This window comes from Duganella kummerowiae (assembly GCF_053572355.1).
This window is the reverse complement of sequence record NZ_JBKFEH010000005.1, coordinates 56,207-112,528: the sequence shown is the minus strand read 5'-3', so window position 1 is coordinate 112,528 and position 56,322 is coordinate 56,207. Positions and strand designations below refer to the sequence as shown.

General features: G+C 67.7%; 49 protein-coding genes and 2 pseudogenes (2 of these 51 only partly in view). 21 read left to right on the top strand and 30 right to left on the bottom strand.

Translation table 11 applies throughout. The features are described from left to right. Positions 1 to 2,877: the 3' portion of a sensor histidine kinase gene (locus ACLB1G_RS05190; protein ID WP_491626124.1), read on the top strand. It extends 111 nt beyond the left edge of the window; only the last 2,877 of its 2,988 coding nucleotides appear in the window; the start codon falls outside the window, past its left edge; it ends in the stop codon at positions 2,875 to 2,877. Positions 2,878 to 2,897: 20 nt separating this feature from the next. Here the strand turns inward: ACLB1G_RS05190 and ACLB1G_RS05185 are convergent, their stop codons facing one another. The 4 genes from ACLB1G_RS05185 to ACLB1G_RS05170 are packed head-to-tail and all read right to left on the bottom strand — an operon-like array spanning position 2,898 to position 8,787. Continuing rightward, positions 2,898 to 5,990, bottom strand: a complete 3,093-nt coding sequence (locus ACLB1G_RS05185; protein WP_491626123.1) for an efflux RND transporter permease subunit — start codon at positions 5,988 to 5,990, stop codon at positions 2,898 to 2,900. Beyond that, positions 5,980 to 7,134 (bottom strand): efflux RND transporter periplasmic adaptor subunit, encoded by a 1,155-nt coding sequence (locus ACLB1G_RS05180; protein WP_491626122.1) that lies wholly within the window; start codon positions 7,132 to 7,134, stop codon positions 5,980 to 5,982. The genes ACLB1G_RS05185 and ACLB1G_RS05180 overlap by 11 nt, the downstream gene beginning before the upstream one ends. Further along, positions 7,131 to 8,414: a TolC family protein gene (locus tag ACLB1G_RS05175; RefSeq protein WP_491626121.1), complete on the bottom strand. Its 1,284-nt coding sequence runs from the start codon at positions 8,412 to 8,414 to the stop codon at positions 7,131 to 7,133. The genes ACLB1G_RS05180 and ACLB1G_RS05175 overlap by 4 nt, the downstream gene beginning before the upstream one ends. A 22-nt stretch (positions 8,415 to 8,436) precedes the next feature. Further along, positions 8,437 to 8,787: a hypothetical protein gene (locus tag ACLB1G_RS05170; RefSeq protein WP_491626120.1), complete on the bottom strand. Its 351-nt coding sequence runs from the start codon at positions 8,785 to 8,787 to the stop codon at positions 8,437 to 8,439. Between the two features lie 141 nt (positions 8,788 to 8,928). On the opposite strand from ACLB1G_RS05170, the gene ACLB1G_RS05165 reads away from it, so the two are divergent. Then, positions 8,929 to 9,687: a substrate-binding periplasmic protein gene (locus ACLB1G_RS05165; RefSeq protein WP_491626119.1), complete on the top strand. Its 759-nt coding sequence runs from the start codon at positions 8,929 to 8,931 to the stop codon at positions 9,685 to 9,687. Here ACLB1G_RS05165 and ACLB1G_RS05160 read toward each other — a convergent pair. From ACLB1G_RS05160 to ACLB1G_RS05115, 10 genes and pseudogenes are all read right to left on the bottom strand, one after another. After that, a complete protein-coding gene (locus tag ACLB1G_RS05160) occupies positions 9,684 to 10,880 on the bottom strand; it encodes an NnrS family protein (protein WP_491626118.1) in 1,197 nt (398 codons plus the stop codon). The two genes, ACLB1G_RS05165 and ACLB1G_RS05160, sit on opposite strands and share 4 nt — an antisense overlap. A 132-nt stretch (positions 10,881 to 11,012) precedes the next feature. Continuing rightward, positions 11,013 to 11,678 (bottom strand): two-component system response regulator NarL, encoded by a 666-nt coding sequence (gene narL, locus ACLB1G_RS05155; RefSeq protein ID WP_491626117.1) that lies wholly within the window; start codon positions 11,676 to 11,678, stop codon positions 11,013 to 11,015. A gap of 23 nt (positions 11,679 to 11,701) precedes the next feature. After that, a complete protein-coding gene (locus ACLB1G_RS05150; RefSeq protein ID WP_491626116.1) occupies positions 11,702 to 13,633 on the bottom strand; it encodes a type IV pili methyl-accepting chemotaxis transducer N-terminal domain-containing protein in 1,932 nt (643 codons plus the stop codon). A gap of 87 nt (positions 13,634 to 13,720) precedes the next feature. Continuing rightward, positions 13,721 to 14,699, bottom strand: a pseudogene (gene moaA / locus ACLB1G_RS05145) (GTP 3',8-cyclase MoaA). Positions 14,700 to 14,801: 102 nt separating this feature from the next. Beyond that, the gene (locus ACLB1G_RS05140; RefSeq protein ID WP_491626115.1) at positions 14,802 to 15,548 is read right to left on the bottom strand and encodes a peptidylprolyl isomerase; all 747 of its coding nucleotides are present in this window, start codon (positions 15,546 to 15,548) and stop codon (positions 14,802 to 14,804) included. 12 nt (positions 15,549 to 15,560) lie between these two features. Next, positions 15,561 to 16,244, bottom strand: a complete 684-nt coding sequence (gene narI, locus ACLB1G_RS05135) for a respiratory nitrate reductase subunit gamma (RefSeq protein WP_491626114.1) — start codon at positions 16,242 to 16,244, stop codon at positions 15,561 to 15,563. Between the two features lie 11 nt (positions 16,245 to 16,255). Further along, a complete protein-coding gene (gene narJ, locus ACLB1G_RS05130) occupies positions 16,256 to 16,924 on the bottom strand; it encodes a nitrate reductase molybdenum cofactor assembly chaperone (protein ID WP_491626113.1) in 669 nt (222 codons plus the stop codon). Further along, complete coding sequence (gene narH, locus ACLB1G_RS05125) at positions 16,917 to 18,473, bottom strand: nitrate reductase subunit beta (protein WP_491626112.1); 1,557 nt, start codon at positions 18,471 to 18,473, stop codon at positions 16,917 to 16,919. The genes narJ and narH overlap by 8 nt, the downstream gene beginning before the upstream one ends. Before the next feature lie 3 nt (positions 18,474 to 18,476). After that, positions 18,477 to 22,175 (bottom strand): nitrate reductase subunit alpha, encoded by a 3,699-nt coding sequence (locus ACLB1G_RS05120; RefSeq protein WP_491626111.1) that lies wholly within the window; start codon positions 22,173 to 22,175, stop codon positions 18,477 to 18,479. 99 nt (positions 22,176 to 22,274) lie between these two features. After that, positions 22,275 to 22,628 carry a hypothetical protein gene (locus ACLB1G_RS05115; RefSeq protein WP_491626110.1) on the bottom strand — a complete coding sequence of 118 codons (354 nt, stop codon included), beginning with the start codon at positions 22,626 to 22,628 and terminating at the stop codon, positions 22,275 to 22,277. A 181-nt stretch (positions 22,629 to 22,809) separates the two neighbouring features. Between ACLB1G_RS05115 and ACLB1G_RS05110 the strand changes: the two genes are divergently transcribed. Both ACLB1G_RS05110 and ACLB1G_RS05105 read left to right on the top strand, forming a co-directional pair. Continuing rightward, complete coding sequence (locus ACLB1G_RS05110) at positions 22,810 to 23,187, top strand: hypothetical protein (protein WP_491626109.1); 378 nt, start codon at positions 22,810 to 22,812, stop codon at positions 23,185 to 23,187. 9 nt (positions 23,188 to 23,196) lie between these two features. Beyond that, on the top strand, positions 23,197 to 23,442 hold the full coding sequence (locus tag ACLB1G_RS05105; RefSeq protein WP_491626108.1) for a DUF3079 domain-containing protein: 246 nt from the start codon (positions 23,197 to 23,199) through the stop codon (positions 23,440 to 23,442). On the opposite strand, the gene ACLB1G_RS05100 is transcribed toward ACLB1G_RS05105, so the two are convergent. From ACLB1G_RS05100 to ACLB1G_RS05085, 4 genes are read right to left on the bottom strand one after another with little or no spacing between them, the layout of a single operon-like run. Continuing rightward, positions 23,413 to 24,057: a carbonic anhydrase gene (locus ACLB1G_RS05100; RefSeq protein WP_491626107.1), complete on the bottom strand. Its 645-nt coding sequence runs from the start codon at positions 24,055 to 24,057 to the stop codon at positions 23,413 to 23,415. The genes ACLB1G_RS05105 and ACLB1G_RS05100 overlap by 30 nt on opposite strands. Before the next feature lie 21 nt (positions 24,058 to 24,078). Further along, on the bottom strand, positions 24,079 to 24,759 hold the full coding sequence (locus ACLB1G_RS05095; RefSeq protein ID WP_491626106.1) for a Crp/Fnr family transcriptional regulator: 681 nt from the start codon (positions 24,757 to 24,759) through the stop codon (positions 24,079 to 24,081). A 4-nt stretch (positions 24,760 to 24,763) separates the two neighbouring features. Beyond that, positions 24,764 to 26,149, bottom strand: a complete 1,386-nt coding sequence (locus ACLB1G_RS05090; protein WP_491626105.1) for a NarK family nitrate/nitrite MFS transporter — start codon at positions 26,147 to 26,149, stop codon at positions 24,764 to 24,766. After that, positions 26,146 to 27,381 (bottom strand): MFS transporter, encoded by a 1,236-nt coding sequence (locus ACLB1G_RS05085; RefSeq protein WP_491626104.1) that lies wholly within the window; start codon positions 27,379 to 27,381, stop codon positions 26,146 to 26,148. The genes ACLB1G_RS05090 and ACLB1G_RS05085 overlap by 4 nt, the downstream gene beginning before the upstream one ends. Before the next feature lie 200 nt (positions 27,382 to 27,581). Here ACLB1G_RS05085 and ACLB1G_RS05080 point away from each other — a divergent pair. The 4 genes and pseudogenes from ACLB1G_RS05080 (at position 27,582) to ACLB1G_RS05065 (ending at position 31,086) form a co-directional block, all read left to right on the top strand. After that, positions 27,582 to 29,312: pseudogene (locus ACLB1G_RS05080) on the top strand (ribonucleoside triphosphate reductase). Next, on the top strand, positions 29,309 to 29,491 hold the full coding sequence (gene nrdD / locus ACLB1G_RS05075; RefSeq protein WP_491626103.1) for an anaerobic ribonucleoside-triphosphate reductase: 183 nt from the start codon (positions 29,309 to 29,311) through the stop codon (positions 29,489 to 29,491). The pseudogene ACLB1G_RS05080 and the gene nrdD overlap by 4 nt, the downstream one beginning before the upstream one ends. Before the next feature lies 1 nt (position 29,492). Continuing rightward, positions 29,493 to 30,200 (top strand): anaerobic ribonucleoside-triphosphate reductase activating protein, encoded by a 708-nt coding sequence (locus ACLB1G_RS05070; protein WP_491626102.1) that lies wholly within the window; start codon positions 29,493 to 29,495, stop codon positions 30,198 to 30,200. A 157-nt stretch (positions 30,201 to 30,357) separates the two neighbouring features. Next, on the top strand, positions 30,358 to 31,086 hold the full coding sequence (locus ACLB1G_RS05065) for a hypothetical protein (protein ID WP_491626101.1): 729 nt from the start codon (positions 30,358 to 30,360) through the stop codon (positions 31,084 to 31,086). Between the two features lie 89 nt (positions 31,087 to 31,175). Here the strand turns inward: ACLB1G_RS05065 and ACLB1G_RS05060 are convergent, their stop codons facing one another. The 5 genes from ACLB1G_RS05060 to ACLB1G_RS05040 form a co-directional block, all read right to left on the bottom strand. Next, positions 31,176 to 31,967, bottom strand: a complete 792-nt coding sequence (locus tag ACLB1G_RS05060; protein WP_491626100.1) for a DUF4198 domain-containing protein — start codon at positions 31,965 to 31,967, stop codon at positions 31,176 to 31,178. Then, the gene (locus ACLB1G_RS05055; protein ID WP_491626099.1) at positions 31,964 to 32,440 is read right to left on the bottom strand and encodes an EF-hand domain-containing protein; all 477 of its coding nucleotides are present in this window, start codon (positions 32,438 to 32,440) and stop codon (positions 31,964 to 31,966) included. The genes ACLB1G_RS05060 and ACLB1G_RS05055 overlap by 4 nt, the downstream gene beginning before the upstream one ends. Before the next feature lie 32 nt (positions 32,441 to 32,472). Continuing rightward, a complete protein-coding gene (locus ACLB1G_RS05050) occupies positions 32,473 to 34,842 on the bottom strand; it encodes a TonB-dependent hemoglobin/transferrin/lactoferrin family receptor (protein WP_491626098.1) in 2,370 nt (789 codons plus the stop codon). A 103-nt stretch (positions 34,843 to 34,945) separates the two neighbouring features. Continuing rightward, positions 34,946 to 35,569 carry a DUF6624 domain-containing protein gene (locus ACLB1G_RS05045; RefSeq protein ID WP_491626097.1) on the bottom strand — a complete coding sequence of 208 codons (624 nt, stop codon included), beginning with the start codon at positions 35,567 to 35,569 and terminating at the stop codon, positions 34,946 to 34,948. A gap of 46 nt (positions 35,570 to 35,615) precedes the next feature. Further along, positions 35,616 to 35,912, bottom strand: a complete 297-nt coding sequence (locus tag ACLB1G_RS05040; protein WP_491626096.1) for a hypothetical protein — start codon at positions 35,910 to 35,912, stop codon at positions 35,616 to 35,618. A gap of 294 nt (positions 35,913 to 36,206) precedes the next feature. On the opposite strand from ACLB1G_RS05040, the gene ACLB1G_RS05035 reads away from it, so the two are divergent. Further along, on the top strand, positions 36,207 to 39,137 hold the full coding sequence (locus ACLB1G_RS05035) for a glycoside hydrolase family 31 protein (protein WP_491626095.1): 2,931 nt from the start codon (positions 36,207 to 36,209) through the stop codon (positions 39,135 to 39,137). 57 nt (positions 39,138 to 39,194) lie between these two features. On the opposite strand, the gene ubiT is transcribed toward ACLB1G_RS05035, so the two are convergent. From ubiT to ubiU, 3 genes are read right to left on the bottom strand one after another with little or no spacing between them, the layout of a single operon-like run. Beyond that, positions 39,195 to 39,692 (bottom strand): ubiquinone anaerobic biosynthesis accessory factor UbiT, encoded by a 498-nt coding sequence (ubiT, locus tag ACLB1G_RS05030; RefSeq protein ID WP_491626094.1) that lies wholly within the window; start codon positions 39,690 to 39,692, stop codon positions 39,195 to 39,197. Beyond that, positions 39,689 to 40,588 (bottom strand): U32 family peptidase, encoded by a 900-nt coding sequence (locus ACLB1G_RS05025; RefSeq protein ID WP_491626093.1) that lies wholly within the window; start codon positions 40,586 to 40,588, stop codon positions 39,689 to 39,691. Before ACLB1G_RS05025 ends, ubiT begins: the two co-directional genes overlap by 4 nt. Positions 40,589 to 40,602: 14 nt before the next feature. Next, the gene (ubiU, locus tag ACLB1G_RS05020; protein WP_491626092.1) at positions 40,603 to 41,640 is read right to left on the bottom strand and encodes a ubiquinone anaerobic biosynthesis protein UbiU; all 1,038 of its coding nucleotides are present in this window, start codon (positions 41,638 to 41,640) and stop codon (positions 40,603 to 40,605) included. Between the two features lie 130 nt (positions 41,641 to 41,770). Between ubiU and ACLB1G_RS05015 the strand changes: the two genes are divergently transcribed. Genes ACLB1G_RS05015 through ACLB1G_RS04995 form a run of 5 tightly spaced genes read left to right on the top strand, consistent with a single transcriptional unit; the run spans position 41,771 to position 44,948 of the window. Next, positions 41,771 to 42,232, top strand: coding sequence for a hemerythrin domain-containing protein (locus ACLB1G_RS05015; protein ID WP_491626091.1), 462 nt, complete (start codon positions 41,771 to 41,773; stop codon positions 42,230 to 42,232). Beyond that, on the top strand, positions 42,229 to 42,489 hold the full coding sequence (locus ACLB1G_RS05010; protein WP_491626090.1) for a DUF2249 domain-containing protein: 261 nt from the start codon (positions 42,229 to 42,231) through the stop codon (positions 42,487 to 42,489). The genes ACLB1G_RS05015 and ACLB1G_RS05010 overlap by 4 nt, the downstream gene beginning before the upstream one ends. Then, positions 42,476 to 43,804, top strand: coding sequence for a permease (locus ACLB1G_RS05005; protein WP_491626089.1), 1,329 nt, complete (start codon positions 42,476 to 42,478; stop codon positions 43,802 to 43,804). Before ACLB1G_RS05010 ends, ACLB1G_RS05005 begins: the two co-directional genes overlap by 14 nt. Continuing rightward, complete coding sequence (locus tag ACLB1G_RS05000) at positions 43,801 to 44,742, top strand: PaaX family transcriptional regulator C-terminal domain-containing protein (RefSeq protein ID WP_491626088.1); 942 nt, start codon at positions 43,801 to 43,803, stop codon at positions 44,740 to 44,742. Before ACLB1G_RS05005 ends, ACLB1G_RS05000 begins: the two co-directional genes overlap by 4 nt. Before the next feature lie 14 nt (positions 44,743 to 44,756). Continuing rightward, positions 44,757 to 44,948 (top strand): hypothetical protein, encoded by a 192-nt coding sequence (locus ACLB1G_RS04995; protein ID WP_491626087.1) that lies wholly within the window; start codon positions 44,757 to 44,759, stop codon positions 44,946 to 44,948. A gap of 2 nt (positions 44,949 to 44,950) precedes the next feature. Here ACLB1G_RS04995 and ACLB1G_RS04990 read toward each other — a convergent pair whose 3' ends face one another. Continuing rightward, positions 44,951 to 45,187 carry a hypothetical protein gene (locus ACLB1G_RS04990; protein WP_491626086.1) on the bottom strand — a complete coding sequence of 79 codons (237 nt, stop codon included), beginning with the start codon at positions 45,185 to 45,187 and terminating at the stop codon, positions 44,951 to 44,953. Positions 45,188 to 45,317: 130 nt separating this feature from the next. Between ACLB1G_RS04990 and ACLB1G_RS04985 the strand changes: the two genes are divergently transcribed. The 6 genes from ACLB1G_RS04985 to ACLB1G_RS04960 all read left to right on the top strand — a co-directional run bounded on the left by ACLB1G_RS04985 (position 45,318) and on the right by ACLB1G_RS04960 (position 52,991). Continuing rightward, positions 45,318 to 46,196 (top strand): ion transporter, encoded by an 879-nt coding sequence (locus tag ACLB1G_RS04985; RefSeq protein ID WP_491626085.1) that lies wholly within the window; start codon positions 45,318 to 45,320, stop codon positions 46,194 to 46,196. Positions 46,197 to 46,264: 68 nt separating this feature from the next. Continuing rightward, positions 46,265 to 46,597, top strand: coding sequence for a hypothetical protein (locus ACLB1G_RS04980; RefSeq protein ID WP_491626084.1), 333 nt, complete (start codon positions 46,265 to 46,267; stop codon positions 46,595 to 46,597). A 67-nt stretch (positions 46,598 to 46,664) separates the two neighbouring features. Further along, a complete protein-coding gene (locus ACLB1G_RS04975) occupies positions 46,665 to 47,900 on the top strand; it encodes a TolC family protein (RefSeq protein WP_491626083.1) in 1,236 nt (411 codons plus the stop codon). Further along, positions 47,897 to 49,063 carry an efflux RND transporter periplasmic adaptor subunit gene (locus tag ACLB1G_RS04970; RefSeq protein WP_491626082.1) on the top strand — a complete coding sequence of 389 codons (1,167 nt, stop codon included), beginning with the start codon at positions 47,897 to 47,899 and terminating at the stop codon, positions 49,061 to 49,063. The genes ACLB1G_RS04975 and ACLB1G_RS04970 overlap by 4 nt, the downstream gene beginning before the upstream one ends. 14 nt (positions 49,064 to 49,077) lie before the next feature. Beyond that, positions 49,078 to 52,215 (top strand): CusA/CzcA family heavy metal efflux RND transporter, encoded by a 3,138-nt coding sequence (locus ACLB1G_RS04965; protein WP_491626081.1) that lies wholly within the window; start codon positions 49,078 to 49,080, stop codon positions 52,213 to 52,215. A 221-nt stretch (positions 52,216 to 52,436) separates the two neighbouring features. After that, positions 52,437 to 52,991 (top strand): UPF0149 family protein, encoded by a 555-nt coding sequence (locus ACLB1G_RS04960; protein WP_491626080.1) that lies wholly within the window; start codon positions 52,437 to 52,439, stop codon positions 52,989 to 52,991. A gap of 128 nt (positions 52,992 to 53,119) precedes the next feature. Here ACLB1G_RS04960 and ACLB1G_RS04955 read toward each other — a convergent pair whose 3' ends face one another. Further along, the gene (locus ACLB1G_RS04955) at positions 53,120 to 53,722 is read right to left on the bottom strand and encodes a hypothetical protein (RefSeq protein ID WP_491626079.1); all 603 of its coding nucleotides are present in this window, start codon (positions 53,720 to 53,722) and stop codon (positions 53,120 to 53,122) included. A 177-nt stretch (positions 53,723 to 53,899) separates the two neighbouring features. Further along, positions 53,900 to 55,030 (bottom strand): endo-1,4-beta-xylanase, encoded by a 1,131-nt coding sequence (locus tag ACLB1G_RS04950; RefSeq protein ID WP_491626078.1) that lies wholly within the window; start codon positions 55,028 to 55,030, stop codon positions 53,900 to 53,902. A gap of 130 nt (positions 55,031 to 55,160) precedes the next feature. Here ACLB1G_RS04950 and ACLB1G_RS04945 point away from each other — a divergent pair, with 130 nt between their 5' ends. Next, positions 55,161 to 56,039: a hypothetical protein gene (locus ACLB1G_RS04945; RefSeq protein WP_491626077.1), complete on the top strand. Its 879-nt coding sequence runs from the start codon at positions 55,161 to 55,163 to the stop codon at positions 56,037 to 56,039. Between the two features lie 4 nt (positions 56,040 to 56,043). Here the strand turns inward: ACLB1G_RS04945 and ACLB1G_RS04940 are convergent, their stop codons facing one another. Beyond that, positions 56,044 to 56,322, bottom strand: partial view of a glycoside hydrolase family 30 protein gene (locus ACLB1G_RS04940; RefSeq protein ID WP_491626076.1) — the 3' end only. It continues 930 nt past the right edge of the window; only the last 279 of its 1,209 coding nucleotides appear in the window; the start codon falls outside the window, past its right edge — the gene reads right to left on this strand; it ends in the stop codon at positions 56,044 to 56,046.

Here is a 56,322-nt window from a genome sequence, read left to right as displayed (position 1 = left end):
GAGGTGGCCGCCATGGCGCAGACCCGCGACGGCTGGCTGTGGATAGGCGCCGCCGACGGCCTGTACCGCTTTGACGGGGTGCGCTTCCGCCGCTTCGAACCATTGGCCGGCGAACCGCCGGTGCGGCGCCTGGTGACGGCGCTGACCGCGCTGCCGGACGGCGGCCTGCTGGTCGGCCACCAGAGCGGCGCCCTGGCGCTGCTGCGCCAGGGCCACCTGCGCTATTACCCGTCCGAGGTCGAGGGCCAGCCGCTGGGCGCCGTCTCCAGCGCCGTCACCGGCGAGGACGGCACGCTGTGGGCCGCCACCGGCAGCGGCCTGCTGCGGCTGGAACGGGACCGCTGGCGCCGCGTGGAAGCGGCCATGGGCCTGGGCAACGGCCGCGTGTCCAACCTGACGCGCGACCAGTACGGCCAGCTGTGGGTGGCCGAAGGGCGCCGCCTGTACGTGCTGGCGCGCGGCGCGCGCCGCTTCCGCCCGGTGCTGGACGATATCGACCCGGTCAACCTGATCGAGTCGCCCGATGGCCGCCTGTGGCTGGACACCCACGAGCGCCTGGTCCCGGTGCCGCCCCAGCATGGCGGCCCGCTGCTGCCCCGTCCCGCCTGGCTGGCCCAGGCGGAAGGCATGGAAAACGGCCTGTTCGACCGCGACGGAAATTACTGGTCCCTGTTATGCCCAGTCGGATTATGCCGCGCCAGCGGCGCCGGCCTGGCGCCCGCCGTCGAGCAGCGTCCCAACAGCGGTCCGCGAGACCGCCTGGACCAGCCGTGGCAGATGGGCAGCCTGACCGCCAACGTGCTGTTCGAGGACAGCGAAGGCGATATCTGGGTCGGCACCCAGAACGGGGTGGAGCGTTTCCGCCATAACCGCCTGCTGGCGCAGGCGCTGGAGGGAGGCGAACACCTGTACAGCTTTGCCCGCGCGCCGGATGGTGGCCTGCTTGCGCTGACGGCCCCCAACGGCCAGCTATGGTCGCTGCGCGGCGGGCGCCCGCGGCTGCTGGAACAGCGCCCGCGCACCATGTTCGGCATCATCGCCAACGCTGCCAACGGCGACCTGCTCATTGCCGGCGCCGACGCCATCGAGCGGCGCGGCGCGGGCGGCGCCACCCGCATCCCCTATCCCGACGGGGTGGCGGAGGCGGGCCGCCACGCGCCGGTGGTGCGTCTGATGGACGACGGCGACTGCCTGTGGATCTGGCAAGCCAGGCGCAGCGCCTGGTGCCTGCGCGACGGCCGCTGGCTGGACCACCAGGCGCTCGGGCTGCCAGCCGGGAACGCGCTGTTCGCCGCGCCCGGCGCTGCGGGCGAGATGTGGCTGGCCTACCCCGGCCAGCCGCTGCTGCGCTACCGGCGCGGGATAGTGGCGCGCCATGCCGTGCCGGCCGACCTCGGCGCCATCACCTTCCTGCATGCCGGCGGCGAACTGCTGGTGGGCGGCGAGAACGGCATGGCCGCATTCCTGGACGGCCGCTTCCAGCGCCTGCTGCCGGACGATCCGGAGGCGCTGCACGCGGTCAGCGGCATGGCTATCGCCCCCAACGGCGACCGCTGGTTCAACGGCCACCGCGGCGCGCTGCGCGTCACGGCGGCCGCCTGGGCCGCGTTCAAGGCCACTCCCGGCCGCCCGCTGGCCGCCACCCTGTACGGCGTGCTGGATGGCTATCCCGGCGCCGCCACCACCTCCGCACGGCGCGCCACGGCGGCCGCCGGACCGGACGGCCAGCTATGGTTCGCCGGTTCCGGCGGCCTGGCCTGGCTGGACAGCACCAGGGAGTACGCCCGTCCGGCGCCGCCGCTGGTCAAGATCGAAACCCTGTCGGCCCAGGGACGGCTGCACCAAGACTTCAGCTATCCGGTGCTGCTGCCGGCCGGCGCCAGCGCCGTGCGCATCGAGTACACGGCGCTCAGCTACGCCATGGCCGAAGGCCTGCAGTTCCGCTACCAGATGGAGGGCGTGGACAGCGAATGGCAGCAGGCCGGCGGCCGGCGCGCCATTTCTTATTCCAACCTGAAACCAGGCGAGTACCGCTTCCGGGTGGCGGCGGTCGATCCGCTGGGCCAGGCCAGCAGCGGCGAAGACAGCCTGCGCCTGCGCATACCGCCCACTTTCACCCAGTCCCGGTGGTTCACCGGCCTGTGCCTGCTGCTGGGGGTGGGCGCCGCCTACGGCCTGCACCGGTTGCGCCTGCGCCAGGCCACCCTGCGCCTGGACGAGCGCCTGGCCGAACGCGAACGCATCGCCCGCACCCTGCACGACAGCTTCCTGCAGGGCGTGCAGGGCCTGATCCTGAGCTTCCACAGCACCCTGCACGGGCTGGCGCACGACTCGCCGCAGCGCCAGCGCCTGGAGCGGGCCCTGGCCATGGCGGAACGGGTGATGGAGGAAGGACGCGACCAGGTGCACGAGCTGCGCACCTTCGTGCTGCACAACGGCGACCTGCGCCGCGCCCTGTCGCTGGTGGGCGAGGTGCTGCAGGAAAGCCGCGGGGTGGCGTTCCGGCTCGACACCGCCGGCGACGACATCCGCCTGACCGAGCGCGCCAGCGCCGAAGTGTACGGCATCGCGCGCGAAGCCATCATGAATGCGTTCCGCCACGCCGATGCGCAGCGCATCGTGGTGCTGCTCAGCTACCGCGCCGACCAGTTCACGCTGCGGGTGACGGACGACGGCAAGGGCCTGCCGCCCGAGGTAGCGGCCGGCCAGGCGCCGCCCGGCCACTGGGGCCTGACCGGCATGCGCGAACGCGCCGCGCGCCTGGGCGGCGCCCTGTCCGTCGGCCCCGGCCCGGACGGCGCCGGCGCCTGCGTGGCGCTGGCGCTGCCGGCGCAGGCGGCCTACGGGCGCCGCCGCTGGCGCCCCTGGCGCCGCTGAGGCGCATGCCCGATGCCCTGCTAGCCGCTTGCCGGACGCCCGCCGGATGGCCCGTCGCCGGCAAAATAGGGGAAGGCCAGCGGCAGCAACAGCAGCGTAAACACCGTGGCCGAGACGATGCCGCCCACGATCACGACGGCGAACGGGCGCTGGGTCTCGGACCCGATGCCATGCGACAGCGCGGCCGGCAGCAGGCCCAGGCCGGCCATCAGCGCCGTCATCAGGATGGGCCGCAGGCGCGCCAGCGCGCCCTCCAGCGCCGCTTCGCCTGCCGCCAGGCCGCCCTGCATCAAGGCCAGGATCTGCTCCACCATGATCACGCCGTTCTGCACCGATATCCCGGCCACCGCGATGAAGCCCACCGCCGCCGACACCGAGAAATGCAGCCCGGCCAGCGCCAGTCCGGCAATCCCGCCGATCAGGGCGAACGGCACGATGGCCAGCACCAGCATTGCGCGCCGCACCGAGCGGAAGGTCCAGAACAGCAGCGAGAAGATCAGCAGCACGGTGACCGGCACGATCACGGCCAGGCGCTGCACGGCGCGCTGCTGGTTCTCGAACTGGCCGCCCCAGGTCAGCGTGTAGCCCGGCGGCAGGTGCACCTGCTGCGCCACCAGGCGCTGGGCTTCGGCCACGAAGCTGCCCTGGTCGCGCCCCAGCAGGTTGGCCTTGACCGAGGCGTTGCGCGAGCCGCCCTCGCGGCTGATGCGGGCCGCGCCCTGGCGCACGTGGATATCGGCAATGGCGCCCAGCGGCACGGTGCCGGCGCCGTTCGGCAGCGGCACCGCCAGCGCGGCGATGCCATCGACCGAATCGCGGTACTCGGGCTTGAGTCCGACCACGATGTCGAAGCGGCGGTCGCCCTCGTAATAGGTATTGGCCACGGTGGTGGCCAGCGCCGTCTGCAGCGCCGTGTTGGCATCGGCCACGCTGACGCCCAGGCGGCCGGCCTTGCCGCGGTCGATCACCACGTCCAGCTCGTCCTGGCCGCCGATCGGCACCGCCGCCACGTCGGTGGCGCCGGGGATGCGGCTCAGGATCTGCGCCACCTGCGTGCTTTTCTCGGTCAGCACGGCCAGGTCGGGACCGGCGATCTTGACCGCGATCTCGCCCTTCACGCCGGACAGCGCCTCCTCCACGTTATCCTCGATCACCTGCGAGAAGTTGGTCGGCACGCCCGGCAGGCGACGGATGCGCTGCGCCATGTCGGCCACCAGCGCGTCCTTGCTGTCGAAGCGCCACTGGCCGCGCGGCTTGAGGTCGGCCAGGATCTCCATGTTGTTGGCGCCCTTGGGATCGGTGCCGTCATCCGGCCGGCCCACGTGCGAGATCACGTTCGACACCTCGGGATAGCTGCGCAGGATGGCGCGCACCTGGCGCTCGACCTGCTCGCTCTTTTCCAGCGCGGCCGAGGTGGGCAGGCTGATGGTGAGCCAGATATTGCCCTCGTCCAGCTTGGGCAGGAATTCGCTGCCCAGCAGCGGCGCCAGGGCCAGGGTCAGGACCAGCAAGGCGCCGGACACCATGATCACCGGCACCCGGCGCGGCGAGGCCGCCGCCAGCAGGCGGCGGTAGCGGCCGGTGACGTTTGCCATCCAGGCGCTGTGCCGCTCGGCCATCGGATCGCGCGCGATGGCCCAGGATAGCAGCGCCGGCACCAGGGTCACGGTCAGCACCAGCGCGCCCAGCATGGCAAAGCTGAGCGTGAAGGCCACCGGCGAGAATATCTTGCCCTCCACCCGCTGGAAGGTGTAGATCGGGATGAAGGCGACGATGATGATGGCCTTGGCGAACAGGATGGGGTGGCCCAGTTCGAGCACGGTCTGCTTCAGGGTGCGCTCGCGCCAGCCGGGCGGCGGGGCGGCCGGCTGCATCGCCAGGCGCACCATCAGGGCCTCCACCAGCACCACCGCGCTGTCGATGATGATGCCGAAGTCCACCGCGCCCAGCGAGATCAGGTTGGCGGGAATGCCGCGCGCGTCCAGCATGATGAAAGCGCACAGCAGCGACAGCGGTATCACGGTGGCCACGATCAGGGCCGCGCGCCAGTTGCCCAGGAAGACGATCAGGATGGCGATCACCAGCACCGCCCCCACCAGCAGGTTCTCGCCCACCGTGCGCACCGTGTGGCCTATCAGTTCGGTGCGGTCGTAGATGGGTTTCAAACGCACGCCGTGCGGCAGGCTGGCGTTGACCTGCTCCACCGCCAGCCTGACGTCGGCCACCACCTTGGCGGCATTGCCGCCCTTGCTCATCTGGACTATGCCCTCGACCACGTTATCCTGGCCGTTGTAGGACACCACACCCGAGCGCGGCTGCGCGCCGGTCTGCACCGTGCCCAGGTCGGCCACCCGCACCGTCCTGCCATTGCTGGCGTGGACCACCACCTGGCCGATGTCGTCCAGGCTGGCCACGATGCCGATGCCGCGCACGGTCAGGCCCTCGTCGCCGCGCCGCACGGTGCCGCCGCCCACGTTGGCGCTGTTGGCGGCCAGCGCGGCGCTGACCTGGTCCACGGTCACGCCGTAGCGCTGCAGCGCGGCCGGCTCCAGCAGCACCTGGTACTGCTTGACGGTGCCGCCGAAGCTGACCACGTCCGCCACCCCGGCCACGATGCGCAGCCTGGGGCGCACCACCCAGTCCTGCAGGGCGCGCACCTCGTTCATGGGCATGCCGGCCGGCGCCTCCAGCACATAGCGGTAGATCTCACCGACGGCGGTGGTCAGCGGCGCCAGCGACGGCTGCACGCCCGGCGGCAGCGTGACGTTGCCGAGTTTTTCCAATACCTGCTGGCGCGCGAAATAGTCGTCGGTGCCGTCGGCGAAGGTGAGCGTCACCACCGACAGCGCGCCTATGGTCACCGAGCGCAGCTGGGTCTGCGCCGGCACGCCGCTCATTTCGCGCTCGATTGGCAGGGTCACGGCGCGCTCCACCTCCTCCGGCGCCTGGCCCGGATACTGGGTCACGATCTGCACCTGCACGTCCTGCACGTCGGGAAAAGCCTCGATCGGCAGGTTGCGGAAGGCGCGGTAGCCAAAGCCCAGCAGGGCCAGCGTCAGGATCAGCACGAACACGCGCTGGCGCAGGGCGAAATCAATCAGCTTATCCAGCATGGGCGTCGGCCTCCGCGTTGAGCAGCAAGGCGCCTTCGGTCACCACCCGCTCGCCGGGGCGCAGGCCGCCGTCGACGTAGCTGTCGCGCGAGCCGCGCAGGGCCACGTGCACGCGCCGCCGGGCGTAGCTGCGCTCGGCAGTCTCGACGAACACGTACTCGTTTTCGCCGTCCATGAACAGCGCGCTGTTGGGCAGCGGCAGCGCGCGCGCGCCATCAGGCCCGCTGTCGACACTGACGCGGGCGTACATCTCCGGCTTGAGCAGCAGCTCGGGGTTGTCGACAGCGCAGCGCACCTGGATGCGGCGCGTGGCCGGGTCCAGGACCAGGCCGACACGCCGCACCACGGCCGCGAAGCGCCGGCCCGGATAGGCGTCCGTTTCCAGGCTTACCGCCTGGCCAGGGTGTACCGCGGCCGCGCTGCGTTCCGGCAGGTCCACCAGCAGCCACAGGTGACGGGGGTCGGTGACCACGAACAGCGGCGCCGCCAGGTCGGGACGCACTTCCAGGCCGGGATTGGCCTGGCGCTCGGCCACCATGCCCGCGACCGGGCTGCGCAGGCTGAAGCTGCCCTCGCCGCCGCCGTCGGCATGCAGGTTTCTCAAGCGCGCGGCAGCCCGCATGCTCTCGGCGCGGGCCTGTTCGGCGTCGGCCTCGGCGTCCTCGCTGTCCTTGCGCGGCAACACGCCGGCCTGGTACAGGTCGCGCGCACGTTCCAGCGCCAGCTGCTTGCGCTGCTGGTCGGCGCGCGCCTTGCGCCAGTCGGCCTGGGCGGCGGCCAGGTCAGGCGCGTCGATCACGGCCAGCACCGCGCCGGCGCGCACGCTGTCGCCCGGTTCGCCATGCAGGACCGTGACCCGGCCCGCGATCGGAGAACTGACGCGGGCCGTCAGGTCCTCGTCGTAGGCCAGGCGGCCGTTGACCGGTTCCGACACCGGCAGCGGCGCTTCGGCCACGGCGGCCACCCGCAGCGCGGCCAGTTGCGGCGCGCCGGCCGCGAAGCGCAGCGTACCATGCGGCCTGGGGGCGGCCGGGGCGGCGGGAGCCTGCTGCTGCGAGGCATACACGAAATGGACGGCGGCGGCCACCGCCGCCCCCAGCACGACGGCGGGCGCCAGTTTGCGCAAGGTAGGGGATGTGATCATGGCACAGGGCTTTCAGTCAGGGCGGCGCGCCAGGCCGCCAGGGATTTGGCGTAATCGTTGCGGGAGGCCAGCACGTCGAGCTGGGCGGCGCGCTCGCTGCGGCGCACGTCCAGCACATCCATGATGCCCAGCGCCCCGCGCTGGAAGGCGTATTCGGCGGCGCTGGCGGCCTGGCGTGCGGCCGGCAGCAATTCATCCTCGCCACGGCGCAGGCGCTGCCAGGCGTCGCGGGCCTGGCTGGCGCCCAGCAGCAATTCGGTGCGGGCCTGGCGCCGGATCTTTTCCAGGTTTTCCTCGGCGCTTAGCAGCGCGACGTCGGCCGCTCGCAGCTCGCCCTGGTAGGCGTAGCGCCATTGCAGCGGGACCTGCAGCGCGATGCCGTAGCTGTTGCCGCTGCCCTGGGGATTGGCGGCGCTGGCCGGATAGTGCTCAAACTGGACGCCCACCGTGACGTCGCTGCTGCGCTGGGCCAGCGCCAGCTTGCGCGCGCTGCGCGCCGCCTCGACCCGGTCCAGCGCGGCGCGCACGTCGGGACGATGTTCCAGCATGGCGTCGCCAGCCGGGGCCTCGGGGGGGGCAGCCGGCGCGGCTTGCGGCTCGGGTTCGGTATCGGTCAGTTCCGGCCCGCCCAGCAGCGCCGCCAGCGCCAGCCGCGCCGCCACGGCGTCGGTGCCGGCCTGCTGGGCATCGTTGCGGGCACGCAACGCATCGACGCTGGCGCGCGCCACATCGACGGCGGCCAGGTCGCCGGCCTGCTGGCGGCGGCGGGCGGCGGTCACCATGGCCTCGGCCAGGGCGGCGCTGTCGCGCAACACGGCCAGGCGCGCCACGGCAGCCTGCCAGTCGCAATAGGCCAGCGTCACTTGCAGGGACAGCTGGCGGCGGCTGTCGCCCAGGTCGTCGCGGGCGGCGCGCTCCAGGTGGCCGGCCGCCTCGGTACGCAGGGCGCGCTTGCCGCCGCGTTCGATCAACTGGTCGATGCGCACGGTGCTGTCCACGGTCTTGGCGCGCAGGCTGCCGCCGCCCACGCCCAGGCCGGGATTGATGTTGGCGCTCTGCACGGTCAGCACAGGATTGGGGGCGGCGCCGGCTATGGTGCTGTTGGCCGCCGCGCCCTCCACGCCCAGCGCCGCCAGGCGCAGGTCGGTATTGCGCGCAGCCGCGCGCTGCTGGGCCTGGGCCAGGGTCAGTACCTCGGCGTGGCATGCGCCACAGGCAAGCATGAGCGGCAGCAGCGCGGCGCGCCAGCGGCGCGCCCGCATCAGGGATGATAAAGTCATGTTGGTTCCAGCCTGGGAGGGTTCAGGAAGCCGGCGGCAGGATGCGGCTGATACGGGCCAGCCGGCCCTGGGCGCAGTCTTCCGGATACAGTTCGAGCATGACGCCCGCTGCATCGGCGCCGGCCGGCAGCTCGGCCACGGCGCTCAGCAGCAGGCGGCCGTCGCGGTAGCGCAGGCGCGCGTAGCGGGACAGCTCGGCTGGCGGCAGCGCGGCCAGGCAGGCCGGCAGCCGCTCGCGCGGGGTGGCGGCGTCATAGCGCTCCACCACGCTGGCGCGGCGGGCGCCATGCTCCCAATCCAGCGGCGCACCGCGTTCGGCGGCGCATCCGCCCAGGACTACGCCCAGCCAGCAGGCCAGGACAGCGGTTGTCATCTTCAAGTGAGCCTCTCGGTATGCGGGTCAGGCCAGCCCACCGGACTGGCGGCGCCATTCTAATGAGCCCCACCTGATCGCAAGATGACGGTATCATTACGAATTGGATAGCCAGGGAAGTGCCGACTACAGGGAGGGCGCTTGATACCACTGTTACGCACCATCGCAGCCCTTGCGCTCTGCCTCTGCTGCCTCCCGGCGGCATGGCCGCAGGCCGTGCGCCTGGCCACTTTCGACTACCCGCCTTACATGCTGTCCGGCGCCGCCGCAGCCGCCGGTCCGGGCCCGGTGGTGGACACCGTGCGCGAGGCGTTCCGGCGCGCCGGAATCGCTGCGGAGATCACGGTCTATCCATTCCAGCGCGCCCTGCGGCTGGTGGAGCTGGGCCAGGCCGACGGCATCTTCACGCTCAAGGTCACGCCGCAGCGCGCCGCCCATTTCATCTTTTCGAAAGAACCGCTGCTGTACCAGGAATACGTGCTGTATGCCGCCAGCAACAGCAGCCTGAGCTTCAATGGCGACTTGGCAAAGCTGGGGCCGGTGCTGATCGGGGTGGTGGAATCCAATTCCTATGGCAGCCGTTTCGACGCCTACGCCAAAACCCTGCCCGCCGCCTACAAGGACATCTCCAACAGCCATGAAGCGAATTTCCGCAAGCTGATCGCCGGCCGCGTGCAGCTGATCGTGTGCAGCCGCGCGGCCGGCGACTCCATCGTGCGCCGGATGGGCGCCAGCGCCAACGTCAAGGTGATCGGGCCGCCGATCGAATCGGTCAGCAGCCACATCATGTTCAACCCGGCCAGCGTGGCCCCCGCCACGGTGGCGGCATTCGACCGCCAGCTGCACGCCATGCGCCAGGACGGCACCGTGCAGCGCATTTTCGCCCGCTACCTGGACTAGCCCTGCTTGCCATCGACGCGGGCCGAGGTGAGGTAAGGCAAGTACACCGCCGCGTACAGCGCAAAGGCGGCGCACCAGCAGACGGCGGCGATCAGCAGCACCAGGGCGGAGGGCGTTTCGGCGCCCAGCGCCGACAGCACGCGCGCCACGGCGCTGAGCTGTATCAGCACGAACATGGCCAATTCCGCACGTCCGGCCAGCAGCCGGCGCCCGGTATGGCCCAGCGTGGTGCGCGTGATCATGCCCATGATGAGGCCGGCCATCGACCCCACCGTCAGCGCATGGAAGGCGGCGCTGGCGCTCACCAGGTTGAAGCGCGCCAGCGCCAGCAGCACAAAGCCTGCCGCGATCCAGGCGTAGGACACATGCAGTATCCACAGCAGCGGCACGCGCGCGGTGCGCAGCGCCTGCCAGCGCCACAGGCGCAGCAGCACCAGTGCGGCGGCGGCCAGCGCCAGCGGCGCATACAGCCAGGCCGGCAGCGCCGCCACCCAGCCCAGCGAGGCCGCCACCAGCAGGGCCAGCGAGGCGCGGTCCAGGCGCGGCTGCACCAGCGGCGCCGTGCCGGGCGCACCGTTGCGGGTAAACATGGGCAGGATGCGGGTGCCGATGGCCGACTCCATCATCACGATCACCAGCACCGCCGCCTGCACCGGGGCGGCCGGCGGCCACGCCAGCCAGCCCAGCGCAATGGCGTGGAAGGCCAGGTTCAGCAGCGCCAGCAGGGCCAGCAGCCCGGCCAGGAAGTAGTTGCGGCGGTTGCCGGAGCGCTGCAGCACGCGCCACAGCGGCCAGGCGGCCGCCGGCAGGAAGGCGGCGTCGATCGCGGCCGCCGGCAGCGCCGGCAGCAGCAACTGCGCCAAGCGGCCCAGCAGCCACAGGCCCACCAGCGCCGCCAGGTGGCCGCGCACCGGCGTCCACAAGCCGGTCCAGTTATAGGCCGCCGTGTACAGGAAGCCGACCACCACGCCCACCGCGAAGCCGAACACCATCTCGTGCATATGCCACAGGAAGCCCACCCGCGCCGCCAGGACCCCGTCCGGCAGCCAGCCCAGGTAGCGCGCCATCCACAAGGGGATGGCCAGCGCCGCGAACAGCGCCGAGACCAGGTAGAACGGGCGGAAGCCCAGGCCCCAGACCGGGTGGTGGCGGCCGGTGCGGTGCGCCGGTTCGTCGATGTGCAGCAGGCTCATGATCGTCTTTCCTTTAGGTTGCCTACGCATTCTGCGCGCCGTGGCGGCGGCTGTGAAGGCCGGCTTGCGCCAGGCATAAGATGGATCAAGAAAACCGCAGCTGCGTGAGGGTGGCTGAAATGGCCAGGAAGCTCAGGCGCCGCGCTGCATGCGGTGCTCGACCGCATACACGGCAGCCTGCACGCGGCTGCTCAGCTTGAGCTTCTTCAGCACATTCTGCACGTGGATCTTGACCGTGCTCTCGGCCAGCTCCAGGTCGCGGGCGATGGTCTTGTTGCTCTCGCCGCGCGCCAGGCAGTCCAGTATCTCGCGCTCGCGCGGCGTCAGGCGGTCCAGGTCCGAGGAGGTTGGCGGCACCACGCCCGACTGCAGCTGGGCCACCAGCTTGGCCGTCATCGCTTCCGCCACCACGGTTTCACCGGCGGCGGCGCGGCGGATGGCGCGCGTCAGGTAGTCGGTGTCGATATTCTTCAGCAGGTAGCCACTGGCGCCAGCGCGCAGCGCGGTGGCCAGGTCGTCCGCATCCTCGGACACGGTCAGCATCACGATGGCGCTGTCCGGACTATCCTGGCGCATCAGCTGCAAGGTCTCCAGGCCCGACATGCCGGGCATGTTCAGGTCCAGCAGCACCACCTGCGGCTGCAGCTGCTGGGCGCGCTTGATGCCCTCCACACCATCGGCCGCCTCGCCCACCACGGAGAAGTCCGGATGGCGCTGCAGCAGCGAGCGTATCCCGCTGCGAAACAGGGTGTGGTCGTCCACCAGCAGCACGCTGATCGGTTTGGTGTCTTGTTCCATGTCGGTTTGCCTTTCGATACGATTCAGGCCGCGCGGCGATGCTCGCGCGGCAGGTGCAGCAGCACTTCGGCGCCGGCGCCCGGCGCGCCGCTCAGGTGCAGGTGGGCGCCGATGCGCTGCGCACGTTCGCGCATGATGTGCACCCCCACGTGCGATTCGCTCAGCTTGGACAGCGAATCCGGATCGAAGCCGGCGCCGTCGTCGCGGATGCTGAGGGTGAAATCAGGACCATCCTCCAGCCGCAGCCAGACCCGCTTGGCGTTGGCGTGCTTGCGCACATTGGACAGCGCTTCCTGCACGATGAACAGCAGCTGCAGCTGATGCTCGCGCGGGAACGGCGCGCCCTCGCCATCGGCCTCTATGTCCACCGTGATGCCGCTTTGGCGCTGGAACTTCTCCACCACCGCCTGCAGCGAAGACAGCAGATTGCCCTCCTGCAGGCGGGTACGGAAATTGTGCAGCAGTTCGCGCACATCCTGGTAGCTTTCGTCCACCCCGGCGCGCAGGGCCGGCACGATGTCGCGCACCTCGTCCAGGTTGGCGCTGCGCAGCGACTGCTCCAGCATCTGCACCTGCAGGTTGAGGAAATTCAGGCCCTGGGCGATGCTGTCATGCAGTCCTTGCGCCACCAGGTTGCGCTCCTCCGAGATGGCAAGCTCGCGCTCCCTGCCCTGCAGGCGCTGGTTCTCGATGGCGGTGCCCAGCAATTGCCCCAGGGTTTCCAGCAGCGCCGTCTGCGCGGCGGTAAAGCCGGTGGGCGTGCGGAAATGCAGGTTGAAGAAGCCCAGGTGCTGGCGCTGCGCGAAGATATGGAAGATCGATACGGTGGAGAAGCCCTCGCGGTGGCACTGCAAGGTATGGCGGCGCTCCATGCGGCGCAGGTCGTGGATCACGGCCAGCTTGCTCTCCACCGCTTCGCCGCACAGGCACTCGCCCACTTTCAGGCAGCGCTCGGTCTCGACCAGCTGTTCCGAGATGCCATGGTGGACCAGCATGTGCAGGTTGTCGCGGTTGGGATCGAGGATGCGCACCGAACCGCCATCGGCATGGAAGTACTCGCTGATACGGCTCAGGAAGCCCTCGCACATGGCTTCCGCCGAGCGCGGCTGCTGCAGGAAGGCGGCGCAGCCGTACAGCAGCGCCAGTTCGCGGTTTTGCTGTTCCAGCTCGGCGGTCTTGTCGCTGACGCGCTGTTCCAGGTTGGCGTAGGAGTCCTTCAGCTTGTCGGCCATCTGGTTGAAGCCGCGCGCCAGCAGGCCGAATTCATCCTGGCTGTCGACCGGCAGGCGCACGCTGAAGTCCTGCTCGCGCATGCGCTCCAGTCCGGCCTGCATGCGTGTGACCGGCGCCACGATCATGCCGAACAGCAGATAGATGATGCTGACCGTACCCGCCATCGCCAGGGCCAGCAGCAGGAGCTGCGAGGCGCGCAGCCAGAAGGTGCGGTTCTCGCTGTCGTGTTCTATGCGCTGCACCAGCTGCTCGACCTGCAGCACGAAGGCCTCGCTGCGCTGCTGCACGGCGCGCACCTGTTCCTGCCGCAGCGGCCCGCCATTGATCAGCGCGCGCGCCTGCGGCGCCAGCGCGTCCTGCCAGTGGCGCTGCACGCCCTCGAACGCGGTGCGGATAGGCTGCACCGGCGGCAGCAGCAAGGGCCGCTGAGGGTCGCCGCGCTGCAGCAGCGCCAGCGTGCCATCGATGCGTTCCAGCTGGCGCGCCAGCAGGCGCGCCGCATCGATTCCCCCATCCAGCTGCCCGGCCAGCATGCCGAGGCGGTAGCTTTCCATGCGCAGGCTGCCCGCCACGTTGATGGCGGCCGCGCTGCCCTCCAGCTGCCAGGACAGCAGCAGGGTGGCGCAGATCACCGCCATCGCCACCGCCAGAAAGCCGACCAGCAGCCCGACGATGCGCGTGGACAGCCGGTGCCAGCCCGCGAACAGGGCCGATTTCAACACAGCGTTTGGCGCCCGGAGGCGGCGAAGTTGGACATGATGTTTCCCGGTGAGCTTACGAAGCCAAAGTATACACGGCGGCGTCCGGCGTCAGCCGCCGGTCTGCGACATGAAGCGCACGATTTTCTGCGGCTGGCGGCCGAAATCGTGCTGCATGGGTTTCAGTTCGATGGCCGCGCGTATGGCCTGTTCCAGCTCGGCGTCGCTGGCGCCGCCGCGCAGCAGCGGCCGCAGCGGAGCTTGCTGCTCCTGGCCCAGGCACAGGTAGAGGGTGCCGTCCACCGACAGCCGCACGCGGTTGCAGGTGGCGCAAAAATGCTGCGACAGGGGCGTGATATACCCTATGCTGGCGCGGCCGTCGGCCGTGCTCCAGTAGCGCGCCGGCCCGCCGCCCAGTTCCACTGCGGCCTGGCGCAGGCCGAAGCGCTCGGCCAGCCGCTGCTGCACCGGCCCCAAATCCAGGTAGGCGGTGTTGCGGCCGGTCTCGCCCATGGGCATGACCTCGATCAGGCGCAGCACGAATTGCTGTTCGATGCAAAAGGCGGCCATGGCCTCGATTTCGTCCTCGTTCACGCCGCGCAAGGCCACCATATTGACCTTGACCGGCGCCAGCCCGGCCTCCCTGGCGGCCCGCAGCCCTTCCAGCACGGCCGGCAGGCAGGCAGTCGCGCCCGGTGATGCCGGCCATGCATTCGCGGTCCAGCGAGTCCAGGCTGACGTTCACGCGCGAGACGCCGGCCTCGCGCAGCGCCCGGGCATGGCGCACCAGGCGGGTGCCGTTGGTCGACAAGGACAAATCGCCCACGCCCGGCAGCGCCCGCAGGCGGGCCGCCAGTTGCGGAATGTGGCGCCGGGTCAGCGGTTCGCCGCCGGTCAGGCGCACCCGCCGCGTGCCCAGGCGGGCGAACACGCCCACCACGCGCTCGATCTCGCCGAAGGTCAGCCAGTCGTCCGGTTCCTCATAGCCCTTGAAGCCGCGCGGCATGCAGTAGCCGCAGCGCAGGTCGCAGCGATCCGTGACCGACACCCGCAGGTACTCCACCGTGCGGCCAAACCGGTCGCGTAGCATGATGCACTCCTTTCATGGGACATGCCGCCATTGTAGCGATATGCATTTCCGCTGGCACTGCGCCCGACGGCGTAGCATGTCTAGTTCTTTATGACTAGTTGTTCATTGAACCAGGGGGCTGGCGGCGCCCTCCAGCTCGACGCCCTCGATGGCCGCGCGCCCCGCCAGCAGGTGCAGGTACTGGTGCAAGGCGCGCTGCCAGCACTGCAAACGCAGGTGCTCGGCGATGCCCGCCCTGACCGCCTCGTATGGCGCCAGTACGCCCTCGATGCGGCGCTCCACCTGCACGATGTGCAGGCCGTAGCGGGTTTCCAGCAGGCGCCCATGCAGCTCGCCGGGCTGCAGGCGGAACAGCAGGTCGTCGAATTCCGGCACGCACTGGCCGCGACCCAGCTGGCCCAAGCTGCCGCCGACGGCGCCGGATGGGCAGTTGGAGTACTCCCGGGCCAGCTCGGCAAAGCGCTGCGGCCTGGCCTGCAGCTCGGCCAACACCAGCTGCGCCGTCCCGCGCAGCAGTTCCAGCGGCGCCGCCGGCGTCACCTGGAACAGGATATGGCGCGCTTCCACCAGGTCGCCGCTGCGGAAGCGCTGCGCATGGCTCTCGTAGTAGCGGCGGCAGGCTGCGTCGTCGGCCAGCGGCACCACAACCTCCTGCCCGAACAGCGCCTCGATGCGTTCATCCTCGTCGCCGGCCGCGATGCCCAGCCGGGCCGCCTCCTGCAGCAGCAGCTGGCGCAGCACCACTTCATGCACCGCCGCGAGCAGCGGGTTGTCCGCGCCCTGGTGGTGGCCGATTTCCGCCGCAATGGCGCTGTCGTCAATGGCTATCCCGTTGACTGCGATTCCCATGCTTCTCTCCTTTCAGCGCGTGCGCACCAGTTGCCAGGCGCGCGACAGGTAGGCCAGCGCGCCGAAGCCGCTCCACACATGCACCAGGCGGGTGAACGGGAAGATCGCGAACAGCGACATGCCCATGAACAGGTGCAGCTTGAACACCAGCGGCGCTTCTTCGATCAGGGCGGCGGCGTCGGCACGGAAGGTGACAATGTGCTGGGCCCAGCCCATCAGCAGCACCATCATGTGGCCGTCCATGTGGCCGGCCGAGACGAAGATCGACGACAGGCCAAGCAGCAGCGTGGCCAGCAACCACACCAGCACCAGGCGGTCGCGGAAGGTGGTGCGGGCGCGCACCCGCTCATTGCTCAGGCGGCGGCCCAGCAGCATCAGCAGGCCGACCAGGCACAGGCTGCCCATCACGCCGCCGGCCACCATGGCCACCAGCTGCTTGGTGCCGTGCGCAACGCCCAGCGCATCCCACACCCACACCGGAGTGAGCAGGCCGGCCGCATGGCCGAAGAACAGCCCCAGCACGCCGATGTGGAACAGCGGGCTGCCCAGGCGCAGCATGCCGCTGTTGAGCGTCTGGCTGGATTCCGACTTCCAGCTGTACTGCTCGCGGTCAAAGCGGACCAGGCTGCCGAGCAGGAAGATCGCCAGCGCGATATAGGGATAGATCCCGAACAGGAATTGATGCAGGTAGTTCATGGCGCTCTCCATCAGTGAGGCTGCGGCGCGGCCGCCTTGGGGTAGAAATTAATTGGCTGTACGCCGCCCGGCATGGTCTTGAGCAGCGGCTCGGCGCCGTCGGCGCCGGGGCCGAAGGTTTCCAGCGCCTCGTCCATGTCGCGCACCGGCGGGCCGCTCAGTTCCTCGGCCTGCACCGGCGTCAGGGTCTGCAGCAGTTCGAACACGCAGGCGTACGGGCTGCCGCTGGCGCGCAGCTTGCGGCCGATATGGGCCAGCACGTGGATGGCGTCGCCCAGCAGCGGCGCGGCCTCCTGCGGCGTGCGCTGCGACAGGAATTCCAGGAACAGCGGCACGTAGTCCGGCAGGTCGTCTCCCACCATCTGCAGGCCGTGGCGCGCGTACTCGCCCATCAGGTCCACCATGGCCTGGCCGCGGTCGCGCGACTCGCCGTGGATATGCTCGAACAGGTGCAGCGAGTGCGAGGGGTTGCGGTCGAAGGTCAGCACATATTCCTGCTGCTGCTCGATCAGCGCCGCGGTGCCGATATGGGCGAACAGCTCCTGCAGCGCGGCGTGCCACTCGGGCAGCGTCTCCAGCAGCAGCTGGTTGAGGGCGGCCTGTTCGGCCACCAGTTCCTGCTCCGGGTACAGCAGCAGCGCGGACAGCACCCGGTAGCCTTGCATGGTGGGATCAGGCATCTGCGTTCTCCTTCTTTTTACGTGACTTGGGCATCATCATGAAGATTTCCGAGCCGTGCTTGCGCTTGCCGAACAGGCTGGCGTCGCTGACGCCGTCCGAGCAGCCGTTGCCGAAGCTGAAACCGCAGCTGCCCTTCTCGTTGAAGCTGTCCTCGGCTATCTCCTTGTGGCTGCTGGGGATGACGAAGCGGTCCTCGTAATTGGCGATGGCCATGATGTGGTACATGTCTTCCACCATCTCCGGGGACAGGCCGACCTGGGCCAGCACGTCCAGGTCCGGCTTGCCCTCCACGCTCTTGCTGCGCATGTAGGCGCGCATGGCCAGCATGCGGTCCAGCGCGCGGATCACGGGCGGCTGGTCGCCGGCGGTCAGCAGGTTGGCCAGGTACTGCAGCGGAATGCGCAGGCTGGCGGTGTCCGGCAGGATGCCGTTGCGGCCCATGCGGCCGGATTCGGCGGCAGCCTGGATAGGCGACAGCGGCGGGATGTACCACACCATGGGCAGGGTGCGGTATTCCGGATGCAACGGGAACGCCACCTTCCATTCGACCGCCATCTTGTACACCGGCGAGCGCTTGGCCGATTCCAGCCAGGCCTCGGGTATGCCCTGGCGCCGCGCTTCCTCGATCACGGCGGGGTCGTGCGGGTCCAGGAACAGGTCCAGCTGCGAAGGGTACAGGTCGCGCGGATCGGCCACCGAGGCCGCCGCTTCGATCTTGTCGGCGTCGTACAGCAGCACGCCCAGGTAGCGGATGCGGCCCACGCAGGTTTCCGAGCACACCGTGGGCTGGCCGGCCTCGATGCGGGGGTAGCAGAAGGTGCACTTCTCGGCCTTGCCGGAAGACCAGTTGTAATAGATCTTCTTGTACGGGCAGCCGGAGATGCACATGCGCCAGCCGCGGCACTTGTCCTGGTCGATCAGCACGATGCCGTCGTCCTCGCGCTTGTACACGGAGCCGGACGGGCAGGACGCCACGCAGGCGGGGTTCAAACAATGCTCGCACAGGCGCGGCAGGTACATCATGAAAGTGTTCTCGAAGGTGCCGTACATTTCCTTCTGCACGTTCTCGAACAGCTGGTCCTGGCTGCGCTGGGCGAATTCGCCGCCCAGGTCATCCTCCCAATTGGGGCCCCACTCGATCTTGTCCATCTTCTTGCCGGTGATGACGGAGATGGGACGCGCGGTGGGCGGCGTCTGCGACAGCGGCGCGTGCTGCAGGCGCTCGTAGTCGTAGGTGAAGGGCTCGTAATATTCGTCGATCTGCGGCAGGTTGGGATTGGCGAAGATCTGCGACAGTATTTTGAGGCGGCTGCCCTGGCGCGGTTCGATCTTGCCGCTGGCGGTGCGGCGCCAGCCGCCATTCCAGCGCTCCTGGTCCTCCCAGTGCTTGGGATAGCCGATGCCGGGCTTGGTCTCGACGTTGTTGAACCAGGCGTATTCGACGCCATCGCGGCTGGTCCACACGTTCTTGCAGGTGACCGAGCAGGTATGGCAGCCTATGCACTTGTCCAGGTTCAGCACCATGCCGATTTGCGCTCTGATTTTCATGTTTTAGCTCCGTTCTTGATTCAGGGGGCCTTCCAGCCAATCCACCTTGTTCATCTTGCGCACCAATACGAATTCATCGCGGTTGGAGCCCACCGTGCCGTAGTAGTTGAAGCCCCACGACAGCTGGGCGTAGCCGCCTATCATGTGGGTCGGCTTGGTCACGGCGCGCGTCACCGAGTTGTGGATGCCGCCGCGCTTGCCGGACTGCTCGGAACCCGGCACGTTGATGATCTTTTCCTGGGCGTGGTACATCAGCGTCATCCCCACCGGCACGCGCTGGCTGACGATGGCGCGCGCGGTCAGGGTGCCGTTCACGTTGAACACCTCGATCCAGTCGTTGTCCACGATGCCGGCCTCCCTGGCGTCATCCTCCGAGAGCCACACGTGCGGCCCGCCGCGCGACAGGGTCAGCATGCGCAGGTTGTCCGAGTAGGTCGAGTGGATGCCCCATTTCTGGTGCGGGGTGATGAAGTTCAGCGCGAGTTCCTTGTTGCCGTTTGGCTTGGCGCCCAGCATGGCCGTGGTGGTGCGGGTGTTGATGGCCGGCTTATAGACGCACAAGCCTTCGCCGAAGTCGCGCATCCAGCGGTGATCCTGGTAGAACTGCTGGCGGCCGGTCAGGGTGCGCCATGGGATCAGTTCATGCACGTTGGTGTAGCAGGCGTTGTAGCTGACTTCCTCCGATTCCAGGCCGGACCAGGTCGGCGACGAGATGATCTTGCGCGGCTGCGCCTGCACGTCGCGGAAGCGGATGCTGTCATGCTCGCGCGGCAGCGCCAGGTGGGTGTGGTCGCGGCCCGTGATCCTGGACAGCGCCTCCCAGGCCTTGACCGCCACGTGGCCGTTGGTTTCGGGCGCCAGCGACAAGATCATCTCGGCGGCGTCGATGGCCGTGTCCAGGCGCGGCTGGCCCTGGGCGATGCCGGGCGCGGTCACGGTGCGGTTGATGCCGCGCAGGATCTCGACCTCGTGGCCGGTCTTCCAGCTGATGCCCTTGCCGCCGTTGCCGATCTGCTCCAGCAGCGGGCCGATCGAGGTGTATTTCTGGTAGATCCTGGTGTAGTCGCGCTCCACCACCGTGAAGTTGGGCATGGTCTTGCCGGGAATGGGTTCGCACTCGCCGGCGCGCCAGTCCTTGGGATCGAAAGGCTGCCCCAGTTCACCCGGGGTGTCGTGCATCAGCGGCGTCAGCACCAGGTCCTGCTGCTGGCCCAGACAGGCGCCGCCGATCTCCTCGAACTTCCTGGCGATGCCCTTGTAAATCTCCCAGTCCGAGCGCGATTGCCACAGCGGCTGCACGGCTTCCGACAAGGGGTGGATGAAGGGGTGCATGTCCGAGGTGTTGAGGTCATCCTTCTCGTACCAGGTGGCGGTGGGCAGCACGATGTCGCCATACAGGCAGGTGGTGGACATGCGGAAGTCCAGCACCACCAGCAGGTCCAGCTTGCCCTCGGCGGCCGGACGCACCTTGACGTCGCGCGGCTTGATGCAGTTGTTCTCATCGCTCATCAAGGCGTTCTGGGTGCCCAGCAAATACTTGAGGAAGTATTCATGGCCCTTGCCCGAGCTGCCCAGGATGTTGGAACGCCACACGAACATATTGCGCGGGAAGTTGGCCGGGTTATCCGGGTCGTCGCAGGAGAAGCCCAGGCTGCCCTGTTTGATTTGCTGGACCGCGTAATCGACCGGCTTGAGGCCGGCGGCGGCGGCGGCCCGCGTCACCTCCAGCGGATTGGTCTGCAGCTGCGGCGCGGATGGCAGCCAGCCCAGGCGCTCGGCCTTGGCGTTATAGTCCAGCAGCGTCATGGGAGCGACGTCGGCGCCGGCCAGCGGCGAGGCGATTTCCCCGGTGTGCAACTTCTCGTGGCGCCACTGGCTGGTATGGTTGTAGAAGAAGGAAGTGCCGTTCATCTGGCGCATCGGACGGTTCCAGTCCTGGGCGAAGGCCAGCGGGGTCCAGCCGGTCTGCGGGCGCAGCTTTTCCTGGCCCACGTAGTGCGCCCAGCCGCCGCCGGACTGGCCTATGCAGCCGCACATCATCAGCATGTTGATGATGCCGCGGTAGGTCATGTCCATGTGATACCAGTGATTCAGGGCGGCGCCCACGATCACCATGCTCTTGCCGCGCGTGCGGTCGGCGTTTTCGGCGAACTGGCGCGCCACGGTGATGACGTCGGCGGCCTTGACGCCGGTGTGCTTTTCCTGCCAGGCCGGCGTGTACGGCACATCGTCCTGGTAGCTGGCGGCCACGTTGGCGCCGCCCAGGCCCCGGTCCACGCCGTAGTTGGCCATGGTCAGGTCGAACACGGTGGCCACCAGCGCGCTGCTGCCGTCGGCCAGCACCAGGCGCTTGACCGGCACATGGCGCAGCAGCATGTCGCAGGCGTCCTTGCCGCCAAAATAGGGGAAGCCGACCGGCAGTACCTCGTCGGCGCGGCCCAGCAGCGACAGCTGCGGGTCGACCGGGGCGCCATTGCCGCCCTCCTTCATCTCCAGGTTCCATTTGCCGGACTCGCCCCAGCGGAAGCCGATCGAGCCGGCCGGCGCCACGATGCGGCCGCTGTCCTCATCGATCACCAGGGTTTTCCAGTCCGGGTTGTTGGCTTCGTCCAGGTTGTTGGCCAGGTGAGAGGCACGCAGAAAGTATTCCGGCGCCAGCACGCCGTTCTGCTCCCTGAGCAGCACCAGCATGGGAAAGTCGGTGTACTGCTTGGCGTATTGCTTGAAGTAGGCCGACTGGCCGTCCTTGTGGTATTCGGTCAGGATCACATGGCCCATGGCCATGGCCAGCGCGGCGTCGGTGCCCTGCCTGGGCGCCAGCCAGATGTCGCCGAACTTGGCCATCTCGCCGAAGTCGGACGACACCGCCACCGTCTTGGTGCCCTTGTAGCGCACTTCGGTGTAGAAGTGGGCGTCCGGGGTGCGCGTCATCGGCACGTTGGAACCCCACACCATCAGGTAGGTCGAGTTGTACCAGTCGGCCGATTCCGGCACGTCGGTCTGCTCGCCCCACACCTGCGGGCTGGCCGGCGGCAGGTCGCAATACCAGTCGTAGAAGCTGAGCGCCACGCCGCCGATCAGCGACAGGTAGCGTGTGCCGGCCGCATAGCTGACCATGGACATGGCCGGTATCGGCGAGAAGCCGACGATGCGGTCCGGTCCGTACTTCTTGATGGTGAGCGCATTGGCGGCGGCGATCATCTCATTGCATTCGTCCCAGCTGGCACGCACGAAGCCTCCCAGGCCGCGCACCGACTTGTAGCGGGCGGCGCGCCCGGGGTCCTGGCTCACGTAATCCCAGGCCGTCACCGGGTCCATGGTCTTGCGCGCCTCGCGCCACATCTCCATCAGGCGGCCGCGCACCATGGGGTATTTAACGCGCTGGGCCGAATACACATACCAGGAATAGCTGGCGCCGCGCGGGCAGCCGCGCGGTTCGTGGTTGGGCAGGTCCGGGCGGGTGCGCGGATAATCGGTCTGCTGGGTTTCCCAGGTGATCAGGCCGTTTTTCACATATACCTTCCAGCTGCAGGAGCCGGTGCAGTTCACGCCGTGCGTGGAACGCACGATCTTGTCGTGCTGCCAGCGCTGGCGGTAGGCGTTTTCCCAGGTGCGGTCCTCGTTGACGACGGCGCCATGGCCGTCCGAGAAGGTGGACTTGGTATGGTTGAAGAACTTCAGGCGATCCAGAAAATGACTCATGCTACCTCCTCATTCGACGATGGGATCAGTCTACGGAGCGCGGCAGCATGTGGGAATCGGCAAGAAGGCGGCCGCGCAACGGGGGATGAACTAGGGCCGCTAGTCCAGAATGACTAGCCTGCCATTGCCGCCGTCCAGGCGCGCCATGCGCCAGCGGCCCTGGCCGTCCAGCACGTGCACCGCGCGCACCATGCCGGGATGCTCCTGGCCGCGCAGCTGGGCCAGCAGCGCATCCAGGCTGCGGTAGCACAGGATCTGGCCGCTTTCGTAGCGTACCTGCGCCACCACGGCCCCGCTCTGGAAGATGGACAGCGCCTCGCATTGCGCCGCGCCGGCTGCCGCACCCTGCTGTGGCGGATGGGCCTGGCGCGGCCCCAGCGCCACGGCGGCCACCAGGCCGGCCAGTACCATCAGCGCCTGGCCGGTGAGGCCGAATTGACACTCCTGATTCATGCTGTTCCTCGCTCTACGGTTTGCAGGCATTGTCCCGTCCTACGGATGGCGGCAGCCATGACTTGCATCATGAAATAACGGCTGCGCGCAGCTGCGGAAGAACTAGTCCGCCTAGTCATTCCTGACGATGGGCAGGCGCCGCGCGGCGCGGTATACATGGTGGTATTTGAGGAGGACGTCAATGAACATTGCAACTTTCGAGGACTTGCTGGTGGCCGCCGCCTTGCAAGCGCAGCCCCAGCGCCTGCTGCTGGCCTTCGCCCAGGCCGAACTGGAACCGGGCGGCGGCGCCGGCCGCACCACGCTGGTGCCCGTGATGTGCGTGGACAAGCAGGTGGGCGAGCTGGACACCTTTCCGCGCCTGGTGGAAGAAGCGCAAGCCATGGGCCCGCACTGGGACGTGGTGCTGGTCAGCACCCTGTCCGGCAGCGGCGGACGGCTGCCGGATGCGCGCCAGACCGAGGATGGCCTGCATGCGCTGGTACAAGCCATCCGCATGGGGCAGATGGAGCGCATGCTGGCCTTCGACCGCAGCGGCGACCTGCTGCGCCATGCCTGAGGCGGCGCCATGGCCAAGCGCTTTCCTGTGAACCCGTCCCGTCCGGAGCTGATCTGCTGGGGCTGCGACCGCTATTGCGCGGCAGACGCCATGGCCTGCGGGAATGGCTCCGACCGCACCCAGCATCCGGTGGAACTGTTCGGTCCCGGGTGGGACCGTTTCGGCTTGAATGCCAGGGATGAGGACAATAGCGACGCCGACGCCGATGCAGACGCCGACGCCAGCTCAGCGCGGCAACGGGCAGACGAGAGGTAAAAACTGCTGCTGGCGCGGCGAGTAGGCCAGCAGCGCGCCGCGTTCCATGTCAAAGTACCAGCCGTGCAGCTTGAGCTTGCCCTCATCCACGCGGCGCTTCAGCCAGGGATAGGTCAGCAGGTTGTCCAGCGACAGCAGGATGCTGGCCAGCTCGCAGGCGTGATGCTGCTCGCTGCTGGCGCGGCGTGCCAGCTCGCGCCGCACGCGCTGCGCCACCGGCTCCGCGATGCGCATCCACTTGCCGACGAAATCGGTCTCGCGCGCCGCTGCACGCGGCGCCATCAGGGCCCGTATGCCGCCGCAGCGCGCATGGCCCAGCACGATCACGCGCGCCACCTCCAGTTCGCACACGGCGAACTCGATGGCCGAGCTGACGCCGGCCGACGCATCCGGCGTGCACGGCGGCACCAGGTTGGCGATATTCCTCACCATGAAGATATCGCCCGGATCGGAGCCGGTCAGCAAGGCCGGATCGACGCGCGAATCACAGCAGCCTATCAGCAGCGTGGCCGGCCGCTGGCCGCCGCGCAGGCTGTCGTAGACATTGCGGCCCTCGCTGAAATACTGCTGCTGGAAGCGGCTGAAGCCGCGGATGAATTTTTCGATGTCTTCCATGTCGGTCACTCAGTGGGTCACTCAGTTGGCGCAGGCGCGCAGCGCATCGGCATCCAGGATGTCGATGCGGCGGCCCTTGAAGGCAATCAAGCGCTGCGCGCTCAGGTCGTGCAGGATGCGCGAGAAATGTTCGGGGGTCAGGTTCAGACGCGAGGCCAGCACCGCCTTGGTCACCGGCAGCGTCAGCTGGCTGTCTCCCGGCGCGGCCAGTTCGCGCAACAGGTAGCCCGCCACGCGCTGGGTGCCGCTGCGTAGCGAATACGCCTCCATGTCGCACATCAGGCTGTGCATGCGCTGGCTCAGGCCGGCCAGCATGCGGCAGGCGAAACCCGGGTCGCGCTGTAGTTCGCCGTAGATGGCGGGCTTGGCGACATGCAGCAGCAAACTGTCCTCCATGGCCTGGGCGGTAACGATATAGGGACTGTCCATGAACATCAGCGCTTCGCCGAAGCTCTGGCCCGGGCCGATCAGCTCTATCACCTTCTCCACCCCGCCCTGCGAGGTGAAGGACAGCTTGACCTGCCCGAACACCACCTGGTGAAAGCCGACGCAGGGATCGCCGCGCTGGAAGATCAGCTCGCCGCGCGCCACCCGCAGCTCGGTGGTCCCGAGCGCCATGCGGTCCAGCTCCTGCCGGCCCATGGACGCGAACAGCGGTACCCGCGCCAGGAAGGCCTGCACCTTGATCTTGCCCTTGTCCATGGCGTCAGCACGGCATGGGCGCGTTGCGGCGCGCGTAGCACCACCAGGTCATGGCGATGCAGCTGGCGTAGAAGCCGATGAAGCACCACAGCGCCGCATCCGGGCTGCCGGTCATGGCGATCGAGGTGCCGTAGCTCTTGGGGATGAAGAAGGCGCCATAGGCCGCCACCGCCGAGGTGAAGCCCAGCACGGCGGCCGCTTCCTTGTTGGCTTCGACCACGGCCTGCTGCTGCACGGCGGGCGGCTGGCCGGCGGCGGCGCGCTGGTGCTCGGTCAGGAAGATCACCGGTATCATGCGGAAGGTCGAGGCATTGCCGATGCCGGTGCCGGCAAACAGCGCCATGAACATCCAGAAGAAACCCTGGAAGCTGCCGGCCGCCTCGCCATGCGGCAGGAACACGATCACGCCGTAGACGGCGGCGATCATGGCGGCAAAGGTCCACAAGGTGACGCGGGCGCCGCCCAGCTTGTCGGCGATCACGCCGCCGGCCACGCGCGCCAGCGCGCCCACCAGTGGACCAAGGTAGGCGTACTGCAGCGGGTTCACGTCCGGGAACATGGTCTTGATCAGCAGCGGAAACGCGGCCGAATAGCCGATGAAGGAGCCGAAGGTGCCGGTGTACAGCCAGCACATCAGCCAGTTGTGCTTGCGCTTGAAGATCACCGCCTGCTCGGCGAAGGAGGCCTTGGCCGAGGCCAGGTCGTTCATGCCGAACCACGCCAGCAGGCTGCTGACGACGATGAAGGGCACCCAGATGAAGCCGGCGTTCTGCAGCCACATGGGCGTACCGTGGCCGGCCTTGACGGCGGTCTGGGCCTCGCCGCCCAGGGCGCCGAACACGCCGGCCGTGATCACCAGCGGCACCACGAACTGCACCGCCGACACGCCCAGGTTGCCCAGGCCGGCGTTCATGCCCAGCGCATAGCCCTTCTGCGCCTTGGGGAAAAAGAAGCTGATGTTGGCCATGGACGAGGCGAAATTGCCGCCGCCGAAGCCGCACAGCAGCGCCAGCACCAGCATGGTGGGATAGCCGGTGCCGGTGTCCTGCACCGCGTAGCCGATGCCCACGGCCGGTATCAGCAGCGAAGCGGTCGAGATGGTGGTCCACTTGCGGCCGCCGAAGATCGGCACCATGAACGAGTAAAAAATGCGCAGCGTGGCGCCGGACAGGCCCGGCAGCGCCGTCAGCCAGAACAGCTGGTTGGTGCTGTACTTGAAGCCGATGGCGGGCAGGTTCACCACCACCACGCTCCACACCATCCAGATCGCGAAGGCCAGCGCCAGCGCGGGTATCGAAATCCACAGGTTGCGGTTGGCGGTAGTGCTGCCGCCGTCGCGCCAGAACGCCGGGCTCTCCGGCTCCCAGGTGCTGATCAGGTATTTGCTCATGCTGCTCTCCTTGAAATTGATACGGCGGCGGGACGGAACGAGTAATGCATCCACACCAGCGACACGCAGACGGCGCCATACAGCAGCATGAAAGCGCTGGAGCGCACGCCGGTCAGGTCCAGCAGCGCGCCGAACAGGATGGGCAGGATGAAGCCGCCCAGGCCGCCGGCCAGGCCGACCACGCCCGAGACGGCACCGATGTTGTCGCTGAAATCGTCCGCAATGAATTTGAAGACAGAGGCCTTGCCGACCGCCATCGCGGTGCCGACCACGAACAGCAGCACGGTAAACAGCGTGGGCGACAGCGCCAGCTGCAGCTGCAGGTCGCCATGGGTGGTCTTGATGGTCATGGCCGTGGGCGGATAGGACAGCAGGAAGAAGCACACCCAGCACACCCACATCACCCACCAGGTCACCTTGTAGGCGCCGTAACGGTCCGAGATCCAGCCGCCCAGCGCGCGCAGCACGCCGCCCGGCAGCGAGAAGCAGGCCGCCAGCAGCGCGGCCAGGCGCAGGTCGAAACCGTATTCACCCACGTAGTATTTGGTCATCCACAGCGCCAGGGCGACATAGCCGCCGAACACCACCGAGTAGTATTGGCAGTAGCGCCACACGCGGCGGTCCTTGAGCACCTTCATCTGCTGGGCAAAGGTGACGGTGGCGCCGCCCTGGTGCGACGGATCGGTGGCGGAACACACCCAGAACAGCAGCGCCGTCACCAGCATGGCGGCCGCGTACACGGTGGGCAGCGCCTGCCAGCCCCAGGCGGCGATGATGGCCGGCGCCACGAACTTGGTCAGGGCCGAACCGGAATTGCCGGCGCCGAAGATGCCCATGGCCAGGCCGCGCCGCTGCGGCGGGAACCAGCGCGCCACATAGGGCGTGCCAACCGAGAACGAGCCGCCCGCCAGGCCGATCAGCAGGCCCAGGACCAGGAACTGCCAGAACTGGGTAGCTACACCCACCAGCCAGATGGCCGGCACCGTGGCCAGCATCAGCAGGAAGAACACGATGCGGCCGCCGAACCTGTCGCTCCAGATGCCCAGCGGGACCCGCACCAGCGATCCGCTCAGCACCGGCATCGCGGCCAGCAGGCCGAATTCCGTTTCATTCAAACCCAGCATTTTCTTGATGGGGATGCCCAGCACGGCGAACATCATCCAGATCGCGAAGCAGATCGTGAACGACACCGTGCTGCTGGCCAGCACCCGCACCGCCTTGTTATTTGACACAGCTTTTCTCCTGACTATGGGACGGTGTCAGGTTACGTGCGCGCGCTGGCCGCGACCATCGGCATGACGGATAGGCCGGCTAGCCCGGAAGGACTACACCGGCCGCCAAGGACAATCCAGATCAAGGATTTCGCACCCTCAGTTGACCACACCATATCTAGTCAATATTCTCCCCAAAACCACTAGATAAGGGAGCAAACATGGAACAGCACCCCCGCCGCATCGATGTCGCCGCCACCATGGACGAATACCTGGAACGGCGCGACTGGCGTGTGAACGCCAACGCCAACCAGGGCTATTCGCTGGGCGGCTTGATACTCAACGTGGCCGGCAAGGTGATCGCCAACTACTGGCTCGATCACGTGTATCCACCGGCGGTGGGACGCGCACACCGCGAGGCCGACCTGCACATCCACGACCTCGACATGCTGGCCGGCTATTGCGCCGGCTGGTCGCTGCGCACCCTGCTCAACGAAGGATTGAACGGGGTACCGGGCAAGGTCGAATCGGGGCCGCCGCTGCATTTGTCCAGCGCCGTGGGGCAGATCGTCAACTTCCTCGGCACGCTGCAGAACGAATGGGCCGGCGCGCAAGCCTTCAGTTCCTTCGATACCTATTTGGCGCCCTACGTGCGCAAGGATGGCCTGGATTACGCCGCCGTGCGCCAGTGCATGCAGGAGCTGGTCTACAACCTCAACGTGCCATCGCGCTGGGGCACGCAGACGCCATTTACCAACCTCACCTTCGACTGGGTCTGTCCGGACGACCTGCGCCAGCAGGTTCCGCATATCGGCGGCCGCGAAATGCCTTTCAGCTACGGCGAGCTGCAGGCCGAAATGGACATGATCAACCGCGCCTACATCGACGTCATGATGGCGGGCGATGCCAAGGGGCGCGCCTTCACCTTCCCCATCCCAACCTACAACATCGGGCCGGACTTCGACTGGGACAGTACCAACGCGGAACGCCTGTTCGAGATGACGGCGCGCTACGGCCTGCCCTACTTCCAGAACTTCATCAACTCCGAGCTCAAGCCCAACATGATACGGTCCATGTGCTGCCGCCTGCAGCTGGACCTGCGCGAGCTGCTCAAGCGCGGCAACGGCCTGTTTGGCTCGGCCGAGCAGACCGGCTCGCTGGGCGTGGTGACCATCAACTGCGCGCGCCTCGGCTATCTGCACCGGGGCGACGAGGCCGGCCTGTTCGCGGCCCTGGACCGTTTGCTGGAACTGGGCCGCGACAGCCTGGAACTCAAGCGCGCGGCCATCCAGCGCCACATGGACGCCGGGCTGTTCCCCTACACCCGGCGCTACCTGGGCACGCTGCGCAATCACTTCTCGACGCTGGGCGTGAACGGCGTCCACGAGATGGTGCGCAACTTCCAGCCCGGCGCCAGCGTGGCCGAGGGCGCGGGCCGCGCGCTGGCGCTGCGCTTGCTGGACCATGTCCGGGCGCGCATGATCGAGTTCCAGGCCGGGACCGGCCATATGTAAAACCTAGAAGCGACGCCGGCCGAGGGCACCACCTACCGCTTCGCCAAGGAAGACCGCAAGCGCTATCCGGACATCCTGCAGGCCGGCACGCCGGAAACGCCCTATTACACCAACTCGTCCCAGCTCCCGGCCGGCTACACCGACGATCCCTTCGAAGCGCTGGAGCTGCAGGACGAGCTGCAGCGCAAATACACGGGCGGCACCGTGCTGCACCTGTACATGACCGAGGCGCTCTCCAGCGCGACCGCCTGCCGCAGCCTGGTGCGGCGCGCGCTGAGCCGCTACGGCCTGCCCTACATCACGGTCACGCCCACGTTTTCCATTTGTCCGCGCCATGGCTACCTGAATGGCAGCCATGCGTTTTGTCCCAAGTGCGACGCGGAGCTGATCGCCCGCAAGCAGGCCCGCCTCGCCGCCACTGAAAAGGAAATGCCATGAACACCAAGCTTGACACCATCGTGCTGGAGGACGCCGAACGCCAGCCCTGCGAGATCTGGACCCGGGTGATGGGCTACCACCGGCCTGTATCCTCGTTCAACATCGGCAAGCAGGGCGAGTACCGCGAGCGCAGGTTCTTCCGCGAGCAGGCCGCCCAACCCGGCCGGCCCCGGCAGTGATATGGGCGCCGCGCCCCTGAACATAGGCGGCTGGACGCCGTTCAGCGCCGCCGAATATCCCGCCCTGCTGTCGGCGGTGGTGTTCGTGCAGGGCTGCCCGTGGCGCTGCGGCTACTGCCACAATCCGCAGCTGCAGCCGCGCACGCGCGAGCCGGCGCTGTCGTGGGAAGCGCTGCTGTCCACCTTGCGCAAGCGCGTCGGGCTGCTGGACGCGGTGGTGTTCTGCGGCGGCGAACCGACCGTGGACCCGGCCCTGGCGCAAGCCGTGGCCGAGGTGCGGGCGCTGGGCTACAGGACCGGCCTGGAAACGGCCGGCATCTATCCGCAGCGCTTGCGCGAGGTATTGCCGCTGCTGGACTGGGTAGGCTTCGACGTCAAGGCGCCGTTCGCGCGCTATGCCGACGTGACCGGCGTTGCTGGCAGCGGCGACGCGGCCCGCTCCAGCCTTCGCGCCCTGCTGGCCAGCAGCGTGGCATATGAATGCCGCACCACGGTGCATCCGGCCCTGCTGCCGCCCGCCGTACTGCTGGAATTGGCGTATGAATTACGCTCCATGGGCGTGCGCAACTACGTCCTGCAGGAATTCCGCGCCATCGGCTGCCGGGACAAGGCGCTGTCGGCGAGCGCCATGGCGGGCTATCCGGGCGCCGGACTGGCGGCGCAAATCGCGCCTCACTTCGAGCGCTTCCACATGCGCCGCAATAATTGACTTGCAAACTGAGCAACCCTGGCCCTACACTGGCCTTGGTTTAGCAGGCGTCCACCCCGAAGCGGGCTTTATATTGGGCCCATGCCATCAACCCGCACGATGCGCCACGGACTAGTCATCTTCCAGCTTGCGCAACTTATGTTCGAGGTATACATCCATGTTTGCTTTCACACGATTGATTTCGCTGGCCGCCATGCTTGCCGTCTCATCCGCGCAGGCAGCGTCGCCATTTGCGCGGGAAGTGCCAACAAGCTACGCCAAGTTCGATGAGGATTCCGGCCGCTTGACCCTGGTGGTGGCGGAAGTCGTCGCCACCGACTACCTGGCTCGGTACGAGTGCCCGAAATCAGGCCCCAACGGCGACGGCAGTTACACGGTATCCTTTTGCCTGAATCCACCACCGACCTGGTTCAAGGCACGCGTGCTCGAACACGTGGCGGGAGCGGAAATAGGGGATGAATTTTATGCGGTGACGGGCAGTCATTGGGGCGCCTTCAAGGTCGGCGCCACCGAGCCTGCAAGGCTGATGCTGCTCAACTCAAACGGGACGGCGCTGGAAATGGTGCGTTACAGGTTCTGGCCTGTGATACAAAGCCGCAATGGCCAGTACCATCTGGTCGTACAGAGCGGCCCTATTTTTTGGCTGCCTTGCTGGGCAGCCGAGATGATGGAGGAAATCGACTATGGCGATTTCGCCGCCGACCTGGCTATCACACGCGAGGAATACCAAAGCCGCTGGGCCGAGCAATATGCTGCCTTTTACCGGGTTGACGCCGATGGCGTGCGTCCGCGTTACGCGATCCCCGTGGCGCGCTTGCAGCTGCGCTTGAAGGACGCGCCGCTGGCGCCCGCTGATTTCGCCTGCAGGCAAAATCAGGGGCGTTGAGGCGCACTCCTCACACTGTGCATGAAAGCGAAGGCAGGCTTGCAGCCTCCGGCAGCCAGGATCGTCACGGCAAGGTGCAGGTGTGCTGATCACTGATCCAGGACACGGAACGTCAACGTGTAATTGTTCCCGTACATGGGCGCGGCGGCGCCGGCCGGGGCTGGCGCCTGGTAGCGTACCAGCGCCAGGTAGATGCCCGCTTTCGCCAGCGGCAAGGCGACTTTGCCGTCCGCGTCGGTGGACAGCTGCTGCACCGTGCTCTGGCTGGCCAGATCCATGGGCGAGCGGTAAACGCTGACCTTCTGGCTGGCCAGCGGCTTGCCGTCGTACTGCACGATGAAGTCGAACTTCTCGTTCACGAACAAATCGCTGGGATGCGTGACCGGCACGATTTCCAGGCCCTTGCCGGTCGGCGCCAACGCCTTGGCCGACGGCTTGCCTGCCGTGACATAGGCTTCCGACACCGACAGCGACTGGTAGTGGCTCAGCAGCTTGGCGCCGGCCGGCATCACTTGCTGCGGATCGCGCGCGGTCTCGGTCTTGCCTTTGTATTCCCAGGTGCGGAACACGGCGCCCAGGCGCGGGCCGGTGCTGAGGCGATAGGTGCCCTTCTGATCCGGCAGCTGTTGCTCGGCGACGGTGCGCTGCTTGAACTGGCGGATATCGCCAAACGCAATGCGCTCGCCTTCCGGGGTGACGATGGTGAACGCGGTCTCCCCAAACGCCACGTCCGACACGAAGAATTTCTCGGTGAAGCCGGCGTCGACGCTGATCACTTCCTTGGGCTGGACATCGAAGCTGCTGGGCAGCAGGAAGGGCGTATGCGCCCTTGCCGACAGCATCACCAGGCAGGTCGCCGCGAACAAGCAGATGCGCTTCACGACTTGGCTCCATCGGCCTTGTCGGCCTTGTCGACCTTGCCGTCGCCATTGGTGTCGTTGTTCCTGAAGGTTTTATCGGCGATGGCGTTTTCTTCCGCCACCGTCAGCTTGCCGTCATGGTCGGTATCCAGGATCTTGAAGCGCACGTGGGCCTGCTTGATCGAGTTGGCGTAACTCTCGTCCGGCGCGCGGCCGGCGTACTGCTGTTTCAGGCGGCCTTCGAATTCGGCCACGTATTCATCCTCGCTCAGCCAGCCGTCGCGATTGACGTCGGCCGTCATGAAGCGCTGCTTGCGCACCGTGTCGTATTCCTCGCGCGTCACCACACCATCGCGGTTGGCGTCGTAGCCGCCGATGAAGGCGGCCAGGCTGTGGCCGCCTGCAGGCGCCACCGGGCCGTCGGCCGCTGCCGACGCGCCGGCTGCCGTCATCAAGGCCAGCATCGCTGCCATCGAGAGTTTCAGTGTTTTCATGTGTAGTCCCTTGTGTGTGGAGAGTGGAAAAGTCAGAACGCCAGGTTCAGCGACACCGCCGCCGTGCGGCCAGGTTCGGTCAGCAGCTCGATGTCGCGCCGGTCGCGGGCGACGGACGGCTGCAGGTTGCGGGCGCTGGAATAATCCCAGTAGCGCTTGTCGCCCAGGTTGTAGATACCTACATCCAGGCGCAGGTTCTGATTGATGCGCCAGTAGCTGGCCAGGTCGAACGACGCATAGCCGGGCACGCGGAACAGCGCCGTGGTGGCATCCGTGAGGTCGGTCCCGGAGTTGTTGTAGGCGTCGCGGTTGGTCGCCACCGCCTGCTTGCTGGCGACGAAGATGCCGCTCAAATTGAGCCCCCAGGCCTTGAGCGGCGCATCGTAGCCGGCGCCTATGATGGCCTTGCGCGGCAGTACGGAATCGAGCGGCACGTCCTTGTCGCCGGCGTAGCGGGACTTGGAGCTGCCACGGCTCAGGCCCAGGGCCCAGGTCGAATACCAGCCTTTGGCGCCGGGACTCCACTGCCCGTGGTCAAGGCGTGCGCTCAGTTCCAGGCCATAGATTTTGGCGTCGTCGCGGTTCTCGGCCTGGTAGATGGTGCCGATGTGCGCCGGCACATTGGTGAACAGGCTGGGATACAGCGCGCGCGTGTAGCGGGTGTAAGCGATGAAGTCCTTGTACCTGGTGTAGAACAGCGAGGTGTTCAGGGTCACGCCAGGCGCCGGCTTGCCTTTCAGGCCGGCTTCGAAGGCGTCGCTGGTTTCCTCTTTCAGATGCTGGTTGCCGATCAGGGCGTATTGGTTGCCGGTCAGGTAGTTGCTGGCCAGGTTCCAGGAGCCGAACATCTCGCCGGCGGTCGGCGCGCGCCCGCTGCGTTTGACCTGCGCATACGCCAGCAGCGACGGCGTGAGGTCATGGCTCAGGCCCAGGCTGGGGCTCCAGATGGTGTTGGAGGTGGTGGGATACATCTTTTCCACGTCGGCCTGGGTCAGCACGCCGGAGACGAAGTTGGCCAGGTCGCGCGTCTTGATCCTGACGTAGTCGGCACGCAGGGCCGGTATCAGCACCAAACGGTGGCCGCCCACGTCGAAACTGATGTCATCCTGTACGAACAGGCCGGCGCGCACGGTGGTGGTGTCGGGCTGCGGCTTCATGTAGCCCGGCACGTTCCAGGGCCGTTCCACGTCCTGGGTGGAGGCGTTCATGCCGAAGCTCAAGGCGTGACGGTCCAGGCGCTTGGCTCCGGCACTGGACAGGCCCCAGCTGCGGGTCTTGTTCTCGGAGACATTGTGGACCGTGGCCTGGGTGGACAGGGTGGTGGTGTCGGTCACGTCCTCGGTATCGGTGCCCTGGAAGTACAGGCGGGTGTCGGCCTGGTCCAGCCAGGACTGGTTGGGCGTCCACAGGTGCGACAACTGCACGGTGTTGCGCCGGGTGTCGCTGTGCTGCCGCGAATTTTCCGTGATGGTGGTGCTGGTGGTGTCCCAGCCGAAGAATGCCGTGTCGTTCTTGCGGCGGTACAGGTCGGCCGACAGTTCCAGGCGGTTGGCGGCGTCGATGCGCAGGCCGCCCTTGAGCAGCAAGGCGTCCGAGTGCCAGTCGTCTGGCATGCTGTCGACGATATCGCTGTTGTTGCGGGTGGCGTGGCCATCGCGGCGCGAGTAAGCGATCAACCCGTCCAGGTTGGCGCTCTTGCCGGCGGCAGTGACGCTCTCGTTCCACGAGCGGTCGGCCGAGTCGTAGCCCACCTTGGCGCCGGCGTAGGAGACCTGGTCGCCGCGCAGGTAGTCGCTGACCGACTTGGTCCTGAAGCTGACCGCGCCGCCTATGCCGCCGGCCGAGCGCCTGGCCGAGGTGGTGCCGGACAGGATATCGACTGCCGAGAACATCTCGGGATCGATGAAGTCGCGGCCCACGCCGAAGGTGTTGGCGCCGGCCCGGCTCACGTAGGGACGGCTGGTGGCGTCCGGCATTTCCACGCCATCCACATCCAGGCCGACCCGGTTGCCTTCGATGCCGCGGATGTTGTAGCCGGTGGTGCCGGAACGGTCGAAGCTGCTGCGGTTGCGGGTGGCGCCGGCGGCGGTGCCGGGCGCGGACACCAGCGGCTGGTTGCGCACCACGTCCTTCATGCTGTTGGCGCGCTCCAGTTCCTCGCCGCTGATAGTGGTGGCGGTGCCGGGTTCGGCCTGCCCGGTCACATCGACCTGCTGCAGGATTTGCGTGACCGGGGCGGCGCTGGCGTTTTGCTCGGCACATGCGGGGGCCAGGAACAGGGTGGAGATGGCGCAGGCCAGGGTGGTGCGGAGAAGGCTGGTACGGACCAGCAAGGGGGTGCGGCAATGGCGTGCAGCCAGGCGCCGCTGCGGGATCAAATCCCGGGTAGCGTATCCAGACATATCAACTCTTCGTTCTTGTTATTGGCTGGATACCTCCTTCACGCTGGTAGGCGGGGATTTCTGGCTGGCACGATATTGTATGTCAAATGAGAATCATTTGCATCTAATTTTTCGGTACCGCTACCGTGGGGCCGGCGCCAGCCAGGAAGGCGACAGCGGCTGCCGAACAGCCGAAGCGGTCGGCGTAGTCGGCAATCGGGCCCAGGCCCATCTCGCGGCGGCGCTGGTCCAGTTTCGGCAAGTCCTCGACCACGAAAGGCTCCCAGCCGCCCTTGCCTTCCCGCACGCAGCGGCCCTGGGTGCCATACAGTTGCGGCCTATGGGTGCGATCGTACAGATAAGCATAATTCGCGCCGCTGACTTCGCCCTGCTTCACCAGCGGCGCCATCAACTCCAGAACCTGCAGCTGATAGGGCCGGTCGGCGTCGCGGTGCTGGACCAGCAGCCAGGCGGCGGTAGCGCCATCCTTGCCCACCAGGCTGATGCCGGGCCAGCCATATTGCGCGATGATGCCCTGGATGCGCTGCTGGAAGCGAGGCTGGATTGCTTCAAACGCTTGCGGGTCCGATGTTTCCAGGTCCAGGGTACGCTGATCCTCCGCCATCATGGCCAGCAATTCCTCGCGCAGCCCGGGTTCTTGCGGGGTCGACTGCGCCAGCGCGGCGGTATTTGCCAAGGTGGTCAATAGCAGCAGGAAGAGCGGACCAAGGATGGTGCGTGCGAGCATGACTATATTTGAATCACTGGTGTAAAAACCAGTACTGGCGGGCATTTCATTGGTCGAGCAGACGCCGGAGCTCATTGCGATAACTGAGGTTGGCCATCGTACAGGCCGCAGTTCCTCCAACCATGCCGGCAAGAAAACCCGCAATCGCACCAGGCACCACACCGATGCCGGGAATTGTTACTCCGCCGACGTTCATCGTGACAAGGCCTACACCTGCCCCGGTTGACATGCCTATGGTTCCGGCGCAACGCTTTCCAATGTCCCACAGGGTTTCTTGCTCTTGGTATGAAATGATGCCTTGGCTGAGCATGGCACGTCGGAAATCCAATGGTACGAAATCCATTTGACTCTCCCCTTTCGTGGTGTAGGCGCATCACCCCTTGAACAGTATCGGTATGTATTGCGGATTCAGAATGCGCCCGGCGCTGCGTCAAGTCAATGTTTTTTCGAATTGCTGAAATTGAGATGACCAACATCTTGCATCTGATTAACAAATCCGATCAGAACCGCGCCGTTCGGCGACAGGCATATTCTCAACACGCTGATCAGTTGCCAGCTAGGCACCAGACAAAAAGGTGGCTAGCATAGGGAGCTACGCATGATTGCGCTAACATTTTTGTAAGCGGCGCCCTGAACCATGAAAGTACAAACCCTGAGTCTGAAGTCCGGCGCGGTCGGGCTGGTGCTGGCAGCGCTGGCCGCCAACGCTGCCTTGGCGGCCCCCGCCGGGCTGGACGCCCACGGCCACTTGCAGGAGGTGGGCGCAGCGGCCACGCCTTCGTTCCAGTACACACGGCTGGAGAACGGCTTGCAGATCCGCGTGGGCGGCATCGTCAAGAACATCCTCTTCTATGGCCCGCGCACGGTCAGGGTGAACACCACGCTGGGACCGAATTACTGGGGCGCTGCCAGCATCGCGGTCATCGCCAAACCCGGCGCCGTGCCCTTCACCACGCGCGACAGCCAGGACGCCCTGGTGCTCGATGCAGAACAGCTGGTCATCGCAATCGACAAGGCCACGGGCGCCCTCACCTTCCGTAGCCCTTCCGGCCGCGTCTACACACAGGAACGGCAGGATGCGCCCCAAAGCCTCAAGCGGGTGGAGATTGCCGGCGCGCCCAGCTACGAAGCCCGGAACACCTTCAAGCTCAAGCCGGATGAAGGCATTTATGGCTTTGGCTTCGTGGGCGAAAGCGAGGTCAACCGGCGGAACAAGGAATTGCTGCTGGTGCAGACCAACATCGGCATCATCATCCCTGTCATGGTGTCGACCGAGCGCTACGGCATCCTGTGGGATACCTACTCCAAGATGCGCTTCAAGGACAGCGCGGAGGGCGCCAGCCTGTGGGCGGAAAGCGCACCCGGCGGTGTCGATTACTACTTCATGGCCGGCGAGACCATGGATGACGTGGTGCGCGGCTACCGCCACCTGACGGGCGATGCGCCCATGTATCCGAAACAAGCCTTCGGGCTGTTCATGAGCAAGGAGCGCTACGAGACCCAGGACCGCGTGCTGGAAGTGGCGCGCACCTTCCGCAAGGAGGGTTTTCCACTCGACTTCATCGTACAGGACTGGCAATACTGGGGCAGCGACAAGGACGGCAGCTGGAGCGGCATGACCTGGAATCCGCAGCGCTTTCCCGATCCCAAGGGCTTGACCCAGGCCCTGCATGACATGCATCTCAAGTTCATGGTGTCGATATGGCCGTCGGTCGGCAATGACACGGCGCTGGCGCATGAGCTGGACCAGCACCATCTGCGTTTTGAACCGTTGCACTGGATCTCCAAACAGGCCCGCATCTACGACGCCTACAGTCCCGAAGGACGGCAGATTTACTTCAAGCATGTGAAAAAGGGATTGCTCGACGCCGGCGTCGATGCGCTCTGGATGGACGGCACCGAGGTCGAGGTCGGCACGGCAGCGCACAAGGCCAACGAGACCGAGCGCGACATCAAGAGCCTGGGCAGCAACGCGCTGGGCGACTTCACGCGCTACCTGAACCCGTACTCGCTGATGACCACGCTGGGAACCTATGAAGGCCAGCGCGCCACCAGCGACAAGCGGGTCTTCACCCTGACGCGCTCGGCCTGGGCGGGCGCGCAGCGCACCGCCGCCGCCTCATGGTCGGGCGATACCCGGGCCAGCTGGAAAACCCTGGCCGAGCAAATCAGCGGCGGCGTCAATGTGACCATCACCGGCAATCCCTACTGGAGCCAGGACACGGCCGGCTTCTTCGTCCGGGGCGACTTCCCGGGCGGCGAGAAAAACCCCTCGTACCGGGAACTGTACGCCCGCTGGCTGCAGTACGCCACCTTCAACCCCATCATGCGCATCCACGGCACCAACATCGAACGCGAGCCCTACATCTTCAAGCAGATGGATGCACCGATGTACAAGGCGCTGCGCGATGCCGTCGACCTGCGCTACCGGCTGCTGCCCTATACTTACAGCCTGAGCGCGCAAGTCACCTCGAACGGATACACGCTCATGCGCGCCCTGCCCATGGACTTTCCCGATGACCTGGGCGTGCGCAACATCAACGACGCCTTCATGTTCGGGTCATCGCTGCTGGTGCACCCGGTCACCCGGCCCATGTACCGCTTCCAGGCGCCGCCTGCGGCCACCATTCCGTCCAGCGCGCTGCGCACGCCGGACGGCGCGCCCGGCCTGGCCGGGCAATACTACGCCGGCAAGAATTTCGAGCAGCCCATGGGCCGGACGGTTGATGCGGTGATCGACTTCCAGTGGCCCGGCCCTCCGCTGGCGGACCCGCCGGCAGGACTGTCCAGCCTGGACAACTTCTCGGCCCGCTGGTCCGGCACACTGGTGGCGCCCGAGGATGGCGAATACGAACTGGGCGTCGAGGGCGATGACGGCTTCCGCCTGCTGCTGGACGGCAAGGTGGTGGTGGACGACTGGCGCAACGGCGGCAAGCGCTACCAGGGTTACAAGGTATCCCTGGCCAAGGGGCAGCGCCTCGCGCTGACGCTGGAATACTACCAGGCAGTCTATGAGCGCGAACTGCGCCTGGTATGGCGCACGCCGGCGCAACTGGCGGCGCTGTCGCAGCAAAGCGCCCCTGCAGACACCGTCATGGCGACCTATCTGCCGGCCGGCGCGGAATGGTACGATTTCTGGACCCACCAGCGCTACGCCGGCGGCGCAACGGCGCGCCGCCAGGTGCCGCTCGATATCATTCCGCTCTACGTGCGGGCCGGCGCCATCGTCCCCATGGGGCCGGTGGTGCAATATGCCACCGAGCAGCCCGGCGCAGACCTGGAACTGCGCATCTATCCCGGCGCGGATGGCAAGTTCACCGTCTATGAGGACGACAACGAGACCTACCGCTACGAGAAAGGACAACGCGCCACCTACGATCTGACCTGGAACGATGCGCGGCGCACCCTGGACATCAGCGCCCGCAAGGGCAGCTATCCCGGCCTGGTCAAGACGCGCAGGCTGAACATCGTCCTGGCCGGGGCGGACAACGCCACCGGCTTGCAGCCTGCCGCGGCAAGCCGCTCGGTGCTCTACAGCGGAAAAAAACTGTCGATTACCATCCCTTAGGAAGCGGGCCGCCGCCATGACGAACGGGCCGCTGCCATGACGTACGGGCCGCTGCCCTCAGCGGCCCAGTATCCGTGGCCGTGGCAGCGCTTGCAGCAGCCGCGCCAGCGCCTGGCGGCCCAGTTCCGTCACCGGCACGTCGATGGCATCCAGCGTGTTCTTGACCAGCAGGCCCAGTTCCGTATCGCCCTCCATGGACAGGCGGCGCGCAAAGAACAGGGTGTCCGGGTCCTGCTCGCGCCGCGCCAGGGCGATGAAGTCGCGCGCGCAGGCGCCGATTTCCAGGTCCGGCGCGCCGCCGCCGGCCAGCGCCGCGAAGCTGTCGCCGCGCCATTGAAAATCGAACACGGCGCCGGCGTCGGCGACGCGCACCCGTACGTGGCGGCCCTGCAGCCCGGCGCGCACGTCCTGCGGCAGATGCGGCCGCAGCACCAGGTTCAGGGCCGCCACGCACAGCAGCGACCCTGGATACGCCGGCAGGCGCCGGCCCAGCGCTGCCAGCAAGGGCGGCAGCGGATGCGCCGCCCGCGGCGCATCATGCAGCACGGGATTCATGCAGCCTCCCTGCGCTGTTCCAGCCCGGGCCGGCCATGCCAATAGCCATTGCAGGCGCCGGCCGGCAGCAGCGGCGCCATGTCACGCGCCACGGCGGCGCCCTGCGCCTCGCCGCGCCGCACGCTGTCGAAGGCGGCGATTACCTCGTCCATGTGGCGCGACTGCGGACTGAGCCTGACCACGTCCACGCCCAGTTCGTGCATCTCGTGCAGTTCGGCGATCAGGTTGTAGACCAGCGCCGACTGGCTCTGTATGCCGTTCAGCACCAGGAAGGCTTCTTTCTCGCGGGTGTGCATCACCAGCCCATCCGGATGGTCGAGGCAGCTGAAGCGGCAGTCGTCCTTGGGCAGGTTGCGGTTGCGCGCCGTGAAGCAGCGCGCCGAGAAGGCCAGCGGCATGCGGCCATACCCGAACACCTCGGTTTCCATCCCCTGCGGCCGCGCCGCCTGCATGTGGCGCAGGCCGGCGCTGCCCATCTCCAGCGGCATCACCCAGCGCTGCGCGCCCAGCTCGCGCAGCAGCGACAGGGTGCCGGGATTGTAGACGTTCAGGTGCGGCCCGGCGATGAACGGCGCCTGCCCGGTGAGCAGGTTGACCGCGCCCATGTCGTTGGCCTCCACCGTGTAGCGGCCGTTGGCGGCCAGGCGGCGCAGCGCGCCGACGTCCGAGCTCGATTCGATCAAGGCCAGCGTGGACACCACCACCTGCTTGCCCTGCGCCTCCAGCAGCGTGGCCAGCGCCAGCCAGTCGGCCGCGCGCAGCTCGTGGCGGCGCGAGCAGACCGTCTCGCCCAGGTAGACGATGTCCACCGGCGACTCGCCTATCTTCTCGTAGAAGTCCATGACCTGCGCGCGCGGCCAGTAATACAGCAGCGGCCCCAGGGAGAGTTTCATCATATGTGCTCCAGTGTTCATTTCCAGGCCCGGTGATAGGCGCCCAGGGTGTGCTGCTGGCCTTCCGCCAGCGTGTTCAGTTCCGCCATCCAGGCCGGCTGCACGGCGTATTCGGCCGGCTGCGCGGCGCAGCGGTCCAGCGCCTCGCGCCATACCCGCGTGACCTGGGCCACGTAGGCCGGGCTGCGCTGGCGTCCTTCTATCTTCACCGCGCGCACGCCCATTTGCAGCAGTTGCGGCAGCAATTCCAGCGTATTCAGGCTGGTGGGTTCCTCGACCGCATAATAGGTTTCGTCACCGACCTCGAAGCGGCCCTTGCACAGGGTCGGATAGCTGGCGTGTTCCTTGTGCGAGTAGCGGTCTATCATGACGCCGTTCAGGCGCGCCACCAGGCCGTCGCCGCCCTGCTGCCAGCGCACCGCCTTGGCCGGCGAGCACACCCCGTGGGTATTGGGCGATTCGCCGGTGACATAGGACGACAGCGCGCAGCGCCCTTCCACCATCACGCACAGGCTGCCGAAGCCGAATACCTCGATCTCGACCTCGGTGTGCTTGACCACGTGCTCGACCTGGGCCAGCGACAGCACGCGCGGCAGCACGGCGCGGGCGATGCCGAAGCGGTCGCGGTAGAAGTTGATGGCTTCCGCATTGGTGGCCGAACCTTGCACCGACAAGTGCAGGCGCAGTTCCGGATGGCGCTCGGACGCATGGCGCATCAGGCCGGGATCGGCCAGGATCACGGCGTCCACTCCTGCCGACGCGGCGCGGTCGATGGCGGCGCGCCACAGGTCGCTGGTGTCGGGCTGCGGATAGGTGTTCAGCGCCAGCAGCACCTTGCGGCCGCGCTGGTGGGCGTAGGCGATGCCTTGCGCGATGGCGGCGTCGTCGAAATTCAGGCCGGCGAAATTGCGGGCGTTGGTGGCGTCGCGGAAGCCGAGGTAGACACAGTCGGCGCCCAGGTCGATGGCGGACTTCAAGGCCGGCAGGCTGCCGGCCGGGCACACCAGCTCCATCGGCCGCACCGGTGGGGACTGGGGAATAGCGGCAAGATTCATGTGACCCTTCGTAAAACAATGGCGGACGAACTGTATCGCGTCGTCAAGCCGGAAATCCTTGATGTGAATCAAAGAATTTTCGGTTAAGCCGGTGGGACAATGCTCGCAGTTAACAAAAAGGAGTACCGCCATGCATACCATCACCGCTTATCTGGACCAGGATCACAGGCGCTGCGACGAGCAGTACGCGCTGGCCGTCGCCAGTGTCGCGGGTGGCGACTGGGAGCGGGCCGGCGCCGACTTTGCCGCCTTCCTGGCCATGTTCGGCCTGCACCTGGAACGCGAGGAGCGCGTGCTGTTTCCGCGCCTGGACCGCGCCATGGGCAATGCCTACGGCCCCACCGCCGTGATGCGCGCCGAGCACGGCCACATGCGCGGCATCCTGGAAGACATGCGCGACGCCATTGCCTGCCGCGAGGGCGATGAATTCTTCGACCTCGCCGATTCCCTGCGCGTGCTGATGGGCCAGCACAACCTGAAGGAGGAAAACATCCTCTATCCGCAGGCCGACCGCGTGCTGCAGCAGCAGGCCGGGGCCATCGTGGCCGAGATGCGCGAGCTGGGCCAGGCTGCCGAGGAGAACCTGGCATGAGCATGCTGATGGAAGCCGTCACGCGCGAGCTGGACGTGGGCGGGCTGGAACCGCCCGAACCCATGGTGCGCATCCTGGACACGCTGCTGGACCTGCCGCCGCACCAAGGTCTGCGCGTGCTGATCGACCGCGAACCGGTGCCGCTGTACCGCGTGCTGCAGCGCCACGGCTACGCCTGGCGCTGCACGCCGCTGGGACGGCGCTATGAAGTGCTGATCTGGCCGGAGGCCGACGGCGGCGCCGATGCAGCCCTTTGACGCCCCCCGGCGCGCGCTGTCCTTCGACGCCAACCCGTCGCTGTCGCTGCCGCTGCGCTACTTCCTCAGCGCCCCGCTGTTCGCGGCCCTTGCCTTTGCCTTCCTGGCCTGGCACGGCGAGGCGGCCCTGCTGACGCGCTGGTCGCCGCTGACCCTGGCGGTGGTGCACCTGATGGTGCTGGGCTGCCTGAGCATGGCCATGACCGGCGCCCTGCTGCAGATCCTGCCGGTGGCGGCCGGCCTGGCCGTGCCGCGCGTGGCGCTGGTGGGTAAGGCCACCCACATCGGCCTGTGCCTGGGCAGCCTGCTGCTGGCCGCCGCCTTCTGGCAGGGGAGCCCGCTGCTGTTCCAGCTGGCGCTGGCGCCGCTGCTGGCGGCCTTGCTGCTGTTCCTGGGCGCCTGCACGGTCGGCATGTGGCGCCGCCATCTGGACGGCTCCGGTCCCATGATGGCAGGGGTGCGGCTGGCGCTGGCCGCGCTGCTGGTGACCGTGACGCTGGGCGGCCTGCTGGCGCGCGCCTTCGGCTGGCCCGGCGCCGGCGCCCTGCCGCTGCAGCGCCTGACGGACTTGCACGCCATGTGGGGTTTGCTGGGCTGGGTGGGACTGCTGGTGATCGCGGTGGCCTTCCAGGTCGTGCCCATGTTCATGCTGACCCAGTCCTACCCCAGGTGGATGACGGGCAGCTACAGCACCACCCTATTCCTGCTGCTGGTGGCGGCCTCGCTGTCCAGCGGCCTGACGGGGCCGGGACTGTGGTTCCACCAGGCCAGCCTGGTGCTGCTGGCGGCCGGCCATGCGCTGTTCGGCGCCACCACGCTCCATCTGCTGGCGCGCCGTGCGCGCCCCAAGGCCGATCCCACCACGCTGTACTGGCGCACCGCGATGGCCAGCCTGCTGGCGGCCCTGGCGCTGTGGCTGTGCACTGAAGGGCACGAGGCCGCGCCGCTGGCCCTGGGCGTGCTGCTGATCGCCGGCTTCGCGCTGTCCGCCATCAATGGCATGCTGTACAAGATCGTACCCTTCCTGGTCTGGTACCACCTGCACGAGCGGATACCGCCCAACGCTGTCAAGCTGCCCGGCGTGAACAAGATCATACCCGAGCGGTACGCACGCTGGCAGTTTGGCGCGCACCTGGCCGCCCTGCTGCTGTTGCTGGGCGCCTGCCTGCGCCCGGCCTGGCTGGCGCGGCCCGCCGCCGCCCTGATGTGCGCCGCCTGCCTCGGCATGGCGTACAACCTGTGTGCGGCGGCACGCCTGTACTGGCGCCTGCACCGCACACCCCATCCCGTTTTATCCGTAACCACCTCATCATGATTACCACTACCGCATTCGATATGGACGCCTGCATGGAGCAGGTGCGCCCGCGCCTGAGCACCATGCTGACGCTGATGCTCAGCGAAGCCCTGGCGCTGGGCCAGAAGACACTATGGCTGGGCACCGTGATCGCCCTGACGGAGCCGCTCGGCTTCCAGGAGCGCGCCATCCGCACCGCCCTGTTCCGCCTCGCCGAGCACGACATGCTGCGCGTCGAACGCCATGGCCGCCGCAGCCTGTGCATGCTGGCCCCGGCCAAGGCCGCCGCGCTGGTGGCGGCCCGGCACCGCCTCAACATCCCGCCCGAGCGCGGCTTCAACGAAGACTGGACCATCCTGGTGCACAGCGGCGGCATCGGCTCCGTCCATTACGCGGCGGCGCGCAAGCGCCTGCTGGCCCTGGAGTATTGCCAGCTGGCGCCCAACCTGCTGGCGCGTCCGGCCAGCTACCGCACCCCGGCGCCATCGGCCATGCCGGCCGGCGAGGAACATGGCCTGGCGCTGTTCGACGTCAGCGGCCCGCAACTGGCCAACGCCGTGCGCCAGCCCTTGTTCGGGCAGGCCGAGTGCGACCTGGAGGCCGCCGTCACCGGGTACCGCGCTTTCCTGGCGCGCTTCGAGCCACTGCTGCCCTTGCTGCCGCTACAGGGCCGGCGCGGCGCCATCAGCGACGAACAGGCGTGCATGCTGCGCCTGCTGGTGATCGACAGCTACCAGCACTGCCGCGCCGCCGATCCACTGCTGCCCAGGGATTTGCTGCCGCCCAGCTGGCCGGCCATGGCGGCCTACCAGGCCTACCTCGCCATTTACAACGGCTGCGCGGCCCAGTCGCGCCGCCACATCCTCAAGCAGATGGCGCTGTCGTCGCCCTGCCTGTCCGCCGACACCGGCGCGCGCCGCCCTGCGGCGCCCCAGTCCGCCCACTACATGACCGCATAAGGAAACACCGTAACATGAAACGCATGCCCGAAGACCTGTACGACGGCCCGATATTCCGCATCACCATCAACAAGGAGCGCCGCGTGCACCGCCTGATGGACGAGGGCGACGAAAAGCGCCGCACGCCAAAAATCGCCGTGCGGCGCGATCCCATGGTGGAAGCGCTGTTTGGTCCGGCCCGCCCGGTGGCGAATAGCCGCAGCTAGCCTCAGCGCAGCCGGATGAACGGCATCACATCGATATGCTTGCCGGCCTTGCTGTCCTCGTAGTGGGGTTCCTGCACCTGGACCAGGCCATCCTCGGCCATGGCCAGCACGTCGCGCACCTCTTCCTGGAATTCCTCCAGCGAGCGGGCGGAGGCCAGTTCGACCGAGGCGGCGGCGCCGATGGGCAGCGATTCGTAGGCGGCGCGGGCGCGGGAGGTGGTAGCTTGCGGATTGCTCATGATAGGGCTCCTGATGAGAGGTGGATACTATTCCGCCATTGAACCATCGCTGGCCCTGCGCGATTATGCGGTACCTAACATTAGCCCGTCAGGCCTGGGTTATCATGTGCGCTCGTAACAGAAAGCAATCATGAGCGCAAACGACAGCCCTCCCGTCCGCCCGGCGCCTCCCGCGCTGTCAGCCGATCCGCACCAGCGCCTCGGCAAGCCGGATGGCGGCTGGCGCGCGCAGCTGTACGCCATCATCTTCGAATCGGACACGCCCAAGGGCCGCGCCTTCGACCTGGCCCTGATCGGCGCCATCCTGATGAGCGTACTGGTGGTGGTACTGGACACCGTGCAGGCCGTGACCTCCGCCTACGGATCGTGGCTGGCGGCCGCCGAGTGGTTTTTCACGGTCCTGTTCACCATCGAGTACGCGGCGCGCTGCCTGTGCGTCAAGCGCCCCGCCGTGTATGCGCGCAGCTTCTTCGGCGTGATCGACCTGCTGTCCATCCTGCCCAACTACGTGGCCCTGTTCATTCCGGGCGCGCACGTGGTGCTGGGGGTGCGCATCCTGCGCCTGCTGCGCATCTTCCGCATCCTGAAGCTGACCCTGTACATCCAGGAGTACAGCATGCTGGGCGATGCCCTCATGGCCAGCCGCCGCAAGATCTTCGTGTTCCTGTCGGTGGTGTTCCTGATCGTGTTCCTGCTGGGGACCGTGATGTACGTGGTCGAGGGCCCGGCCAACGGCTACACCAGCATCCCCACCGCCGTCTACTGGGCCATCTCCACCATGACCACAGTGGGCTTCGGCGACCTGGTGCCCAAAACCGATATCGGGCGCGCCATCGCATCCTGCATGATGCTGCTGGGCTGGGGCATACTGGCCGTCCCGACCGGCATCATCAGCTCGGAGATCACGCACCGGCGCGGCCTGCAGGCGCTGGCCTGCCCCGGCTGCGGCCAGGGCAGCCACGAGGCCGCAGCCCGTTTCTGCAAGCACTGCGGCACCGCGCTGCGCTGAAACCGTGCGTGCGAGGTGCATGCGAGGTGCATGCTATACTGCGCCGCATGGCCCGCCGCATCGTCTTCATGCTGATCACCCTACTCGCGCTGCAGTTCAGCTGGAGCGTGGTGGCGGCGTATTGCACGCACGAGACGGGGCGCGCGGCCCAGCACCTGGGCCATCATCCGGATACCAACGCGGCCGACGACGTCGCCGCATCGGACCCGGACCAGGCCCCGGACAAGACCTCGGCGCATACGCATTGCAGCTCGTGCGCGCATGGCGCGCTGTCCATGGCCGGCATGGCCGCCATCGTCCATCCCCGGCTGGCCGAGGCGGCGCCCACCGCCACCGGCATGATCCCCTCCCCCTACACCACCGCACCGCCCGAACGCCCCCAGTGGACCGCCGCCGCCTGACGCCGGCGACTGGTCTTCTCTAGCACACAGCGCCGGATTTCTTCGTCCTTCACTTTCGGAGTCATCCATGCCATCCAGACTTTTCGTCATGGGTGCGGCAGTGCTATGCGCACAGCTGCTGCCCATGGCCGCATTATCCGCAGACACCTTGACGCTGGAGCAGGCCATCGCCAGGACCATGGCGGCCAGTCCCCAGCTGCGTTCGGCCGCGCTGGGCGTGGCCATTGCCGACGGCGCGCGCCAGCAGGCCGCGCTGCGGCCCAATCCCGAGCTGTCCCTCCTGCGCGAGGGCATGCGGGACGCCACCCGCACCGAAACCATACAACTGAGCCAGGCGCTGGAACTTGGCGGCCAGCGCGCCGCCCGCATTGCGCTGGCCGAGCGCGAACAGGAACTGGCGCGCGGCCAGGCCGGTGTGACGCGCGCCGAGTTGCGGGCCGGCGTCACCGCCGCCTACCTGGACGCGCTGACCGCCCAGGAGCATGTGTCGCTGGCGCAGGAAGCGCTGGCCCTGGCCGGCAAGGCCAGCGGTGCGGCCGCCCGCCGCGTCGCGGCCGGCAAGATATCGCCGCTGGAACAGACCCGCTCCACGGTGGCGGAAGCCGGGGCGCGCCTGGAACTGTCGCAGGCTCGGGCCGACGCCGCGCTGGCGCGGCGCCGCCTGGCCGCGTACTGGGGCGCGGCAGCGCCGGAGGACAGCGCGCTGGTCACGCCGGACATGGAACCGGCGCCCATGCCCAGCCTGGAGCAACTGCAGGCCAGTCTGGAAGCTTCGCCGCAGCTGCGCCGCAGCCGCACGCAGGTCGCGCGCGAGGAAGCACAGGCCGCCCTGTCGCGGGCCGAACGCGTGCCCGTCCTGACGCTCACCATCGGCAGCAAGCGCGATAGCCAGGCCGGGCTCACGCAGGCCGTGGTCGGCCTCTCCATGCCGCTGCCGCTGTTCGACCGCAAACAGGGCGAGCTGCTGTCCGCCCTGCGCCGGGTGGAACAGGCGAGGAGCGAGGCCGACTCGGCCCGGCTGGAGACCAGCCTGGCCGTGGCCGACGCCCACCAGCGCGCCACGCTGGCGCAGGAACAGCTGCGCGCCATGCGCGACGACATCCTGCCCGCCGCGCACAGCGCCTACCACGCGGCCGTCACCGGCTTCGAACTGGGCAAATTCGGCTTCATCGAAGTGCTGGACGCGCAGCGCACGCTGTTCCAGAGCCGCGCCCAGTACCTGGCCGCGCTCTCCGCCCGCTATCGCGCCCTGGCCGACCTGCAGCGCTACAGCGCCGACAACGACACAGGAAACCAACCATGAAAATGAATCAACGCACAGCAGTCATGCTGATCGTGCTGGCCGGCGCGCTGCTGGCCGCCGCCATCCTGAGCTGGAAAAAAACGCCTGCCGACGCGCCCCAGGCGCAGGAGCAGGAACAAACGCAGCACGCCGGAGACGGCGTGATCGCCATGAGCGCGCAACAGTTGCAGGGCGCCGGCATCACCCTGGCCACGGCCGGACCGGCCACCATCACCGAACAACTGCAGCTCCCCGGTGAGGTGCGCTTCAACGACGACCTGACCGCCCACATCGTGCCGCGCACGCCGGGCGTGGCGGTCTCGGTGGCGGCCGACCTGGGCCAGCACGTCAACAAGGGACAGGTGCTGGCCGTGATTTCCAGCACCGAGCTGGCCGACCTGCGCAGCGCCTCGCTGGCGGCGCAGAAGCGGCTGGCGCTGGCGCAGAGCACCTATCAGCGCGAAAAGAAGCTGTGGGAGGACAAGATCTCCGCCGAGCAGGATTACCTGCAGGCGCAGACGGCGCTGCGCGAGGCCGAGATCGCGGCGCAGACGGCGCGCGCCAAGCTGGCCGCGCTGGGCGCCGCCGAGTCCGAAACGGCGCTCAGCCGCTACGTGCTGCGCGCCCCCTTTGACGGCGTGGTGGTGGAAAAGCATATCGCCCAGGGCGAGGCGGTCAAGGAGGACGCCAATGTGTTCCTGCTGTCCGACCTGTCCAGCGTCTGGGTGGAGATCAACGTGACGGCGCGCGACCTGGAGAGCGTGCGCGTGGGCCAGGCCATGGACATCACTTCCGGCGCAGGCGGCGCCAGCGCGACCGGTACGGTCAGCTACGTCGGCAGCCTGCTGGGCGAGCAGACCCGCAGCGCCAAGGCGCGCGTGGTGATCGCCAATCCGCGGATGGCCTGGCGCCCCGGCCTGTTCGTCACCGCCAGCACCGCGCGCGGCGCACGCAGCGTGCCGGTGGCCGTCGCCGCCGAGGCCGTGCATACCGTCGAGGGCGCAAGCGTGGTGTACCTGAAGGTGGAGCGGGGATTCAGGGCGCAGCCGGTCCAGACCGGCGCCAGCGATGGCAAGCTGACCGAGATCACCGCAGGCCTGCCGGCAGGGGCCCGCTACGCGGCGGCCGGCAGCTTCGTGCTCAAGGCCGAACAGGGCAAGGACAGCGCCGGCCATGAGCACTGACGGGGAGCGCGGCCATGTTTGAACGCATCATACAATTTGCCATCCGCCAGCGCTGGCTGGTGATGCTGGCGGCGCTGGCCCTGGCCGGCGCCGGCATCGCCAGCTACCACAGGCTGGCCATCGACGCGGTGCCGGACATCACCAACGTCCAGGTCCAGGTCAATACCGGCGCGCCCGGCTATGCGCCGCTGGAAGTCGAGCAGCGCATCACCTACCCCATCGAGACGGCGATGGCGGGCCTGCCCGGGCTGGAACAAACCCGCTCGTTGTCGCGCTACGGCCTGTCGCAGGTGACGGTGATCTTCAAGGACGGCACCGACCTCCACTTCGCGCGCCAGCTGGTCAACCAGCGCATCCAGGAGGCGCGCGACCGGCTGCCGCCCGGCGTGGCGCCAGCCATGGGGCCGATTTCCACCGGCCTGGGCGAAATCTACCTGTGGACGGTGGAAAGCGAGCCTGGCGCGCGCAAGGCGGACGGCACGCCCTACACGCCCACCGACCTGCGCCAGATACAGGACTGGATCATCAAGCCGCAGCTGCGCCAGGTAGCGGGTGTGGCCGAGATCAATACCATAGGCGGCTACGCCAAGGAGTACCACATCACGCCGGACCCGCTGAAACTGAGCGCGCATGGCCTCACCCTGGCCGACGTGGTGAGCGCCGTGGAACGCAACAACGGCAACGTGGGCGCCGGCTACATCGAGCGGCGCGGCGAGCAGTTCCTGGTGCGCGCACCAGGCCAGCTGCACACGCTGGACGATATCCGCAACACCATCCTGTCCAACGTGCAGGGCGTGCCTGTCCGCATCCGCGACGTGGCGCAGGTCGACCTGGGCCGCGAACTGCGCACCGGCGCCGCCACCGAGAACGGCCGCGAGGTGGTGCTGGGCACGGTGTTCATGCTGGTCGGCGAGAACAGCCGCACGGTGGCGCGGGCGGTGGCGCAACGCCTGGTGGAGGTGAACCGCACGCTGCCGCCCGGCGTGAAGGCGGTGCCGGTGTACGACCGCACGGTATTGGTCGACAGGGCCATCGTCACGGTCAGGAACAACCTGCTGGAAGGCGCGGCGCTGGTGGTGGCCGTGCTGTTCCTGTTCCTGGGGAATCTGCGCGCCGCCCTCATCACCGCCATGGTGATCCCGCTGTCCATGCTGTTCACCTTCACCGGCATGGTGTCCTACCGGGTCAGCGCCAACCTGGTCAGCCTGGGCGCGCTGGACTTCGGCATCATCGTCGACGGCGCCGTGGTCATCGTCGAGAACTGCGTGCGGCGCCTGGCGCACGCCCAGCAGCGCCTGGGCCGCCCGCTCGATCTGCCCGAGCGCCAGGCCGAGGTGTTCGAGGCCGCGCGCGAGGCCCGCCGTCCGCTGCTGTACGGCCAGCTGATCATCATGGTGGTCTACCTGCCCATCTTCGCGCTGACCGGCGTGGAAGGCAAGATGTTCCACCCCATGGCGTTTGCCGTGCTGGCGGCGCTGCTGGGCGCCATGCTGCTGTCCCTGACCTTCGTCCCGGCCGCCGTGGCCCTGTTCATCGGCCGGCGCGTGGCGGAGCGGGAAGGCCGCCTGATGGCCATGGCCAGGCAGGTCTACGCGCCGCTGCTGGAATGGACCATGCGCCATGCCGCCCCGGTGCTGGCCGGCGCGGCGGTGCTGGCCGTGCTGTGCGGCCTGCTCGCTACCCGCCTGGGCAGCGAGTTCGCCCCCAGCCTCAACGAAGGCGACATCACCATCCAGGCCTTGCGCATCCCCGGCACCAGCCTGACGCAGTCGCTGGAGATGCAGCAGCGGCTGGAGGCCGGACTCAAGACCCGCTTCCCCGAGATCGAACGCATCTTCGCCCGCACCGGCACGGCCGAAATCGCGTCCGACCCGATGCCGCCCAATATCTCGGACGGCTACATCATGTTCAAGCCGGAAGCGGCCTGGCCCCAGCCCAGGAAAACACGCGAGCAGCTGATCGCGCAGATCAAGGAGGAAGCGGAAAAGTATCCGGGCAACGCCTACGAATTCTCGCAGCCCATCCAGCTGCGCTTCAACGAGCTGATCTCCGGCGTGCGCAGCGACGTGGCCGTCAAGCTGTACGGCGACGACATGCAGGTGCTGCAGGATACCGGCAGGAAGATCGCCGCCGTCCTGCAGCGCGTGCCCGGCGCCACCGAAGTGAAGGTAGAGCAGGCCGGCGGACTGCCCATGCTGACGGTGCAGATAGACCGCGAACGGACGGCCCGCTATGGCCTGAACATCGCCGAGGTGCAGGAAGCGCTGGCGATTGCCACCGGCGGCCGCGAAGCCGGGGCCTTGTACGAGGGCGACCGCCGCCACGCCATCATGGTGCGCCTGCCGGAAGACCTGCGCGCCGACCTGGAGGCATTGCGCCGCCTGCCGATCGCGCTGCCGTCCCGGGGCGCCAGCGCGCCCGCCTTCATCCCGCTGGCCGAGGTGGCGGCGCTGGACTTCACGCCCGGCCCCAACCAGGTCAGCCGCGAGAACGGCAAGCGCCGCATCGTGGTCAGCGCCAATGTGGCGGGCCGCGACCTGGGCGGCTTCGTCGGTGAGGCCACACAGGCCATCGCCGCTGCGGTGCGCATCCCGCCCGGCTACTGGACCGCCTGGGGCGGCGCCTATGAACAGCTGCAGTCGGCGGCGTCGCGCCTGCAAGTGGTGGTGCCGCTGGCCCTGTTCCTGGTGTTCACCCTGCTGTACGCCATGTTCGGCAACGCCAGGGATGGCCTGCTGGTGTTTACCGGGATCCCGTTCGCGCTGACCGGCGGCATCCTGGCGCTGGCCTTGCGCGGTATTCCGCTGTCGATATCGGCGGCGGTTGGTTTCATCGCGCTATCCGGGGTGGCGGTGCTGAACGGACTGGTGCTGGTGTCCACCATACGCACCCTGCGCGCGGACGGCATGGGGCTGGAACAGGCCATCGGCGCCGGCGCCCTGGCGCGCCTGCGGCCGGTGCTGATGACGGCGCTGGTGGCCGCGCTGGGCTTCGTGCCCATGGCGCTGGCCACCGGGACGGGCGCCGAGGTGCAGCGGCCGCTGGCCACGGTGGTCATCGGCGGCATCCTGTCCTCCACCGTGCTGACGCTGCTGGTATTGCCGCTGCTGTACCGGCTGGCGCACCGGGGCGCCGGGGCCAGAGGAGGCTGAATCGATCAATTCCGTGAGTATTTCGACAGGACTGGACTTTTTTCCACGGAAAACCCCCGCGCGGCACGTCATAGTAAGTGTGCCGGGGGGCACATGCAGCACCGGATCGGCGCCCGCCACTCCTTCGTCGGGAGGCCGATTCCTCTCCTTGCCCGCGTGCCCAGGCACGCGGGATTTTTTTTTGGCGGGTACAATGCCGGTTTTTCCTCCGGACCCGCGCCATGAGCACCGCCCCCCTGAACGACCACGAATACGAGCAACTCGACGACCTGCTGGCCGCCATGGGCGCGGACGCCATGGACGTCTCCCGCCTGGAGGGCTACCTGACCGCCCTGGTGGCGGGGCCGGCCCAGCCGCCGCAGGACGCCTGGCTGCCCCTGGTCTGGGGCGGCGCCGACGCCAGCGACAGCACCAGCACTGCTGCGGCGCTGGTGCTGCGTCACCACGCCTACATGCAGGCCTGGCTGAAAAAGGATCCCGGCAGCTTCGAACCCATCTACGAATGCGGCGGCTCCTGGACCGCCGAGGCCTGGGCCGATGGCTTTTTGCAGGGCGTGGCGCTGGACCCGCAAGCTTGGGCCAGGCTGCGCGCCAGCGAGCCGGCCCTGCTGCTGCCCTTCCAGCGCGAGGGCGCCAGCTGGGCCGAAAAAATCCCGCCGGCCGTGATCGCCATCAACGCCTTCTGGCACGCGCCGCAGCCCAGGGCCGCCAAGGTCGGGCGCAACGATCCCTGTCCATGCGGCAGCGGCAAGAAGCACAAGAAGTGCTGCGGCTAAGTCAAGCAAAAGGCGACGTGCACACGTCAGCAAGGGACATGACCGCTAGCCCGGCTAGCGGAGGGTTTCACGACGGTTACGCTCTTTCGATTGCCCGGCGGGTGGCGTAAGAGCAGCTTGGTTCCGCATCACAGCGGAATTTGCTCCTGCGATTTCATCAATATTTCTGCGCGACAAATTTTCACTGCGGCGCTCAAACTAAGCCAGGAGCATGGCCCAAACACGGCCAAGCAGGACACCAGGTCGAGCGCGAGCCTCCCGCCACGCACGCCTGTCACCGGGGCAAATAGCCATGCTGAAAATGCGCCCACCGTAGAAATGAAGTAGGCGGCGAAGTAAACCCCTTTGCGCCATCTGCGTTGCCATAGTTTGCTGTAACGGGGACGAAAAACAAGGCGTCGACTATCCCCTTCCTTCACCAGTTTCAGGTAAGGCCTGCCGAGCAAGAAGTTGCGCAAGGCGCGCACCGGCGACGTAAAAGTGAGGATATAGGCGACCTCGTCTGGCTCGACGTCACGGTGGTTGGCGAGCGCCTGATATCCGATTTGCCTGACATAAGGATGCATATCAGGCTGGTCAGCGAGATCTTTCAGAAAATCCCTCGCGTATTGGTATTCGTCGCGCGACTGTCCTTTGCGCCCCAGCCATAAATTAAACAACGCCGGCGCAAGGCCGATGGCGCCTATCACGATGGGCATGAATCTAAGAATCAGGTCAATTTCCACTGGCATGACAGGCTCCGCTCTCGTGATCGTTGGCAAGATGACGATAACTTCACTGAAACTGTATATAAACACAGTGTCAGAGCTTGCGCAAGCAAAACACGAAGGCGCGTGTTCAGCCCAACGGCTGCCAGGGCGGCCGGCCCAGCCAGACCAAGGCCACGCGCTCCCAAGGCGCGCCAGCCCCTAAGCCGTGCGCGGCGGCGCCGCCCGCAGCGCGGCGGCGATGGCCTCGCGCATGGGCTTGGCGTTGAGCTGGGCGTCGTAGGGACAGGGCCGGGTCGCCAGGCCGTCCGTGCGCGGCGCCTCGTGCCAGTTCTGCAGCCAGCTGATATGGTCGGCCATGCCCCACACCAGCACGTCCTTGAGCACCGGGTAGGACAGGGTCACGTCCAGGTAATCGCGGGTGGCGGCCGCCACGCCGGCATCGCGCACGGCGATATCGCCAGGCAGGCGGCGGTCGTTGACGTCGAACTCGGTGACCAGCAGGCCGTAGCCCATGCCCGTCACCTGGTCCAGGAAGCGCCGCCATTGCGTCAGGTCGGCCTTGCCCTCGTCCCAGGAACCGATATGGCTCTGGATGCCCAGCGCGTGCACCGGGGCGCCCTGGCGGCGCAGCTGCTCCAGCAGGCGCAGCACGCCCTCGCGGTGCTTGGCGCTGCCGGTATCGGGGCGCATGTAGTCGTTGTAGACCAGCTCCGCATGCGGCGCGTATTCGGCGGCCAGGCGGAACGCCAGCGCGATCTGTTCGACGGCGCCCAGCGGCCGCGTCAGCGCATTGGCGCGCAACTGGCCGTCGGCCGGATCGACAGCCTCGTTCACCACGTCCCAGCTGGCGATCTGCTTGCCATAATGGCCGCACACCCCGCGCACGTGGGCGCGCATCAGCTGCTCCGCCGCCTGGCGCGGCTGGGCGCCGAAATCCTCGTGCGCCAGCCAGCCCGGCTGCCATTTCTCGGCCTGCCAGAACAGGTTATGTCCACGCATGGCAATGCCCTGCTGCGCGGCCCAGGCCAGCATTTCGTCGGCCGGGCCGTAGCGCGGCTGGCCGCGCTGCGGTTCCAGCGCCGGCCACTTCATCTCGTTCTCGGCCACGATCACATTGCACTCGCGCGCCACCAGGGCGCGGTAGGCCGGGTCGCCGAACTGGCGCGCGCCGTGCCCGAGGGCGGTGCCGAAGCGCATGCCCTTGCGGGCGGCGATGTCGCGCAGCGCTTCCGACGGCGCCGCCCCGCCTGAGGCCCCGGCCGCCGCCCAGGCCCGCGGCAACAGGCCGGCGGTGGCGATGGCTCCCAGTACATTACGCCGTGTGACCATGGTGTCTCCTTGTTTATGAAAGCATAAATGATGAAAGCGCAAATGGTAGCGCAATCTTTTCATTTTGTGTACCGAATATTTACGCCCTATAATGCGCATTGATTGCGCAAACATCATTGTCGGAGGGAGCATGGAATTGCGGATGCGCGTAACAGCGGCGGGAATGGCGGCGGCGGCCCTGGCCGGGGCCTGGCTATGGCAGGATGGCGGTGCGCCGCCGCAGGAACCGCAGCCGTCCCTGGCGTCCGCCACCGGCGCACCAGCGGACGCTGCCGCGCAGCGGCAGGCGCCGGCGGTGGGGCCCGGCTGCGACACTCCCGGGCTGTTCAGCGCCACCTCCCCCGGCGGACCGGGGGAGGAAGCGCCGGACGCCGCCACCGCGCAACTGGCCTACACGGCGCCGCACACCCTGGCGCAGCGCGCCCATGCCGAGCCGGCCGCCGCCATCGCGCTGTACGACATGCTGTCCTATTGCGCTTCCATGCCGGACCGCGACGCCGGGCCGGCGCCCGCCGCACCGTTGCGCGCAGCGCGCATGCCGGCCTGCCCAGCCATCGATCCCGCCACCCTGGTACGGCGCCACCCGGTGGAACTGCTGCAGCAGGCAGCCGCGCTGGGTTCCATCGCCGCCCAGGCCAGGCTGCTGGACCAGGCGCCGGCCGTGGCGGAGGAATTCCGCCAGTCGGAAACCGAGGATGGCCAGGCTTATGCACGCCAGCTGATGGCGGCGGCCGAACGCCACGGCGTGGACGCCGCCCGCGCCGGCAGCCTGCAAGCCATGCGCCTGATGAGCGCCGCCTACGCATCCGGCCAGTTCGGCGCGCCCGATCCGCTGCGCGCCTACCTGTACGCCCTGCCGCTGCAGGCAGCGGGCAGCGACGCCGACCGCCAGCGCCTGGCCCGGCTGGGCGAGAGCCTGGGAGCGGCCGGACGCCAGGCCGCCAGCCGGCAGGCCTACGGCTGCCAGCCCGCCGCCGCCGGCTCGGTGCTGGCCAGTCCGTTCCGCTGATGCCTTATGGGCTGACGAAGGTGTTGACGCTGCCCGGATCGATGTAGGCGGTGGCGACCCCGCCGCTCACCGTGTACTGGCCCGCGTACTCATTGCTGGCGCTGGACGAGGTGCGGGTCTTCTGCAGCGAGGCCGGCGCGCCGCTGCTGAAGGTCAGCTGCAGCTGGCGTTGCGCCGTGCCGGTGTTGATGGCTACCACCACGATCTTGCCGCTGCTGTTCTTGTAGGCCGTCACATACACGTCCGGATACGGATTGACGGTGGCGGCGATGCGGGTGTAGCC

Coding starts and splice junctions, on each gene's coding strand:
- ACLB1G_RS05185 (WP_491626123.1), bottom strand. CDS start 5,990: ATGCTGGATAAGCTGATTGATTTCGCCCTGCGCCAGCGCGTGTTCGTG.
- ACLB1G_RS05180 (WP_491626122.1), bottom strand. CDS start 7,134: ATGATCACATCCCCTACCTTGCGCAAACTGGCGCCCGCCGTCGTGCTG.
- ACLB1G_RS05175 (WP_491626121.1), bottom strand. CDS start 8,414: ATGACTTTATCATCCCTGATGCGGGCGCGCCGCTGGCGCGCCGCGCTG.
- ACLB1G_RS05170 (WP_491626120.1), bottom strand. CDS start 8,787: ATGACAACCGCTGTCCTGGCCTGCTGGCTGGGCGTAGTCCTGGGCGGA.
- ACLB1G_RS05160 (WP_491626118.1), bottom strand. CDS start 10,880: ATGAGCCTGCTGCACATCGACGAACCGGCGCACCGCACCGGCCGCCAC.
- narL (WP_491626117.1), bottom strand. CDS start 11,678: ATGGAACAAGACACCAAACCGATCAGCGTGCTGCTGGTGGACGACCAC.
- ACLB1G_RS05140 (WP_491626115.1), bottom strand. CDS start 15,548: ATGGGAATCGCAGTCAACGGGATAGCCATTGACGACAGCGCCATTGCG.
- narI (WP_491626114.1), bottom strand. CDS start 16,244: ATGAACTACCTGCATCAATTCCTGTTCGGGATCTATCCCTATATCGCG.
- narJ (WP_491626113.1), bottom strand. CDS start 16,924: ATGCCTGATCCCACCATGCAAGGCTACCGGGTGCTGTCCGCGCTGCTG.
- narH (WP_491626112.1), bottom strand. CDS start 18,473: ATGAAAATCAGAGCGCAAATCGGCATGGTGCTGAACCTGGACAAGTGC.
- ACLB1G_RS05120 (WP_491626111.1), bottom strand. CDS start 22,175: ATGAGTCATTTTCTGGATCGCCTGAAGTTCTTCAACCATACCAAGTCC.
- ACLB1G_RS05115 (WP_491626110.1), bottom strand. CDS start 22,628: ATGAATCAGGAGTGTCAATTCGGCCTCACCGGCCAGGCGCTGATGGTA.
- ACLB1G_RS05110 (WP_491626109.1), top strand. CDS start 22,810: ATGAACATTGCAACTTTCGAGGACTTGCTGGTGGCCGCCGCCTTGCAA.
- ACLB1G_RS05105 (WP_491626108.1), top strand. CDS start 23,197: ATGGCCAAGCGCTTTCCTGTGAACCCGTCCCGTCCGGAGCTGATCTGC.
- ACLB1G_RS05100 (WP_491626107.1), bottom strand. CDS start 24,057: ATGGAAGACATCGAAAAATTCATCCGCGGCTTCAGCCGCTTCCAGCAG.
- ACLB1G_RS05095 (WP_491626106.1), bottom strand. CDS start 24,759: ATGGACAAGGGCAAGATCAAGGTGCAGGCCTTCCTGGCGCGGGTACCG.
- ACLB1G_RS05090 (WP_491626105.1), bottom strand. CDS start 26,149: ATGAGCAAATACCTGATCAGCACCTGGGAGCCGGAGAGCCCGGCGTTC.
- nrdD (WP_491626103.1), top strand. CDS start 29,309: ATGAACACCAAGCTTGACACCATCGTGCTGGAGGACGCCGAACGCCAG.
- ACLB1G_RS05070 (WP_491626102.1), top strand. CDS start 29,493: ATGGGCGCCGCGCCCCTGAACATAGGCGGCTGGACGCCGTTCAGCGCC.
- ACLB1G_RS05065 (WP_491626101.1), top strand. CDS start 30,358: ATGTTTGCTTTCACACGATTGATTTCGCTGGCCGCCATGCTTGCCGTC.
- ACLB1G_RS05055 (WP_491626099.1), bottom strand. CDS start 32,440: ATGAAAACACTGAAACTCTCGATGGCAGCGATGCTGGCCTTGATGACG.
- ACLB1G_RS05050 (WP_491626098.1), bottom strand. CDS start 34,842: ATGTCTGGATACGCTACCCGGGATTTGATCCCGCAGCGGCGCCTGGCT.
- ACLB1G_RS05045 (WP_491626097.1), bottom strand. CDS start 35,569: ATGCTCGCACGCACCATCCTTGGTCCGCTCTTCCTGCTGCTATTGACC.
- ACLB1G_RS05040 (WP_491626096.1), bottom strand. CDS start 35,912: ATGGATTTCGTACCATTGGATTTCCGACGTGCCATGCTCAGCCAAGGC.
- ACLB1G_RS05035 (WP_491626095.1), top strand. CDS start 36,207: ATGAAAGTACAAACCCTGAGTCTGAAGTCCGGCGCGGTCGGGCTGGTG.
- ubiT (WP_491626094.1), bottom strand. CDS start 39,692: ATGAATCCCGTGCTGCATGATGCGCCGCGGGCGGCGCATCCGCTGCCG.
- ACLB1G_RS05025 (WP_491626093.1), bottom strand. CDS start 40,588: ATGATGAAACTCTCCCTGGGGCCGCTGCTGTATTACTGGCCGCGCGCG.
- ubiU (WP_491626092.1), bottom strand. CDS start 41,640: ATGAATCTTGCCGCTATTCCCCAGTCCCCACCGGTGCGGCCGATGGAG.
- ACLB1G_RS05015 (WP_491626091.1), top strand. CDS start 41,771: ATGCATACCATCACCGCTTATCTGGACCAGGATCACAGGCGCTGCGAC.
- ACLB1G_RS05010 (WP_491626090.1), top strand. CDS start 42,229: ATGAGCATGCTGATGGAAGCCGTCACGCGCGAGCTGGACGTGGGCGGG.
- ACLB1G_RS05005 (WP_491626089.1), top strand. CDS start 42,476: ATGCAGCCCTTTGACGCCCCCCGGCGCGCGCTGTCCTTCGACGCCAAC.
- ACLB1G_RS05000 (WP_491626088.1), top strand. CDS start 43,801: ATGATTACCACTACCGCATTCGATATGGACGCCTGCATGGAGCAGGTG.
- ACLB1G_RS04995 (WP_491626087.1), top strand. CDS start 44,757: ATGAAACGCATGCCCGAAGACCTGTACGACGGCCCGATATTCCGCATC.
- ACLB1G_RS04990 (WP_491626086.1), bottom strand. CDS start 45,187: ATGAGCAATCCGCAAGCTACCACCTCCCGCGCCCGCGCCGCCTACGAA.
- ACLB1G_RS04985 (WP_491626085.1), top strand. CDS start 45,318: ATGAGCGCAAACGACAGCCCTCCCGTCCGCCCGGCGCCTCCCGCGCTG.
- ACLB1G_RS04980 (WP_491626084.1), top strand. CDS start 46,265: ATGCTGATCACCCTACTCGCGCTGCAGTTCAGCTGGAGCGTGGTGGCG.
- ACLB1G_RS04975 (WP_491626083.1), top strand. CDS start 46,665: ATGCCATCCAGACTTTTCGTCATGGGTGCGGCAGTGCTATGCGCACAG.
- ACLB1G_RS04970 (WP_491626082.1), top strand. CDS start 47,897: ATGAAAATGAATCAACGCACAGCAGTCATGCTGATCGTGCTGGCCGGC.
- ACLB1G_RS04965 (WP_491626081.1), top strand. CDS start 49,078: ATGTTTGAACGCATCATACAATTTGCCATCCGCCAGCGCTGGCTGGTG.
- ACLB1G_RS04960 (WP_491626080.1), top strand. CDS start 52,437: ATGAGCACCGCCCCCCTGAACGACCACGAATACGAGCAACTCGACGAC.
- ACLB1G_RS04955 (WP_491626079.1), bottom strand. CDS start 53,722: ATGCCAGTGGAAATTGACCTGATTCTTAGATTCATGCCCATCGTGATA.
- ACLB1G_RS04950 (WP_491626078.1), bottom strand. CDS start 55,030: ATGGTCACACGGCGTAATGTACTGGGAGCCATCGCCACCGCCGGCCTG.
- ACLB1G_RS04945 (WP_491626077.1), top strand. CDS start 55,161: ATGGAATTGCGGATGCGCGTAACAGCGGCGGGAATGGCGGCGGCGGCC.